Below are 55,902 nucleotides of genomic sequence, written 5' to 3'. Positions count from 1 at the left end.
CATCGCCGAGCTTGTTCGGCCGGTGCTTGTTGACCTCCGAAACGAGCTGCGTTTCAGCCGGGCGGGGGAAATGATCCGGGAAGGGCTGACCATTGTCATCGCGGGGCCTCCCAACGCCGGCAAATCGACGCTGCTCAATGCGCTCGCCCGGCGCGACGTGGCGATCGTCTCCGCGCACGCCGGCACCACCCGCGACGCGCTGGAGGTTCATCTCGATCTTGACGGCTGCGCGGTCACCTTGATCGACACGGCGGGCCTGCGCGAGAGCGGCGATGAAATCGAGAGGATCGGCATGGCTCGGGCGCGCGAAAAGGCGCGATCCGCGGATCTGGTGCTCTGGCTGACCGAGGCCGGCGAGGCGGAGCCTTTTCCGGACCTCGGGGAAGGGCCGGTCTGGTCTTTATTAACGAAGCGCGATCACGCCCTTGCGACGACGGGCGAGGAGACGTTCAACGCGGCCCCGATGGAGATCAGCGCGCGGTCGGGGCGCAATCTCGACTCTTTGATTAAGCGTATCGGCCGTTTCGCAGTGGACAAGACCGGCGACGGACGCGCAGGAATCATCACAAAGGCGCGGCACCGCAAGGCGTTCGAAGATGCGGCGCAGGCTCTGGAGCGCATCGTCCGGAATTCCGCCGCGCCCGTCGAACTTCGCGCCGAGGACTTGCGGTCCGCCCTGTTTTGCCTGCAAAGATTGACGGGAGCGGTCGACGTGGAAGATATCCTTGGGGAAATCTTTTCACGCTTCTGCATCGGCAAATAATGCCGCGCGCTTCTGTTTCACGTGAAACGCTTTTGTTCGGGAACGACGCCATGATCCGGGCGGACAACTATGACGTCGTCGTCGTGGGCGGCGGACATGCCGGCTGCGAAGCCGCCGCCGCGGCGGCGCGGATGGGAGCCCGCACGGCGCTCGTCACTCAATGGCCTCACTCCATCGGAACCATGTCGTGCAATCCGGCGATCGGAGGCCTCGGAAAAGGCCATCTCGTCCGTGAGATTGACGCTTTCGACGGTCTGATGGCCCGTGTCGCGGACGCCGCCGGCATTCAGTTCCGAGTGCTGAACCGCGCGAAAGGGCCAGCCGTGCGCGGCCCGCGCGCCCAGACGGACCGCAGCCTTTACAGGCAGGCCATGCAGGCTGAAATCCATGCCGTCAGGAATCTGGAGGTAATCCAGGGCGAGGCGGCCGATCTGATCGTCCGGAACGGCGCCGTAACCGGACTCCTGACCGCCGAGGGGAGAGAAATCACCTGCCGGTCGGTGGTCCTGACCACAGGAACCTTCCTGGACGGCATGATCCACATCGGATCCCGCACGTTTGCGGCGGGCAGAATTGGAGAAAATCCCTCTAATCTCCTCGCCGCGAGGTTGCGCGGAATGGGATTCGAAACGCTTCGTCTCAAGACCGGGACGCCGCCGCGCCTCGACGGACGGACGATCGACTGGTCTGGCCTCGAACGCCAGAGCGGCGACGATGAGCCGGAGCCATTTTCCTTTTTGACGAAATCCATCACCTCGCCTCAGATTGATTGCTTCATCACCCAGACGACGTCCGAAGGCCACGCTCTCATCCTGGAGAATCTTTCGCGTTCGCCGGTCTATTCCGGCGCGATCGCTGGACGCGGGCCGCGCTACTGCCCCTCGATCGAGGACAAGGTCGTGCGCTTCAGGGACCGTCAGTCGCACCAGATTTTTCTGGAGCCGGAAGGGCTCGACACGTCCACCATTTATCCCAACGGGATTTCGACCTCGCTGCCCGAAGACGTCCAGGACCGTTTCCTGCGCACAATTCCGGGTCTTTCCCATGTGGCGGTCCTCCAGGCGGGCTATGCGATCGAATATGATTTTCTCGACCCGCGCGGATTGAAGGCGAGCCTTGAAAGTAAAAGGCTTCCGGGGCTTTTTCTTGCGGGCCAGATTAACGGCACCACAGGATACGAGGAAGCCGCGGCGCAGGGTCTCGCCGCGGGATTGAACGCCGCGGCCCTGGCCGGTAGCGTCTCTCCAGTGCATTTCGAGCGGGCGACGTCCTACATCGGGGTGATGATCGACGATCTGATCACGCGAGGCGTGAGCGAGCCCTATCGCATGTTCACGTCCCGGGCCGAATACCGGCTCTCATTGCGCGCGGACAATGCGGATCAGCGGCTTACCGGCCGCGCCATTGCGCTCGGCTGTGTCGGAACCGCGCGCCGGAGCGCCTTCGAAACCAAAGCGCGGGATCTCGCCGACGCAAAGCGCCTGCTTGACGGGCTCAGTCTCAGCCCCAACGAGGCGGCGCGACAGGGCTTGAAGATCAATCAGGACGGGGTGCGGCGCACAGCTTTCGAAATTCTTGCCCTGCCGGAGGTCACGATCTCCTCGCTAAGCGGGATTTGGCCGGAATTAGGCGGGTTGAGCCAAAACGCCGCGACGCAAATCGAAATCGACGCAAAATACGCGGTCTATCTGGAACGTCAGACAAGAGACATCGAATCCTTCCGGCGCGATGAGGCCCTCGCCATTCCAGACACTCTCGATTACGGGCTGCTCAAAGGCCTGTCCAACGAGATCCGCGCCCGCCTCGAACTGATCCGGCCCGAAACCATGGGGCGCGCGAGCCGCATCGAGGGCATGACGCCGGCCGCCCTGACATTGCTGGCGTCGAAAGTCCGGCGCGAAGGCTCAAAATGAGGACGACAGCGGGCTCGGGCGAGCGCCAGGGCGAAATAGCGCATCCCATACTTGCTGAAGCCTCGCCAGACACGCTGCGGCGGCTGTCGATCTACGCGGATTTGCTAAAAAAATGGCGGCGGGCCGTGAATCTCGTCGGCCCAGGCGCCATCGACGATCTCTGGATTCGCCATTTCGCCGATTCCCTGCAGGTTTCGGATGCGGCGCCTTGGGCAAGACGATGGGTCGACCTCGGGTCGGGAGCGGGATTCCCGGGTCTCGTCACCGCGATCCGCTACGCCGACGATAAGGACGCAGAAGTGCACCTGATCGAATCGGATCAACGCAAATGCGCTTTTCTTCGCGATGTTTCACGTGAAACAGGCGCCAGGGCGCAGATCCATTGCGGCCGGATCGAAGACATTCTTCCCGACTTCCGGCGGCCCGTGGACGCCGTCAGCGCGCGCGCCCTTGCGGCCCTTCCGATTCTTCTGAACTATTCGGCCAAATTGATCGAATCCGGGGCCGTCGGGGTGTTTTCAAAAGGGGAAAACGCCGAGTCAGAATTGACCGACCCGGCGGCGACGGCTAGGTATGAAATCTCGACGCTGCCGAGTCAAACCTTGTCCAGCGCGCGCCTTGTCATTGTTCGGCGCCGCCAGGGTCCATCGCCGACGGCTTGATTGGCCGTTAGGCAGCGTCTACGCTAGAGGGGTATAAGCCGCCATGCGCGTTCTTGCGATCGCGAATCAGAAAGGCGGCGTAGGCAAGACGACGACGGCGATCAATCTCGGCACCGCCCTCGCCGCGATCGGCGAAAACGTTCTCATCCTCGACCTCGACCCGCAGGGAAACGCATCGACGGGCCTCGGAGTCGACCGCCACGCGCGCCGCTTCTCGACCTATGATGTGCTGCTGGGCGAAAAGGCGCTTGCCTCCGTGATCCAGCCGACGGCGGTCCCGCGTCTCTCGATCGCCCCGTCGACCCTCGATCTTCTCGGCGTGGAACTCGAAATCGCGTCGCGTCGCGACCGCGCCTACGCGCTGAAAAGCGCTCTCGAAGGTCTCGTGGCGGAGGCCAGCGATGCTTCGGAGCCTCAAGCCTTCACCTATGTTCTGATCGATTGCCCGCCGTCGCTCAATCTGCTCACCATGAACGCGATGGCGGCCGCGCATAGCGTCCTCGTCCCCCTGCAATGCGAATTTTTCGCCCTTGAGGGTCTGTCGCAGCTCCTCAGCACAGTCGAGGAAATCCGCAGAACGCTGAATCCCGCTTTGTCCATCCATGGTATTGTCCTCACCATGTTCGATCAGCGAAACAGCCTCGCGGGGCAGGTCGTCGCCGATGTTCGCGCCTTCATGGGCGACAAGGTCTACGACACCGTCATCCCCCGCAACGTGCGGGTCTCGGAAGCCCCCTCACATGGCAAGCCGGTCCTGCTCTATGATCTGAAATGCAGCGGCAGCCAGGCCTATCTCAAACTGGCGTCCGAAGTGATCCAGCGCGAACGCCGCTACCGTATCGCCGATCCTGTCCTGAGCGAATGACATGGCCAAAACAGCAGACGACGCACGCCCCCGGCTCGGCCGAGGCCTCGCGGCCCTGATCGGGGAAAGCCGCGACGCCCAGGCCGCGCTTGCGCGTCCGGCGAGCCCGCAGAAAGTTCCGATCGAGTTTCTGCGGACCAATCCGCGAAATCCGCGAAAAACTTTCGACGAATCCGAGCTGGACGACCTCGCCGCCTCGATCCGGGAAAAAGGCGTCATCCAACCCATCCTCGCCCGCGCGGCGCCGCATGTCCCCGACGCCTTCGAGATCATCGCGGGAGAGCGGCGCTGGCGGGCGGCGCAACGGGCGGGTCTGCACGAGGTTCCGATCATCGCGATCGAGGCCGATGACCGGCAGGCCCTCGAACTCGCGATCATTGAAAACGTCCAGCGCAGCGATCTCAACGCGCTTGAGGAGGCGGCCGGCTATGAGCGCCTTGCCGCTGATTTCGGCTACACGCAGACCGACCTCGCCAAAGTCATCGGAAAAAGCCGGAGCCATGTCGCCAATACGCTTCGGCTGCTGAATTTGCCCGAGAGCGCCAAGCGCCTGCTTGGCGAGGGGGCGATCTCCGCCGGTCACGCGCGGGCGCTGCTGACCGCGCCCAACGCCGAAGCGCTCGCCGCGCGGATCGTCAACGAAGGTCTGAGCGTCCGCGACATCGAGCGGATCATCCAGGACGAAAACGCGAGCCGCAACGAAGACTCGCCGCGGAAACAAAGCGTCAAACCCGCCAAGGACGCCGATACGCGCGCCCTGGAGCGCGAACTCTCCCAGGCGCTGGGGCTGAAGGTCTCCATCGCTCACAAAGGCGAAAGCGGCGACGTGCGGATCTCCTACAAAAGCCTCGAGCAGCTCGACGGCCTCGTTCGGGTTCTGCGCAGCTAGAGCATATTCCGATCGGATTGAATCAATCTAATCGACAAGACTATGCCCAAGCCTTTGATTATAAAGCGATTTCTGCCGTTCTGGACTGCGATCCGCGCCGCCAATTCCGCCGTCGTCGGCATTCTGGGCGCGGCGCTCGACCTTCCGGTCTGGACCAACGCCGTGTTGAACCCGCGCGATTTCGCTCTCGCGCTGGCGGGTTTCCTGCTGCTGACGGTTTGAAAGACGCCGCCGTGGATTGTGGTGCTTGCGTTCGCGGCGGCGGGCTCGGCGGACGCGATCCTGTAGGCCCCTACCCTTCGAGCCCGAGCGCCGCCTTCACCCGGCGCGAATAGCCATAGAGATCGTCGCGCAATTGCAGCCGGCCGGAGGCGTCGACGAAGGCGGTGAAATATTCGATGTGGATCGGCAGAGGAGCCGGCAGGTTCACGTAACGCTCCTTGCCGCCGATCAGCCCCTTGATCCGGCTTTCGCTCCACTTCGGTCCGAGCACGCTCTGGGCGAAGCTGAACGGCTCGTCGACCCGCACGCAGCCGTGGCTGAACGCCCGCTTTGATTCGCTGAATAAGGCGCGCGAGGGCGTGTCGTGCAGATAGACCGCGTAATCATTCGGGAACATGAATTTGATCTTGCCGAGCGCGTTGCGTTCTCCCGGCGGTTGACGGACGGTGATCCTGCCTTCGTTCGACGAGACCTGATAGCCGTGCTGGCTGAGGTAGCCGAGCCTGCCGATCATCTCCTTCTTGATGATCGACTGCGGCACATTCCAGGCCGGATTGACGATCAGGAACTGCATCGTGTTGGAGAAGATCGGCGTCGGCGTCTCGACCTTGCCGACGACGACCCGGTTGCGTTGCACGACGCGCCCGTTGTCGATGATTACAACCTCGAAATCGGGGATGTTGACCTCGATCCGGCGCTCGCCCAGATCGCGCGGCATCCAGCGCCATCGCTCCATATTGGCGATGATTTCAGCCTCGAGCCTCGACGGCTCGCCGCCGGACAGAACGCTGATGGTGCGGGGAGTCAGCATTCCCGAGGGCGGCAGCCCGTTGGCCTTCTGGAAATCGGCGACCGCCGAGGCGACCCGCTGGTCGTAGACGAGATCCTCCGTCGTCACATCGTCTCTGCCGTCGAGGCTCAGCCGGGCGCGGATCAGCGGCACCCTTGGATCGCGCATCCCGACGCGCAGGACAGGCCCGGCCGGTATGGCGGGGGCGCGAACGGAGGGGCCGCGTTCGCGGCGGAGTTCGTCAAGCTTACGGCGAAGCGCGATATAGCCCTCTTGCGGCGGATTGAAGTTCAAAAGCGCCGCGCCGGCCTCGTCCCCGGCGCTCGAAACGGTGGCGAGAATCAGCGAAGGGTCGGCGACCTCCGGGCGCGTGCCGATCAGCGGCGAAAGCAGGCGCGGCTCGATCCGCGAACCGCTCGCCTGACGGCCGTAGGCGAGGACGGCGTCGCTCAGCGCCACGTCGGCGGCGGCGACGTCTTCGTTTGCGCCCGGACGGATCGGGCTCAGCGGGAAATTCTTCAAGTTCAGCCCGTCGTCGCCCGCGCGCTCCAGCCGCGCGACGGCGGATTTGACTTCGGGATTGGGTTCGCCAGCCTTCGACCAGAGCGGGGCGAATCCGCGCGCGGCGTAAAAGGCGGCGACCGCCTCGCGTTCGCGGCGCTGCGCCTGCGCGCCCGGGCGCGGCGAGGCGTGGGCGCGCGCCTCAAGCACGGCCTTCACGGCCGCATTGAGAGGCGCGAGGGGCGGAGACTCGGCGGTTTGAGCCGCGCCCTCGACAGGCGCGGCGGCCGACGGCGGAGCCGAAACGGCCGGGTCCGTCGCTGGCGGTCCGGCGTCCTCGCCGCGCAGGCCAAGCGAGGGATCGGTCTCAAGCGAGGCATCAGGCTTGCGGGGCTCAAGATCCTGCCCGGCGTCGGCCGCAGGCTGCGGCAGGAACGCCAGCGACCTGGCGCCGGCGTCCTGAACTTCGGGCGAAGGCGCGGCGTGGCCCTGCTCTTGCGCGTGCAAGGGCGAGCCCGCCAGACCGGCGAGGATCGCCAGCGCCGGAAAGGCTCCGATGCCGGTGGACTTTACCGCCGCGCGCCGCATGTTTGGCCCCCTAGCTCTTGTTCCTCGCGCCATGCCTGCTCCAGAATATATAGCTTTCAACATCGATTTCGACAGCCGCCTGAAAATTCCCGTCGCGGCCCGCTCGCCAGAGGGAGACGCGCCGCGCCCGTCTCCGGCAGCGCTCTTTGATCGTTTCATATCCCTCTGAACCGCCGGTAAAGTTTTACCAAATCCGGAGAGAAAAAGCGCGTCTGCGCTAGATTTTGAGCCTGTCCCTCAACTGGCGCGGTTGGAACGGCGGCGGCGCGGCGAGTCTTTCGACTGCCGCCGCGTCGGCGAACCCATGCTCCTTCATTTTCCGGTAGAGCGTCGAGCGCCCGATGCCGAGTTTTCGCGCCACGGCCGACATCCGGTTGCGATAATGGGCGAGAGCGAATCTTATGGCGTCCGCCTCAAGCGACTCGAGATTGCGCACGTCGCCGCGTTCGTCGAGCAGCGCCATGACATTGGGGTCGCGGACTTCGACGCGCACATATTCTTTTTCGCGCGGCGCCTGCAGCGCGGCCGGAGCCGGAGCGGGCGGCACGCGCACGTCGAAGCCCTGGACATGGGCGGCGATCTGCGGAAACTCAGCGACGGTCAACTCGTCCGCGCCCGCCAGAACCACGGCGCGAAACAGCGCATTTTCCAGCTGCCGGACGTTGCCGGGCCAGTCATAGGCCTCGAGCAGGGCGAGCGCCTCGGCGGCGAGGCCGCGGATTCTCTTACCCTCGGCGGCGGAAAAACGCGCGCAGAACTGGCGGGAGAGCGTCGCGACATCGGCTTTGCGCTGCCGGAGCGGCGGCACGCCGACGGGAAACATATTGAGACGGTAATAGAGATCCTCGCGGAAGCGGCCCGCCTTCACCCGCTCGATCAGATTCTGGCTCGTCGCGCAGATCAGCCGGACGTCGATCCTGACCTTGCGCCGCGCCGCGCCCGGATCGACCTCGCCTTCCTGAATCGCGCGCACGAGCCTCGCCTGAGCCGCAAGCGGCAATTCGCCGATCTCGTCGAGAAAGAGCGCGCCGCCCTGCGCCTCGACAAATTTGCCAGATTGTCTCGCCCCTCCGCAAGCTGATGCGCTCGCCTCGCCTCCGAACAAGATCGTGTCGGCGTCGTCCTCGCCCAGTCCTGCGCAATTGACCTTGACGAAGGCGCGGCCGCGCCGGTCCGATGAGCCATGAATGGCGCGGGCGATCATTTCCTTGCCGGCGCCCGCCTCCCCTTCCAGAAGGACGGGGATGTCTGATTTCGCCGCGCGCGCGCCAAGGCGAACCGCACGCTCCATCGCCTCGCTCGCCCCTGCGAGATCCTTGAAAGAGAGAACCCGCGACGCCTGAACGTCGAGGCGGCGCACTTCGGATTCGAGCGCCCCCGTCTGAAGCGCGTTCTTGATGGCGATCTGAAGCCGCTCCGGCCCGACGGGCTTGACCAGAAAATCAAGGGCGCCGGCGCGCATCGCCGATCCCACCGCCTCGATCGACCCCCTGGCCGTCTGAACGATGGTCGGCGCCGCAAGGCCTCGCGCGCGCATTCGTCCGAGTACGCCCATACCGTCGAGATCGGGCATGACGAGATCGAGAATCAGGAGATCGACGGCGTCCCCGTTCGCGTCGAAAAGGCGCTGAACCGCCGCCTCGCCGCCCTCGAGCGCCTCCGCGCAATAGCCAAACCGCTGGACGAGATCGACGAGACGGCTGCGCTGGATCGGATCGTCGTCGACAATGAGGATTCTGGGCGGCATGCGGCCTCGCGCGCGGGTCCCGAAGGACCGGCTGAAAGATCAGACAACGGGCCCGCCCCGGTCATTGAGGAGGTTTCGCGGCCGCCAGGATGAGGCCGGTGCGCCCGCAAACATATTCCGCGATCAGGGTAAATGCGCGGTTAATGACGCCCCGCCCGCCTCCCAAAGCCCCTCGCCGGAAAGTCCCCTTGCCAAAGCCGCCCGTCTCCCTTAACTACGGACAATCGTTCGATGCTTGTGCAACTATCGAACAAAGTTCAGCCCGAAAGGAACCAGCGTCATGGGTAAATTATCTGGCAAGACAGCGATCGTGACCGGCGCGTCGAAAGGCATCGGGGCGGGGATAGCCCTCGGCCTCGCAGCCGAAGGCGCGGCCGTGGTCGTCAATTACGCGTCGAGTAAGGAAGGCGCGGACAAAATCGTCGGCGAGATCAAGGCGAAGGGCGGCAAGGCCATCGCCATACAGGGCGACGTGGCGAAAGCCGCCGACGTGAAACGCCTCTTCGCCGAGACGAAGCAAAGCTTTGGCCGGCTCGACATCCTCGTCAACAACGCCGGCGTCTACAATCTCCAGGCTCTCGAGGCTTTGACGGAAGACGAGTTCCACCGCCATTTCAACACCAACGTCCTCGGGCTTCTGCTCGCGACCCAGGAGGCGGCGACGCTGTTTGGCGAGGCCGGCGGCAGCGTCATTAACATCAGCTCGGCGATCACCAGCCTCAATCCGCCCAATTCCGTCGTCTATACCGCGACCAAAGGCGCGGTGGATTCGGCAACCCGCGTGCTCTCGCGCGAACTCGGCCCGCGCAAGATCAGGGTCAATTCGATCAATCCGGGTCTCGTCGAAACCGAAGGAACCAAGTCGTCGGGAATTCTCGCCAGCGACGCCGAGAAATACATGGTTGCGCTGACCCCGCTCGGACGAACCGGCGTGCCGGACGACATCACGCCCGCCGCGGTCTTTCTGGCGTCCGACGAATCGCGCTGGATCACTGGCGAAACACTGGTGGTTTCGGGCGGTTTACGCTAGCAGCTTCAAGGAGCCGGCGCGCCGCCGGACCTGATCTCGGCCTGTCCGCCCGGCGGGCGGGCCCGAAAGTGCGGGAATGACGAACGACGCCCCGAGACCGGCCCAAAGGCTTACGGCTGAGCAGGCTCTTCAGATTGCGAAGGCCTTGGGCGATCCCCGTCGCTACGAGATCCTGAAGCGGCTTGGCGAGCGGCCCGACGCGCTCGCCTGCGGGGCCGTGCGCGACTGCCTCGGCATCAACCCGGCGACGCTCTCGCATCATATGAAAGAGCTGGAGACGGCCGGGCTGGTCGACGTTGTCCGCGAGGGCAAGTTCTGCAGCTATGTCCTTCGCCGCGACGTGCTGGAGGCGTTCTTCCAACGGGTGAAAGAGGATCTGGCGTAGGGCTCCAATCGGTGACGAGCCTCGAAGCGTCGTCTCGAAGGACGAGCAAATCCGTCCTGATGAACCTGGCGCGCTCCAAACGGCCGGACTGGTCAGTCCAATCCATTGATCGCACGGCCGGAATGTCTTCGCACAGCCGTTCGGCCGCGCCTCTATAATGCACCGCCCCGCGGCGCCCCCTCTCCGCCACGAGCAAAGCGGCGCGCAAGGTTGATCCTGCCGCCCGCGCGCCGATATAGTCTTTCTCAACGCCGTTCTCCCAGCCTCAGGTTCCGCCATGCTCCCCTCGCGCCCGCACCGTCAGTCCGCCGCCGAAGCCACCGTCGCAGCTTTCAAGGTGAAGGCCGGGCCCGACCTCGGCGCCCTGCCCGAATGGGATCTCTCGGCGCTTTACCCGGCGATGGATTCTCCTCAATTCGCGGAAGACCTCGCCAGGGCCGCGAGCGAGGCGCAGGCGTTCAACGCCGCCTACAAGGGCCAGCTCGAGACGCTCGCCAAAGACGAGACGGGCGCGCAGCTCGCGGCGGCGATCGCCGGCTACGAAGCGCTGGAGGAATTGCTCGGCAAGATCATGTCCTTCGCGGGCCTCACCTATTCAAGCGATACGTCCGATGTCGCGCGGGCGAAATTCTACGGCGACGCGCAGGAGAAGGTCACCGCGGCCTCATCCGACCTTCTGTTTTTCGAGCTGGAGCTCAATCGCCTCGAGGAAGGCGCGCTCGACAAGGCGCTGTTGAACGGCCCGCTGGCGCGCTACAGGCCGTGGATCGCGGACATCCGCAAGGGCAAGCCCTACCAGCTCGACGACAGGATCGAGCAATTGTTCCATGAGAAATCGGTCACCGCCTACGGCGCGTGGAACCGGCTGTTCGACGAGACGATCACGGCGATGCGCTTCGACGTCGATGGCGAGAAGCTCGCCGTCGAGCCTGTCCTCAACCTCATGCAAGCCGAAGACGAAGCGACCCGCGAGAAGGCCGCGCTCGCCTTCGGTGCGGGCCTCAAGGACAACCTGCGCACCTTCGCCCTGATCTCGAACACGCTCGCCAAGGACAAGGAGATTTCCGACCGCTGGCGCGGCTTCAAGGATATCGCCGACGCGCGCCATCTCGCCAACCGCGTGGAGCGCGAGGTAGTCGACGCGCTGGCCGCCGCCGTGCGCGACGCCTACCCGCGCCTGTCGCACCGGTACTACAGGCTGAAGGCCAAATGGTTCGGCGTCCCCGCGCTGAAATTCTGGGACCGCAACGCGCCGCTGCCGCACACCGCCGCTAAGGTCTACCCGTGGGGCGAAGCCCGCGACGTTGTGCTCGGCGCCTATGGCGAATTCTCGCCGAAAATGGCGAGCGTCGCGAAGCGCTTCTTCGATGAGCGCTGGATCGACGCGCCGGTGCGCCCCGGCAAGGCGCCCGGCGCCTTTTCGCATCCGACCGTGCCCTCCGCGCACCCTTATGTGCTGCTCAACTACCAGGGCAGGCCGCGCGACGTGATGACGCTCGCGCATGAACTCGGCCACGGCGTGCATCAGGTCCTCGCCGCGCCGAACGGCGCCTTGATGGCGCCGACGCCGTTGACGCTGGCCGAGACCGCCTCGGTGTTTGGCGAAATGCTGACCTTCCGCGCCCTGCTTGCGCAGACCCACACCATCGCCGAACGCCGCGCGATGCTGGCCTCCAAGGTCGAGGACATGCTCAACACGGTGGTGCGCCAGATCGCCTTCTATTCCTTCGAGCGCGCGGTTCATACCGAGCGGCGCAAGGGCGAACTCACGCCGGACCAGATCAGCGCCTTGTGGATGCGTGAACAGGCGGACAGCCTCGGCCCCGCGATCGAGCTTGGCGCGGCCTATGAATCCTACTGGGCGTATATTCCGCATTTCGTCCACTCGCCGTTCTACGTCTACGCCTACGCCTTTGGCGATTGTCTCGTGAACTCTCTGTACGGAGTCTACCAGGGCGCGCGGGACGGTTTCGCGGAGCGCTACCTCGCCATGTTGTCGGCGGGCGGCGCCAAACACCACAGCGAGCTTCTGGCGCCCTTCGGCCTCGACGCGCGCGATCCCGCCTTCTGGCAGATCGGGCTCGCCATGATCGAGGGCATGATCGCCGATCTCGAGGCGCTCGAAGACAAAGCGTGAGACGATGAGCGGCCTGACGTGGCTCTACCTCGCCATCGCGATTTCATCCGAAGTCGCGGCCACCTCGGCGCTGAAGCTCGCCGAGGGATTTACGCGCCCCGTTCCCTCGATGGTCGTCATCGCGGGCTATGCGCTCGCCTTTTATTTTCTTTCGCTGACGTTGCGCGACATGCCGGTCGGCGTCGCCTATGCGGTGTGGTCCGGCGCCGGGATCGCGCTGGTGTCGCTGATCGCATGGATCATCTACAATCAGACTCTCGGGGCTGGCGAACTCGCCGGCATCGGACTTATCATGCTTGGCGTCGTGGTGCTCAACGTCTTTTCGAAGACGGCGCATTGACGACTTGTTCGCATCGACAGAACCTGGCGACCGAAAAGGACATCGGGAAGCGCGCCGATGCGATCTTGTCAACCGACCAAGCATCGGCAATGATGCGGTGAAATTGCGGATATAGCCATCTTCTCCAACCGCGCGGCCGTCCGCCATGACTCACAGCGCGCACGCACATCTCTGGCCGGGCGTTCCGCTCGCGCTTGGCTCCGCGATCCTGTTCGGCGCCTCGACGCCGCTGTCGAAATTGCTGCTCGGCGCGCTCGATCCGCAAATGCTGGCGGGCGCGCTCTACCTTGGCGCGGGGCTCGGCCTCGCCGCCGTCCGCCTCGGCCGCACTGCGACGGGAGTTCCATCCAATGAAGCGCCGCTGCGCCGGAGCGATCTGCCGTGGCTTGGCGCGGTCGTCGTGTTTGGCGGTCTGCTCGGCCCGCTGCTGCTCATGCTTGGCCTGACGCGCACGCAGGCGTCCTCGGCCTCCCTGCTGCTCAACCTCGAATCTTTGTTCACAATGGCGATCGCCTGGCTCGCGTTCAAGGAGAACGTCGATCGCCGCCTGCTGCTCGGCGCCTTCGCGATTCTCGCCGGCGCGGCGTTGCTCTCATCGAACGGAAAGGGCGTCGCGTTAGACCGCGGCGCGGCGCTCATCGCAGCGGCCTGTTTGTGCTGGGGCCTCGACAACAATCTCACCCGCAAACTGTCCGCTTCCGATCCGGCGCAGATCGCGATGATCAAGGGCCTCGTCGCGGGAGCGGCGAACATCGCGCTCGTGCTATGGTTCGGCGCGGCGCTTCCCTCGCGCGGATCCTTCGGCGCGGCGGCCGCGGTCGGATTCTTCGGCGTCGGCGTCAGCCTCGTGTGTTTTGTGCTCGCTCTGCGTCATCTCGGGACGGCCCGCGCCAGCGCTTATTTCTCCCTGGCACCCTTTATCGGCGCCGTGCTTGCGATCGCCCTGCTGCACGAGCCGCTCACGGCGCGGCTTGGCCTCGCCGGACTTTTGATGGGCCTTGGCCTGTGGCTTCACCTCACTGAGCGCCACGAGCACGAACATATGCATGACGAGCTGGAGCACGAGCACGCCCATACGCACGACGCGCACCACCAGCATGAGCACGACGGCCCGGTGAGCGAGCCGCATTCACACAAGCACCGGCACGCGCCGCTACGCCACACCCATCCGCACTACCCGGACGCGCATCACAGGCACGATCACTAGTCTGTCGCTACCGCACGAAGCCGAGGATATCCTTCACCGCCGCGAGGTTTTCCCTGGCGATCACCTTGGCTCTCGAGGCGCCGTCGAGCAGCACCTTGTCGATATAGTCCGTATCGTCTTTCAGGCGCTTCATTTCCGCGCCGATCGGACCGAGCTTCGCCACCGCCAGATCGACCAGCGCCGATTTGAACGCCGAAAAATTGCCGCCGCCGAACTGGCGAAGAACATCGAGCTTGGTCTGCCCGTTGAGCGCCGAGAAGATCCCGACGAGGTTTTCCGCTTCGGGCCGTTTGGCGAGTCCTTCCACCTCGGAAGGCAGAGGTTCCGGGTCGGTCTTCGCCTTGCGAACCTTCTGCGCGATGATATCGGCGTCGTCCGCAAGATTGATGCGCGAATAATCCGAAGGGTCCGACTTCGACATTTTCTTCGCGCCGTCGCGCAAACTCATCACGCGCGCGGCCGGACCCTGGATCAGGGGCTCGGGCAGCGGAAAGAATGCGTCGCCATGGCCGAGCGCCGCGATCCGCTCTCCGAAATCGAGATTGAACTTCTGCGCGATGTCGCGGGCGAGTTCGAGGTGCTGTTTCTGATCCTCGCCGACCGGCACATGCGTCGCGCGGTAGACGAGGATGTCGGCGGCCATCAGGCATGGGTAGGCGTAAAGTCCGACCGAGGCGTTCTCGCGGTCCTTGCCCGCCTTCTCCTTGAACTGCGTCATGCGGTTCAGCCAACCGATGCGCGCGACGCAATTAAAGATCCAGGCAAGTTCGGCATGTTCGCAGACCTGGCTCTGGTTGAAGACGATATGCTGTTTGGGATCGACGCCCGAGGCGATAAAGGCCGCCGTCACTTCCCTTATGCTCGACTTCAGTTCCTCCGGCTTCTGCGGCACCGTGATCGCGTGAAGATCGACGACGCAATAGATGCAGTCGTGGGTTTTTTGCAGTTCGACGAACTTGACGATCGCGCCGAGATAATTGCCGAGATGCAGGTTTCCCGTCGGCTGCACGCCGGAGAAAACGCGTTCCTTGAACTTTGGCATTCGGGCTCCAGAACTTCGGCGGGACGAATAAGGATGCGCGACAAAGACCTTCGACCAGGGGTCTTCGACCGGGCGTGCTCCAGGGCTGCGAACGGAGGTCCGTCCGTCATGCGGTGGGGTTGCGATCTGTTCCGTCCTCTTACTTGGTCGCACGGCCGAAGGCAAAATGGGCCTTCGGTTTCAACGCCTGGACGAGACTGGTTTGGGGCGTCGCGTAAACCGATATATGTTTTTGCGCAAGGTCTGATCGCGGAAGGAGAGAAGGGTGCGCACAGCCGCCGGAGCTATCGCCGCTTTAGTCCTGGCCGCCGGGTCCGCCCTCATGGGGCTGCCGCCCGCTATCGTCGCGGCCTTTGCCGAGCCGCTGCGCCCGCTGCAGGCGGTGCAGCTCTATCTGGTCGACCCGCCCTTTCTCGAGAAGGACAACGGCAAGGACAAGATCGCCGAAGATCTGAGCGGAGCGGCGTGCGATCGTTCGGGGCTCTGCCTCGCGATCAACGATCAGAGCCGGTCGGCCCAGTTTTTCACCATCGACAACGGCCATATCGCCGCCGGAAAAAAAGCGCCGCTGATCGACGACGTGCCGAGTCCTTCGACGCTCGGCGAGAAGCCCGCGGCGGTGGCGGCCTCGCCTCTGGCGCAGGGCTGCCTCGACCAGGAGCCGGTGTTCAAGGATCTCGACGGCGAGGGCGTCGCTTACGCCGCGCCCTATTTCTACATTGTCGGCTCGCACGGATGCTCGCGGGCGGGCAACGAATTCGTCCTGTCTTCCTTCATCCTCGCCCGCCTGAGGGCCGACGAGAACGGCGCGCGGATCGTCGAGACGACCTACCGGCTCGGCGACGCGCTACGGACGGCGCCGAAAATCGGCCCCTTTTTCGGCAAGCATCTCATCCAGGAGGACGGGCTCAATATCGAAGGCCTCGCCGTCGTCGGCGATAAACTCTTCGCCGGCCTCAGGGCGCCGACGATCGAGGGCGCCGCCTATCTCGTCGGCGTCAAGGTCAGCGCGCTGTTCGCGCCTGGCCATGAGCCGCTTCGGGGAGAGCCGGAGATCATCCCGATCGCGCTTGGCTGCAATGTCGGCGTTCGCGACATGGCGGCGATGCCGGACGGCAGATTGCTGGTACTCGCGGGCCCGGCGCAGGAGCAGTGGCATATCCCGTTCAGTCTGTTCACGGTCGAGCCGCGACCCGGCGGCGCAGTGAAGCAGATCGCGGTTCTCGAGGATGTGTTCGACAGGAAAAAACGCGCCAAGGCGGAGGCTGTGACGGTGCTGGGCGTCAAGCCCCTGCGGGTGCTGATTTTCTTCGACGGGCCGAAAAACGGCGCGCCGCGTGAATATGTGGTTTTGGAGTGAGCGTCGCTCAGACCGCCTGCCAGGCTACAGGCGACCCTCACTCGCGATCAGGATTCCACAGGGGCTTTTATCTGGAAAACCGCCGGGGATTTATCTTGATCGACCGAATGACTCCCTCCGGCCGGAATGCGCTCAAGTTTATGAATCCGGAGCGATTTCTGATCGACCGAATGAGCACATTCGGCCGGAAAGCGCTCTAGCATTGGGGGAGGACTTTCGGGATTGAGGCCAGCCTCGCCGCCCTACCCTGCTTGCGTTCCGAGTCGTTGTAATAGCTTGCCGCCTGCTGGATCGAGCGGTGCTGGCTTTGCTGCATCGCCTCGGGCAAGGGGACGCCTTCCCGCGCCGCCTCGGTCAGATAGCCGGAGCGAAGTCCATGCGCCGAATAAAGCTTCGGGTCGAGCCCGGCCGCGGCGGCGCGCCGCTTTACGATCCAGTTCACCGCCTGCGGCGTCATCGCTTTATCGTCGAGGCCGCCCCATTGGTCGATCGCACGGAACACCGGGCCTTTTGCGATGCCGGCGCGCGCCAGCCATTCCCGCAACGCCTCGACCGGGCGCCCGACGAGAAGAACCCTCGTGTCCTCGTCAGCCTTCGCCGTCTTGGTCCGCCCCAGCCTGATCGAAAGACACGGCAAAGACGTCGAGCCGGGATCGGCCGGATCTTCAAGGATCGCCCCCTCCTCGATCAATTGCTCGATCCGCAGTCCGGCGACTTCGCTCCGGCGCCGCCCGCCCGAGCCGAACGCGACGAGCAGCAACGCCGCATCGCGCGCATCGACAAGCCGGTCCGAGCCGCAGGTTGAAAGGAGTTGCTCCAGCACGTCGAGCGTCACGGCGCGGGCGCTCTTGCGCATCCGCGGCCGCGCGCCGGCGCGCACCGAAAGACGGAGCGCCGCGCGGAGCGGCGCCGACTTGAACGGACCGTCGGCGCCTTTCCAATGGTGCAGCGTCGCCCAGCTCGAGAGCCGCCGGCGCACCGTCGCCGGGGCGTGCGGGCCCTCGGCCCTTAGCAGATTCTGCGCCCGCAGGCTCGCCGCGACATCCGCCGGCATCCCGTGGCTCGGGTCGGCGTCGCGCCGGGCCGGGTCCCACAAATGATGCGCCACGAATTTCAAGGCGAGCGCCTCAGGCGCCGGCCAGGGCAAGGGACTTGACGTCGACGCCAAAGCCCAAGCCTCGAGATAGGCGAGGTCGGACGCGAGCCCCCGCAAACTGTTCTCGCCCATCCCCTCGCGGGCGAGATGCTTCAAGGTGGCGACGTCGTCGTCGGTCAGAAGTTCGGCGAGCCGGTCGCGCCGGTCCATCGGTAGGATCGCGGCGAGCGCGTCAAGCCCCAGGGCGCGCCGCATCGCAGGATCACGAGGAAAGGCAGGGGCGGGCGCAGGCGCAGGGGAGGGATCTGTCATCGGCGCTCCACAATCCGATTCGAGCGACCGAGCTTAGCCCTTTCGCGCGCCCGCGTGAATCGCCACGTGAATCGCAATGGCTGAACAGTTTTTGACTACATCACAACGCGCAAGAACCTACGCGCAAGGACCGCAGCTTGGCCCCGCCCCGCGCGGCGGCCGAAGCACGCGGCGCAAAAGATTTCGGCGCGACGGCGCGCCCATTCCATCGCCGTAGGGGGCGTCCAACTACAAAATAAACCGGCTCAAATCCGCGTTCTTGGCGAGGTCGCCGATGTTGCGCTCGACGAAGGCCCCGTCGATCTCGACCCTCTCCCCGGCCCGGTCGGAGGCGGTGAAGCTCACCTCGTCCAGCACGCGCTCCATCACCGTCTGCAACCGCCGCGCGCCGATGTTCTCGACGGTGGAGTTGACCTGCACCGCCACCCGCGCCAGGGCGATCACGGCGTCGGGGGTGAAGACGAGCTCGACGCCCTCGGTCGCGAGCAGGGCCTCGTATTGCTTGATGAGGCTCGCTTCGGTCTCGGTCAGGATGCGGCGGAAATCGTCCTCGGTCAGCGGGGCCAATTCCACCCGGATCGGCAGGCGGCCCTGCAATTCCGGCAGCAGGTCCGAGGGCTTCGAGACATGGAACGCGCCGGAGGCGATGAACAGGATGTGGTCGGTCTTCACGACGCCATGCTTGGTCGAAACGCTGGTGCCCTCGATCAGGGGCAAAAGGTCGCGCTGCACGCCTTCGCGCGAGACGTCGGCGCCGCCGCCGCGGCCCTCGCGCGCGCAGATCTTGTCGAGTTCGTCGAGAAACACGATGCCGTTGTTTTCGACGTCGCGGATCGCCTCCTGCACGATCTGCTCCTGATCGACCAGCTTGTCGCTTTCCTCGAGGATCAGGGGCTCCGCCGCGTCCTTGACAATGGTGCGGCGCGGCTTCGCGGTCTTGCCGAGCGCCTTGCCGAAAATATCGCCGAGCGAGATCGCGCCGACCGACGAGCCCGGCATGTTGGGCAATTCGAACATCGGCATCGACGGCGCCGATTGCGCCACCTCGATCTCGATTTCCTTGTCGTCGAGTTCGCCCGTGCGCAGCCGCTTGCGGAAAGAGTCGCGCGTCGCCGCGGACGCGTTGACGCCGACGAGCGCGTCGAGAATGCGGTCCTCGGCGGCGAGTTCGGCGCGAGCGCGCACGGACTTGCGCTTTTCGTCGCGGACCATGCTGATCGCGGTCTCGACCAGATCGCGGACGATCTGCTCGACGTCGCGCCCGACATAGCCGACCTCGGTGAACTTCGTCGCCTCGACCTTCAGGAACGGCGCGCCCGCGAGTTTCGCGAGGCGGCGCGAGATTTCGGTCTTGCCGCAGCCGGTCGGCCCGATCATCAGGATGTTCTTCGGCAGAACCTCCTCGCGCATCGGCCCCTCGAGGCGCAGGCGGCGCCAGCGGTTGCGCAGCGCGATGGCGACGGCGCGCTTGGCGTCGTTCTGGCCGACGATGAAACGGTCGAGCTCGGAGACGATCTCGCGGGGGGAAAAATCGTTCATCGGATCTCTTTTCGCGGAAAGTTCATTCCGGGCGGGCTCCGCTCGCGTCTCGAGAGTCATTTCGAGGCAATCGATTCGAGCACGAAATTGCCGTTCGTATAGACGCAGATTTCGGAGGCGATCGTCAACGCCCGGCGGGCGATGTCCTCGGCGTCGAGATCGGTCGAAAGCAGCGCCCGGCCGGCGGCGAGCGCGTAATTGCCGCCGGAGCCGATCCCCATCACCGAGCCCTCGTCGGCGGCCTCCGGCTCCAGCACGTCGCCGGTGCCGGTCAGCACCAGCGCGGCCTCCTTGTCGGCGACGAGCATCATCGCCTCGAGGCGGCGCAGGTAGCGGTCGGTGCGCCAGTCCTTGGCGAGCTCGACGCAGGCGCGCATGAGCTGGCCAGGGTATTGCTCAAGCTTGCCTTCGAGCCGTTCGAACAAAGTGAACGCGTCGGCGGTCGCCCCGGCGAAGCCGCCGATGACTTCGCCCTTGGCGAGGCGGCGCACCTTCCTGGCGTTGCCCTTGACGATGGTCTGCCCGATCGAGACCTGGCCGTCGCCGCCGATCACGGTGCGGGCGCCTTTTTTCACCATGATGATGGTGGTGGCGTGCCAGAGATCGGGGCCGGAGGGGGGATGCTGCATGAAACTCTCGTGGCGCCGGGCGGGCGAGGCGGGGCTTTTGGGGCAAGGGTCCGGGGGCAGGAGCGGGCCTGCCTCGGCTGAGGTCATCTATGGGTTTGCGCGGCGCGATGCAAGGGAGGGGCGTCCGCGATCGCCGCCACGAGGGCCCGCCTTGACCCGGCCCCAGTCTTGCGGCACGAAACGGGGCTACATGAGCCATTCCCGCAACCCTCTCCGCCGCGCCGCGCTGGGCGCGGGCCTTCCCCGACCGGCACCGGAAAAGCTTCTTGATCCGTGATCTCCTTGCGCTCGCGCATGACCCTTCGGCCTGGGCCGCGCTGGCGACGCTGGTCGTCATGGAGCTGGTGCTCGGGGTCGACAACCTCGTCTTCATCGCCATCCTCTCGAACAAGCTGCCGCATCCCTCGAGCTCCAACGCACGACGGATCGGCATCAGCCTGTCGCTGATCTTCCGGATTTTGCTCGTCGCGGCGGCGGGGTTTATCGTCCGTCTCACCGAGCCCCTGTTCGCCGCATTCGGCCGCGATTTCTCCTGGCGCGACCTCATCCTGATCGGGGGCGGGATGTTTCTGGTCTGGAAGGCGACGTCCGAAATCCATGAAACCGTGGACACGGACGAGGAGGAGCCGGAAAAGCCGGCGAAGCCCGCGAGGTTCGGGACCGTCGTCGCCCAGATCGTCCTGCTCGACATCGTCTTTTCGATCGATTCGATCATCACCGCCGTCGGCATGACCGACAGCGTGCCGATCATGATCACCGCCGTGATCCTCGCCGTCGCCGGGATGATCCTCGCCGCCGACGCGCTCGCCGCGTTCATCCACAAGAACCCGACCATCGTGATGCTCGCGCTCGGGTTTCTCCTGCTGATCGGGACGACGCTCGTCGCCGACGGATTTGGCTTTCATTTCCCCAAGGGCTACATTTACGCGGCGATGGCGTTTTCCGGCGTGATCGAGGCGCTGAACATGCTGGCGCGAAGGAAGAAAAGTCGCGCGGGAACGCATTATCCCCCCGCCCGCCGATCCAGCCTTTCGGCTCCTCCGGCCTCGTCTTCCGCCCCTCCTCCAACGGCTTCGCCGCCGAAGCAACCGGGCGCGCGCAAAATTGGGCAAAGACGGCGAAGACGATAAATCCGCCGGGCGCATCGCCGACGTGCTGGTTCCGGTCGCGCTCGACGCCGCCTTTTCCTATACCGTCCCGGCAGGCATGGACCTCGCGCCCGGCGATTTCGTCGAGGCGCCGCTCGGCTCGCGCCTTGCGGCGGGTGTGGTCTGGGACATCAGGCCCGCGCCGCCGGGCGCCTCGAACCTCAAGAGCGTCGCGGCCAAGCTCGACTGGCCGCCGCTTCAGCCGCGCCTGCGCAAATTCATCGACTGGGTGGCGCGCTGGACCATGAGCCCGCGCGGCATGGTGCTGCGCATGGGCGTGCGGGCGCCGTCCCACGCCGGACCCGAGCCGGTCCGCGTCGGGGTCCGCCTCGCCGGTCCGCCGCCGCAACGGATGACGCCGGCGCGAAGCCGCGTGCTCGCCGCGGCGGAAGGCGGGCTGATCTTCCCGAAGTCCGCGCTCGCCGAGGCCGCCGCCTGCTCGGCCGGCGTGATCGACGGGCTCGTGGACGAGGGCGCGCTGGAGACGATCGCCCTGCCGCCGGAACCCGCGGCTCTGCCCTGCGATTCCGGCTACGCCGCGCCGGACCTCGAGCCGGACCAGGCGAGGGCGGCGGAGATTTTGACCGCCGCCGTCCGCGCCCGCGCCTTCTCGGTGACCCTGCTCGAGGGCGTCACCGGATCAGGCAAGACCGAGGTCTATTTCGAGGCCATCGCCGCCGCCGTGCGGGACGGACGTCAGGCCCTGGTCCTGATGCCGGAAATCGCGCTCACCGCGCAGTTTCTCGACCGTTTCGCCGCGAGGTTCGGCGCAAGGCCGGCGGAATGGCACTCGGCGGTCGGCGCCCGCAAGCGCGCCCGCGTCTGGAGCGCGCTCGCCCGCGGCGAGGTCAAGGTCGTGGCGGGGGCGCGGTCCGCGCTGTATCTGCCTTTCTCCGATCTCGCCCTGATCGTCGTCGATGAAGAGCACGACGCCGCCTACAAGCAGGAGGACGGCGTCTCCTATCACGCCCGCGACATGGCCGTGGTGCGCGGGCAAATCGAGGCGAGCGCCGTGATCCTCGCCTCGGCGACGCCCTCGATCGAGACCCGGGTCAACGCGGAACAGGGGCGCTATGGCCGCGTGCGGCTCGACGGCCGCTACAAGGGCCGCGCCCTGCCGCGCCTCACCGCTGTCGATATGCGGCTCGAGCCGCCCGGGCGCGGCAAGTGGATCTCACCAAGGCTCAAAGCCGCGCTCACGAGCGCTTTCGAGCGCGGCGAACAGGGGCTGCTGTTTCTCAACCGGCGCGGCTACGCGCCCCTCACGCTCTGCCGCAGCTGCGGCCATCGCTTCCAATGCCCGAATTGCACCGCCTGGCTGGTCGATCACCGCTTCCGCCGCGCGCTCGTCTGCCATCATTGCGGCCATATCGAGCGCCGCCCGCAGATGTGCCCCAATTGCGAGGCTGTCGATCAATTGTCCGCCTGCGGCCCCGGCGTCGAGCGTTTGGCCGAGGAGGCGGCGGAGACGTTTCCGGATGCCCGCACAATGGTCCTCTCGTCCGATTTTCCGGGCGGGTCGAAACGGCTCCGCAACGAACTCGACGCCATCGCGCAGGGCGAGTGCGACCTTATCATCGGCACCCAGCTTGTCGCCAAGGGGCACAATTTCCCGCTGCTCTCCGTCGTCGGCGTGATCGACGCCGATATCGGGCTCTCGTCCGGCGACCCGCGCGCGGCGGAGCGCACGTTCCAGCTACTACAGCAGGTGACCGGCCGGGCCGGGCGGTTCGACACGCGCGGCGAGGCTCTGGTCCAGACCTTCCAGCCGGAACATCCGGTGATGCGCGCGCTTTTGTCGGGCGATTGTGAAAAATTCTATCTTGAAGAGACGCAGCAGCGGCTGCGCGCGGGTCTGCCGCCGTTCGGACGGCTCGCGGCCCTGATCGTCTCGGGCAAGGACGCGGCCTCGGCGGAGACGCATGCGCGGGCGCTGGCGAGAGCGGCCTATGAGCTGCCGCCCTCGCCCACCTGGCGGCTCGCGCCCGCGGGAGGCCTTCCGCGCGATGACGAGATCCGCCTCCTCGGGCCGGCCGAGGCGCCGATCGCGATCATCCGCGGGCGCCACCGGTTCCGGCTTCTGGCGCGTTCGCCGCGAAACGCCGATCTGCAGGGATTTCTGCGCGCGCTGCTGGCGGCGGGGCCGAAAGCGCGGGGCGGCGTCGGGGTCGCGGTGGACATCGAGCCGCAGAGCTTTTTGTGAGGGAGCTTAGAGCGCTTTCCGATCGCATGAAGTCATGCGATCGATGGAATATGCTCTAGTGTCAAAAGCTTGAGCATATTCTTGTCGATTGGATTGATTCAATCCGATCGGAATGCTCTAGGCGGAAATCGCTCCGACGCCGATCGTCGCGAGAAAACCTTCGAGTTCACGCCGCGGGGCGTCCGGCAGAGGTTTGAGAGGCGGACGTGGATCGCCGGCGTCGAGACCACGCAGCCTCAGCCCGGCTTTCACGGTTGTCGGCAGACCGCCAACGACGATGAAGCCGAGTATCGGCAGCAATTGATAGAAAAGCTCCCGCGCCTCGGCAAGGCGTCCTTTGCGCATGTGCTCGAAGAGCGCATGCGGCCGGTCGTCGAGGAGATTGGGCGCAGCCGTACACCAGCCGCTCGCGCCGGCGGCGAGAGCTTCAAGGGTGAGATGATTGGCGCCGTTGTAGAATGGAATTTCGCCGTTCGACAACGTCCGGATCGCGTGCATGCGGTTGAGGTCGCCGCTGCTCTCCTTGACGAAGCAGACGGTCTTGATCTTCGAAACGAGCTGCACGAGCAAGGCCGGCTGCATGTCGACGCCGCTTGTCGCCGGGTTGTTATACGCCATGATGGGCAGATCGGTCGCCGCCGCGATAGCCTCGAAGTGGCTGTAGATTTCGTTCTCGGCGAGTTTCCAGTAGGAGACGGGAATCACCATGAGCATGTCGGCGCCGATCTCCTTCGCGTATCGCGCCTTCGACACCGCCGCGGCAGTCGTAAGCTCGCTGACGCCCAGAATGACCGGCGCGCGCCCCGTGACGGTCTCGACGCCGACCTTCGCGGCGCGGCGCCATTCATCATCGGTCAGGTAGGCGCTTTCTCCCGCGCTGCCGAGAAACGCGATGGCGGCCGGATGAGAACGCAGGAGATTCTCGGTAACCCGCCGAAACGCTTGTTCATCGATGCCGGACCCGTCCGGACGAAAGGGCGTGACTGGATAAGCGATGATGCCTTCGAGTGAGGTGATGGTCATGTATGCGTCTCACTTCTCTTCTTCGCGGATTGCGAGTCGTCCAAGATTTTGCAGCATGGGCGCATTCTCGCAGGCGAGGTAGCGCGCGGGCTTTTCCGCATCTGCGTTGACATGGTGGTGCCAGGCCCAGACCGGAATGTAGAGGGCGTCGCCAGGCTCCCACTCGATCTTTCGATCCTCGATCATTGAGTAGCCGCGGCCTTCGAGCACGTAGAGAATGGTTTCATAAGTGTGCCGATGCCGGTTGGAGCGGCCCCCGGGCGCAAGGCCGCCGACGGTCACGCTGACAGCGTTCGAGGGCAGATCGACAAAATGCACAGGGTGCTTGCGTTCCACGGAATAGGCGGCGCGCGTATCCTCCTTTTCAACGCCGCGGTGAACGAGGCGGTCCGGCAGCGTCGAAGCGAAGGTGGGCGGCGTCTTGTCGAAATCAGCGGAATGAAACTTTGTCTGCGTGCTCATGCGGCGACCCTGCGGAGGTTGGATTTCGGCGTAATGATCGCCGTGGGGCTTGGATAAGTCAAAGACACGAATTTAATACTGACAATAAGAATGCCTTATGATATCGGAGTCGTTATGCAGATGCGGCAATTCCGCTATCTCGTCGGGATCGCCGACGAACTGAGCTTCACGCGCGCCGCGCGCGCGCTGAACGTGTCACAGCCGGCGTTGTCGCAGACGATCAAGGATTTGGAGGATGATCTCGGCGTCCGGCTGTTCGATCGCTCCGCCCGTATCGTCAGGTTGACGGAGGCTGGCGTGATCGCAGTCGATCACGCCCGGCGCGCTCTCGCCGTCACGCATGCGCTGCGCGAGACGATCGACGCCTATCGCGGGCTGAAGCGGGGGCGTCTGAGGCTCGGAGTGACGCAGACCTTCAACGCGCTGTATCTGCCGGCCATCGTGTCTCAATTCATTCGCTGTCATGACGCCGTCGACATCGAGGTGCTGGAGCTTGCAAACGCCGAAATTTTTGATCGACTCGCGTCCGGAGAACTCAGTCTTGGCGTTGGCATCGGCCCGGTGGCGCCGCCGCTCGCCGCCTACAAGCTCTACACGGACAGCCTCGCTTTCGTCTGCGCGCGGAGCCACGCCTTCGCCGCTTTACCGACTATAAAGCCGCGAGCGCTCGCCGATCAGCGCCTGGCGCTGCTCTCTCACGGCTACACGACGAGGGCCTCGATCGACGCCTTTCTACAACATCATGGCGTCAGCCCGAAGCGCGTGCTCGAATTCAACACGTTCTCGGCGATCATGAGCGCCGTAAGCGACGGAGCCTGTGTGTCGATCGTTCCCGCCGACGCCAGCAGCGTCTCGCCCAAGCTCGATCTTTATTTCGGACGCATCCAACCCGCGCCGCCTCAACGCACGGTGTGTCTTCTCAAGGGTCCAGCAGGGCTGACGACTCCGGCCGCCCAGAAATTTGAAGATATTGTTCGCGCGTATTTCAGGACCGGCGCGCCAAGGTAGCTTGCGCCGCAAGCCGATCGCCGACTAAAGCAACCCTACAACTTCCTCAGCTCCACCTCCTCGATCCGGTGGCTCGCGCCCTTGGTCAGCACGAGATTGGCTCTTGGCTTCGTCGGTAGAATATTCTCGCGCAGATTGCGCAGGTTGATCCTCGTCCAGATGTCGCGCGCCGCAGCCTCGGCCTCCGAATCGTTCAGATCCGCGTATTTGATGAAATAGCTCTGCGGTTCGCGGAACGAGGTCTGCCGCAGATGCATAAATCTGGCGACGAACCAGTCCTCAAGATCGCGCTCGCTGGCGTGCAGGTAGACCGAAAAATCAAAGAAATCCGAGACGAAGGGCGCCGCCCTGCCGTCCTTCGCCGGGCGGCTCGGCAGCAGCACGTTGAGCCCCTCGACGATCAGGATGTCCGGCCGGTCGACCTTGACGCTCGCGCCCGGCAGGATGTCATAGACCACATGCGAATAGACCGGCGCCTCGACATGGCGCTCCCCCGCCTTGACGTCGGAGAGGAACCGCAGCAGGGCGGCGCTGTCGTAACTTTCGGGAAAGCCCTTTTTTCCCATCAGATCCTCGCGCTCGAGGACGGCGTTCGGATAGAGAAACCCGTCGGTGGTGACGAGATCGACCTTCGGCGTGTTGGGCCAGCGCGAGAGCAGCGCCTGCATCACCCGCGACAGCGTCGATTTTCCGGCCGAGACAGAACCCGCGACGCCGATGATGAACGGCGTCTTGCCGTCATCCGCGCCAAGGAAGCTCCGGGTCGCCTTGTAGAGGCCTTGCGTGGCTCCGACGTAGAGCGAGAGCAGGCGCGACAGCGGCAGGTAGATCGCGGCGACGTCTTCGAGCGAGATCGGGTCGTTGGTGGAGCGCAGCCGCGCAAGATCGTCCGCCGTCAGGGTCAGCGGCGCGTCGGCGGCGAGCGCCGCCCATTCGCTCCTACTGAACCGATGATAGGGCGACGCGAGGGCCGCGGGTCTGGCGCGCTGGTCCATGAAGTCCCCTTGTCCTCGCAGCGCTCCAGAGTCAAAAACATGAGCATATTCTTATCGATCGGATTGATTCAATCCGATCGGAATATGCTCTAGGCCGGCCGCGACGCTTTTTCCTCGTGTCCGGAGCGGGCGGTGCGCCGCTCGAGTTCAGCCAGCACGTCTGCAAGCGCGACGCCATGCTGCTGCAGGACGACGACGAGATGATAAAGCAGATCGGCGCTTTCCGCGACGATGGCGCGGGGTTCGCCCTCCATCGCCGCGATCACCAGTTCGACGGCTTCTTCCCCGAGCTTCTTCGCCGCGCGGGCCGGACCGGCGTCGAGCAGCGACTTGGTGTAGGAGGCCTCCGTGGTGGAGCCCGCCCTGGCGGAGACGATCGCCGCGAGATCGTCGAGGGTGAAGCTCATCGCGCCGGCTCCGTCGCGGGATCGAGCCGCATCGGGAGGCCCTTTTGCGCCATGAAGCGCTTGGCCTCACTGACGGTGAATTCGCCGAAATGGAAAATCGAGGCGGCGAGCACCGCGCTGGCGCCGCCGTCCCGGACGCCCTCGACGAGATGCTCGAGCGTCCCGGCGCCGCCCGAGGCGATGACGGGAACGCTGACGGCGTCCGCCACGGCGCGGGTCAGCGCGAGGTCGAAGCCGGTCTTGACGCCGTCGCGATCCATCGAAGTCAACAGGATTTCCCCGGCGCCAAGGGCGACGACCTCCCGGGCGTAGTCAACCGCGTCGATCCCGGTCGGTTTGCGCCCGCCATGGGTGAAGATTTCCCAGCGGTACGGGCCGGTCTGCTTGGCGTCGATGGCGACGACGATGCACTGATTGCCGAATTTTTGCGCCGCCTGCCGGACAAATTCGCGGTTGGCGACGGCGGCGGTCATGATCGACGCCTTGTCGGCCCCGGCAAGCAGCAGGGCGCGGATATCCTCGAGCGTGCGCACGCCGCCGCCGACGGTGAGCGGCATGAAACAGGCCTCCGCCGTGCGCTGGACGACGTCGAGCAGGATGCCCCGATCCTCGTGACTTGCGGTGATGTCGAGAAAGCAAAGTTCATCCGCCCCCGCCGCGTCGTAGGCGATGGCGCATTCGACCGGATCGCCGGCGTCGCGCAGATCGACGAAATTGACGCCCTTGACGACGCGGCCGTCCTTGACGTCGAGGCAGGGAATGAGGCGGGCTTTAAGCATCGGCGTTTCCGGGCTTGCGGGTCTTCATGCAGGCGCCTGCGCCCGCGCGATCAGCGCCAGCGCTTCCCTCGGATCGAGTCGGCCATCATAAAGCGCACGTCCCGCGATGGCGCCCTCGAGTTTGGCGCAGTCGGGCTCCAACAGCCGTTCGATATCCGCCATCGAAGCGAGGCCGCCCGAGGCGATGACGGGAATGGCGAGGGCGTTCGCCAGCGCCAAGGTCGCCTCGATGTTGAGGCCGCGCAGCAAACCGTCACGGTCGATGTCGGTGTAGATGATGGCGGCGACGCCGGCGTCCTCGAATTTTTTTCCCAATTCGGCCGCGCTCAGCGCCGACGTTTTGGCCCAGCCCTCGACCGCGACCTCCCCCGCCCGCGCGTCGATGCCGACCGCGACCGCGCCGGGAAAACGTTTCGCGGCGCTGCGGACGAGTTCGGGATCGCGCACCGCCGCCGTCCCGATGATGACCCGGGAGACGCCCTTTGCGAGCCAGTTCTCGATGGCGGCGAGATCGCGGACGCCGCCGCCAAGCTGCACCGGGATCTTCACCGCCGCGAGAATGGCTTCGACCGCCGGCGCGTTCACAGCGCGGCCGGCGAAGGCTCCGTCGAGATCGACGACGTGAAGATAAGCGAACCCCTGCGCCTCGAACGTTCGCGCCTGCGCGGCCGGATCGTCGTTGAAGATCGTCGCCTTTTGCATGTCGCCGCGTTCGAGGCGCACGCAGCGTCCGTCCTTGAGGTCGATCGCCGGAAAGAGAATCATGGCCGCCATCTCAAAAAATTGGCGATCAGCGCGAGCCCGAGGCTCTGGCTTTTCTCCGGGTGGAACTGGACGCCCGCCATGTTGTCCTTGCCGATGATTGCGGCGAGGGGCGCGCCATAGCTGGCGGAGGCGATGATCGCCGCGGCTTGCGCCGGCCTGAAAGCGTAGGAATGCACGAAATAGGCGTGCAGCCCGTCCGGGCCGGTCGGGATATCGGCCAGCAAGGGATGATCCTGCCGCGCGTCGAGCGTGTTCCAGCCCATGTGCGGAATGCGTAGCCGCCCGCCTTCGGAATCGATGGCGTCGACGTCGCCCTCGATCCAGCCGAGGCCGGGGGTGACGCCATGTTCGAGGCCGCGGGTCGCCATCAGCTGCATTCCGACGCAGATCCCGAGGAACGGCCGGGATTTTTCCTGAACCGCGGCGGTAAGGGCGCCAAGCAGGCCGGGCGGGGCGTCGAGGCCGCGGCGGCAATCGGCGAAGGCGCCGACGCCCGGCAAGACGATCCGGTCGGCGCCATACACCTGATCGGGGTCGCAGGTGACGGCGATGGCGCAGTCGAGCCCGGCGGCGCGCGCGGCGCGCTCGAAGGCCTTGCGGGCTGAATGCAGATTGCCCGAGCCGTAATCGACAATGGCGACGTTCACGAAAAAGGTCCGGGATCGAATGCGGCGGGCTCTTGATCGTCTCCGGCAAGGCGCCGGAAAAACGCGCTTTGCGCCTCCTCGAGCGCAGGGGCCGCAACGACGTCGATCAGCCTTCCGCCGCGCTTCGCCAGCCGGGCCTCGAGCAGGGCGTTCGCCTCGAATCCCAGCAGCGCGGCAAGGAGCAAGACCGCCGTCAAGGCCGCCGTCGCCGTCCACAGGTTCAGCGCCGCCGCCGCGAACAGAACGAGCCACAGGGCGAACCAGACGATCATCGCGAGCCAGAGCCGATGCCGCGCGAGCCAGAGCGGCCCAAAGAAAAAGGCGCCGAAGCTGAACCCCTCGCGAACGAAGGCGGCGTCGGCGACGCCGGTCCCGTCTTCGCGCGTGTGAACCGAATAGACAGCCATGGTCCGGCTCCTCAAAAATTTAAGCACCCGCCACCGGCCTCGCCCGGCGTGGCCTCTGTCTAGGGCATCCGGGCGCCAAACGGGAGCCCTCGAGGATTACCCCGCCAGCGATCCCTTCGTCGAGGGGATCGCGCCGCGCTGGCGCTCGTCAAGCTCGACGCCTTTGCGCAGGGCGCGGGCGAGGCCCTTGAACGCCGATTCGCAGATATGGTGCGAATTCTCGCCGTAAAGGGTCTCGACGTGGATGTTCATGCCCGCGTGCGTCGTGAAGGCCTGAAAGAACTCCCGCGCCAGTTCGGTGTCGAATTCGCCGATTTTGGCCCTCGGGAAGCTGGTCCTGAACACCAGGAACGGCCGCCCGGAAATGTCGATGGCGACGCGGGTCAGCGTCTCGTCCATGGGCAAAAGCACATCGGCGAACCGGGTGATCCCGGCCATGTCGCCCAGCGCCCGGCGGATCGCCTGCCCGAGGGCGATGCCGGTGTCCTCGACCGTGTGATGTTGGTCGATATGCAAATCGCCCCTGGCTCTGATCGCCATGTCGATCAGAGAATGCCGGGCCAGTTGCTCCAGCATATGGTCGAAAAACCCGATCCCGGTCGAGATTTGGGCCGCGCCGGACCCGTCGAGATCGACGCTGACGTCGATTTCGGTTTCCTTGGTTTTGCGGGAGAGGGCGGCGGCGCGCATTCTTGATCGCTCGCTTGATGGCTCGATGCATTGTTCGCGCCTGCTCTAGCAAGCTCTGGCCGGGTTGGCTACTCTGACGCATTCGCGGCCGCACCGAAGACGGATCGCGGCTGCTTCAAGAGGGACGATGACCGGCGATTCAGGCAAGGCGGCGACTCACTGGCCGCTGCTCGACTTCATGCGCGCGAACGCCGCGCTTCTCGTCGTGTTCGCGCATAGCCGCGCATTTTATTTTCTCAATGTCGATCAGATCGATCGGCCCGGCCCGCTGCTCTGGCTCTTCTATTTCATCACCGATCTCGGCCATCAGGCGGTGGTGATCTTTTTCATCCTGAGCGGTTTCCTGATCGGAGGCAGCCTCACCAAATCCATCCGGCAGGGCCGTTTCGACCTCGTGCGCTATCTCATCGCACGGTTCGCCCGCATCTACGCGGTCTATTTCCCCGCGCTCATCATCACCCAGCTGATCTTCCTTTTCGGCCTGCTTGTCCTGAACGACCCGCCGGAAGGGCCGCTCACGTCTCATCTCCAGCTCGATTTCGGCGGCGTCGCCCAGGCGATCTGCTTCGTGTCCGGATTACAGGGCTTCAGCTGCCGCGCCTGGGAGCAGAACCCGGCTCTCTGGTCGCTTGGCTACGAATGGGCGCTGTATCTGTTCGCCCCCGCGATCCTTCTCGCGATCCTGTGGAACGCCTCGCGCGGCCTGCGGCTGCTGACGCTCGTCCTCATTTGCGCGATCGCCCTGACAATCTGCCATTATCCCAAAGAGGCCGTGTTCTGGTTCAGCGCCTGGTTCGGGGGCGCCTTGTCGCGCCATGTCCTCCAGTCCCGTCCGCTTCCGCTTCCGGCCGGCGTCGCCGGCGTCGCTCTGATCGTCGCCGGGATGGTCCTGCGCCATGAGCGGGTCGCCACCGAACTCGAGACCGATTCGATGATCGCCATCGGCGCCGCCGTGGCCATCGCCTGCCGCCCACTCGTCTCGTTTCCGCTCGCGCCGCGTTTCTTCGGCTGGGCGGCGGACTTCTCCTATACGCTTTATGCGATTCATCTGCCGTTGGTGTTTTTCACCGTCGCCGCGTTTCAGGGCGCCGGATTTCCCCGGGTCAACGTCGCCCCGGCTCCGGCGCCGTTCCTGGAGCTCGGCGTCACCATTGCGGTCTGCGTTCTCGGCGCGTTTCTCGTCTCCCGCGTGTTCGAGACCCGGACCGGACAGATCCGCTCCGCCCTCATGAACCTGCGCCAGCCCGCCGCCGGCCCGCCGGAGGATCAGGCGGGCGCCAAAACTCCTCAGGCTTTGGAGAAAACGTCATGACCTTCGAGACCGTCCGATGAAGATCGAGCGCGGCAGCTCCCTGCTCATGATCGGCGATTCGATCACCGATTGCGCCCGCGCCCGGCCGATCGGCGAGGCCGTCAGCTGGGATATCGGCAACGGCTATGTCTCCCTCGTCAACGCGCTTCTCGGCGCCGCCTGCCCGCGCGAAAAGATCCGCATCCGCAATCTCGGCGTCTCCGGCAACACGGTGCGCGATCTCGCCGACAGGTGGCAGGCCGACGTGCTGGACCTCAAGCCCGACTGGCTTTCGGTCATGATCGGCATCAACGACGTCTGGCGCCAGTTCGACGCCCCGCTGCAAACGGAATGGCATGTCGGCCTCGACGAATATTCAGCGACTTTGGAGCAGCTTGTCGGCGCGACCCGGCCGCATCTCAAGGGTCTGGTGCTGATGTCGCCCTTTTTCATCGAGCCAAACCGCGACGATCCGCTGCGCGCGATGATGGATTGCTATGGGCAGGCGGTGCGCCGCGTCGCCCAACGCCACGGCGCGATCTTCGTCGATTGCCAGGCGGCGTTCGACGATATTCTCACCCTCGTTCATCCGGCGGCGCTCGCCGGCGACCGCATCCACCCGACCCTGACCGGCCATATGATTCTGGCGCGGGCGTTCCTGGAGGCGGTGGATTTTGTGTGGTGAGGCGATGGCTTGCTGATTTCGGCAGTATCGGAAAGTAGCTGCGAAAAATAACGTCCTCAATGCGGAAGCTTTGCGCGCAAAATTTCTTACGGCGCAACCGGCGCCTCTCTTTCAACCGGCTTCAGAATCGGCAAAAAAAATCGCGACGAAGCGAACAAAAACTCATTGATCGCAAGGCGGCAGAAAAGCGCGTCCCGATTCGGCCGTGCGATGAATGGACTGGCCCCAGAGGCCGTTTTACGCGGTCCAATTTTCCCTCGTCCCTCGAGACGCCCGCTTCGCGCGCGCTCAGGAAGAGGTCGCCCAAATCCCTACGTGTTCATCGCCTCGAAGAACATCGCGTTGCCTTTCGGCGTCTCGCGCAATTTGCCGAGTAGGAATTCGATGCCGTCGATCGTGCCCATCGGGTTCAGGATGCGGCGCAGGACATACATCTTTTTCAAAATGTCGGGCGGCACGAGCAATTCTTCCTTGCGGGTGCCGGACCGGGTGATGTCGATCGCCGGGAAAGTGCGCTTGTCGGCGACCTTGCGGTCCAAGATAATCTCCGAATTGCCGGTGCCCTTGAATTCTTCGAAAATGACCTCGTCCATGCGCGATCCGGTGTCGATCAGCGCTGTCGCGATGATGGTCAGCGAGCCGCCTTCCTCGATGTTGCGCGCGGCGCCGAAGAAGCGCTTGGGCCGCTGCAGGGCGTTGGCGTCGACGCCGCCGGTCAGCACCTTGCCGGAAGACGGCACGACAGTGTTGTAGGCGCGGCCCAGCCTCGTGATCGAGTCGAGCAGGATCACGACGTCGCGGCCGTGCTCGACGAGGCGCTTGGCCTTTTCGATGACCATTTCCGCGACCTGGACGTGGCGCACGGCGGGTTCGTCGAAGGTCGAGGACACGACCTCGCCCTTGACCGAGCGCTGCATGTCGGTGACCTCCTCCGGCCGCTCGTCGATCAGAAGCACGATCAGATAGCATTCGGGATGATTGGCGGTGACCGATTGCGCGATGTTCTGCAACAGCACCGTCTTGCCGGTGCGGGGCGGGGCGACGATCAGCGCGCGCTGGCCCTTGCCGATGGGGGCGACGATATCGATGACGCGGGCGGAGAGATCCTTGCGGGTCGGATCGTCGATTTCAAGCTTCAGCCGCTCGTCGGGATAAAGCGGCGTCAGATTGTCGAAATGGACCTTATGCCGGATTTTCTCGGGGTCTTCAAAATTGATCGTGTTGACCTTGAGCAGCGCGAAATAGCGCTCGCCCTCTTTCGGGCTGCGGATCAGGCCTTCGACCGTATCGCCGGTGCGCAGGCCGAAGCGGCGGATTTGCGACGGAGACACATAAATGTCGTCCGGTCCCGCGAGGTAATTGGCGTCGGGGGACCGCAGGAAGCCGAAGCCGTCCTGCAAAACCTCGATGACGCCGGCGCCGATAATCTCGATCTCGCGGCTCGCCAATTGTTTCAGGATGGCGAACATCAGCTCCTGCTTGCGCATGATCGATGCGTTCTCGACTTCGTGTTCTTCGGCGAAGGCGAGCAATTCGGTCGGCGACTTGAGTTTCAAGTCCTGCAGTTTAATTTCCCGCATGGGGATAAAGTCCTTGGAGGGTGGCGCGCCTTGAACGCGCTAGGGGCGGGCGGCTTTTACGCAACCTTGGCCCGGAGGGCGGAACGTGCCTGGACAATCAGGAAATTGGTGAAACAGGCGATATTGTCTTGCCGCAGCGCAGGAGAAGCGCCCGATCATAGCCAAAACCTGCGAGGAGGGCATTCATACGTAGAGGGATTCGCCCGTTTTGACAAGCCAAAGTCCCCCGGGCCATCTTTTGTACAATCAAAAGGGTTTGATGACAACCAGAACGACTATTCCAAGCATAAGAAGCGTGGGCGCTTCGTTGATCATGCGGAAGAAACGCGAGGAATGGCGATTGGTTTCAGCCGCGAGTTGCTTCCGCAGGACCGAGAAATAGCCGTGCAGGCCTGTCATGCCAAGGACTAGCAGCAGCTTCCAGTGGAGCCAGCCGGCCTGAAGGAAGCCTGCCTCGATAGCGAGGGTCAGACCGCTCGCCCAGACGACGACGAGCGCCGGAAGCATGATGAACCGCATCAATCTGCGCTCCATCACGACGAAGGTTTGGGCTTGCTCCGAACCTTCCGGCGCCTCCGCATGATAAACGAAAAGCCGGGGCAGATAGAGCAGTCCCGCCATCCAGGCGATCACCGCCACGATATGCAGCGCCTTGATCCAGAGATAAAAACTCGTCATGCGGGCGACCCGCCGCGAATGATCCGAAGCAGCTCCTCGACATGCTCGACGGGCGTTTGCGGCAGCACGCCATGGCCAAGATTGAAAATATGCGGCCGGTCGTTGAACGCCGCGAGGATATTCGTCACGCCGGCGGCGAGCGGAGCCCCGCCGGCGACAAGGGCGAGCGGGTCGAGATTTCCCTGCAGGACGACGTCTTTTGAAAATTCGCGATCCGCCCAGGAGGGATCGACCGAAGGATCAAGGCCGAGCGCGTCGACGCCCGTTTGCTCCAGGAACGCCCCAAGCCTCGGACCGATGGATTTGGGAAATCCGATCACCCGCGTCCCGGGCCGCTTTTGCTTGACCCCGGCGACGATGGCCTTGATGGGAGCCGCGCACCAGCGCTCGAATTCGCCGGTGGGAAGAACCCCCGCCCAGGTGTCGAAAATCTGGACGGCCTCGACTCCAGCGTCGATTTGCCGCGTGAGATAATCGGTCGAAGCGGCGACGAGCCTGTCGATAAGCTTCTGGAAGAGATCGGGGTTGCGGTAGGCGAACAGCCGCGCCGGGGCCTGATCGGGCGTTCCCCGTCCCGCGATCATATAGCTCGCGACGGTCCAGGGCGCGCCGCAAAAGCCGATCAGCGCCGTTTCCGGCGGCAGGCTGGTCTTGAGCCGGTCGATCGTCTCGAACACCGGGTTGAGACGCGAAAGATCGATCGCCTCGTTCAGTCTGGCGAAATCCTCAGCTGACGAGATGGGATCGAGTTTCGGGCCTTCATTCTGTTCAAAGGAGACTGTCTGGCCAAGCGCATGGGGCACGACAAGGATGTCGCTGAAAAGGATCGCCGCGTCAAAGCCGAACCGCCGGATCGGTTGCAGAGTCGCTTCCGCCGCGGCCTTCGGCGTGTAGCAGAAGTCGAGAAAGGAAGGGTAGTTCGCCCGCAACGCGCGATATTCCGGCAGAAACCGGCCGGCTTGGCGCATGAGCCAGACGGGTGGCGGGGAACCGGATTCTCCATCGAGAACACGGAGAAACAGCTTCTCTTGCGTGCGCTTCAAGCCTTCCAAGGCATAAGATCCTTAATAAGATATGAATCTTCTTAAACTGTTTCTAAGGCGTTTAGGGAGTGATTAAAGCCAGTTCGCAGCTATCCACTGTCACTGGCCGGAACGGCGCTTTTTCACGTTACGCACAGGCTTGCGGCGCAAAGTGCGCGGGAGGGGCTTTACCAATAATTTGAACAAGATGCCACGTCCTCTCCAGTTTTCGCTCCGGTTTTATCCCGCCTCGACCATTATTCACAGCCGCTCTGTTTTTGTTCCCGCACAGACCGGCGGCTGTTGAAGGTTCTGGCCGGTTTGGGCGATAATTCTGTTGTCAGAGGCGACGCGCGGGCCTTATCCACAATTGTCCCAAGCAATCCCGCCGCTTTGGGACAGGCCGTTTGGTTTTCGACGCGACCGGGCCTCACGTCCTCGCGGGACAGTCCGGATGAGAAATTGGGACGCAATTATTTCCATCTGCATCTGATTTCGGACGCGACCGGGGAGACCCTGATCACGGTCAGCCGCGCTGTCGCCGCGCAATATCAGGGCGTCTCGTCCCTTGAACATGTCTATCCGATGGTGCGTTCGCAGGTTCAGCTTCAAAATGCGATCGCCGAGATCAAGGCGAATCCCGGTCTTGTCCTGTTCACGCTTGTCGAGCAGGATCTGGCGCATAAGCTGGAACAGGCCTGCCGAGAGATCGGGGCGCCGTGCCATTCCGTCCTGCAGCCTGTCATGACAATGTTCCAGTCCTATATCGGGGCGGCGGCCACGCCGCGCGCCGGCGCGCAGCACATGCTGAACGCGGATTATTTCCGGCGGATCGACGCGCTCAATTTCACCATGATGCATGACGACGGGCAGCAATCCGACAATTACGAAGCCGCGGACGTCATTTTACTCGGGGTCAGCCGCACCTCGAAAACGCCGACGAGCATCTATCTCGCCAATCGCGGCATCAAGACCGCCAATCTTCCGCTTGTTCCGGACGCCCCCCTGCCGCGGGCGATCGAGACGCTTCGCAATCCGCTGATCGTCGGGCTGCTCGCCTCTCCCGAATGCATTGTCCAGATCCGGACCAATCGGCTCCGATCCCTGAACGCGAGCGAGAATTCGCCCTATGTCGACAGGTTCCTCGTCGCCAATGAAGTGAACCGGTCGCGCGAGCTCTTCGCGAAGCACGGATGGCCCACCATCGATGTGACGAGGCGCTCGATCGAGGAAACCGCGGCCGCGATCATCGATCTTTATAAAATGCACAAAATGAAATTCATCTCTGCGTCATGAGCAGGCTTTGGCGGCGCGCCGATCCGCTGGTCCTCGCCTCGAAAAGCACCGCGAGGCGTGCCGTTCTTTCGTCGGCGGGCGTTCCCTTCGAGACCTGCGATGTCGCCATCGACGAACGCGCCGTTGAAGCGCCCCTGCGCGCGGCGGGCGCAGGAGCCAATGAGATCGCGCTCTCTCTCGCCCGCGTCAAAGCACTGGCCGGGGCGGCGATGCTGCCGGGACGGCTGGCGCTCGGGGCGGACCAGGTCCTTTGCTTTGAGGGGCGCCTTTTCTCCAAACCCAGCTCCCGGTCCGAAGCCATCGCCCAGATCGAAACCCTGCAGGGCGGCGTCCACGAGCTTCATTCGGCCTTATGCCTCGTCCGCGACGGCGAGGTTCTGTTCGAGGCGGCCCCTGTCGCCAGGATTGGCTTCCGGACGCTTTCACGGGAATTTATCGCGGCCTATGCGGACGCCGCCGGCGAGGCGATTCTTTCGAGCGTCGGCGCCTATCAGATCGAAGGTCTCGGCGTCCATCTGATCGAGCGGACGACGGGAGATCATTCGACGATCCTTGGTCTTCCGCTGGCGCCTTTGCTGACGTTTCTACGCGAGGAAGGAAGTCTCGCCGGATGACCCCAACAAACCTCGCCGCTCCGAAAGCCTGCGTGATCGGCTGGCCGGTGTCGCATTCGAGATCGCCGATGATTCACGGCTTTTGGCTGGACCAATTGAAGATTGCGGGTTCCTACGAACGGGAGGCCGTCGCGCCGCAGGATTTTCCCGAATTCGCGCATTCGCTCGCCGCCCGGGGGTTCGCTGGAGGAAACGTCACCTTGCCGCACAAGGAGGCCGCCTTCGCCCTTTGTTCCAGAACGACGCAGACGGCGCGGATGCTTCAGGCTGTCAATACATTGTGGTTCGAGGATGGACTTCTTTGCGGCGACAACACCGATGCGGAAGGTTTTCTCGGCGCTCTCGACCAGGATGCGCCGGGCTGGGCTGACAGGGCCGAAAACGCCGTCGTCCTTGGGGCCGGCGGCGCGGCGCGGGCGATCCTTTTTGCGCTTCTTCAGCGGGGCGTGAAACAGATTTCCCTCGCCAACCGCACGAAAGCGCGCGCCGACGACCTCGCCCGGCATTTTGGCCCGGCGGTTGAATCCATCGCCTACGACGCGCTGCCGGCGGCTCTGAAGCACGCCGGTCTTCTGGTCAACACCACCTCGCTCGGCATGAAAGGACAGCCGCCGCTTGACGTCGATCTCGCCCCGCTGCCTGCGTTCGCGGTCGTCTGCGACATCGTCTATGTCCCGCTCGAAACGGATCTCCTCGCCGCGGCGCGAAAAAGAGGTTTACGCGCGGTCTCGGGCCTTGGGATGCTGCTGCATCAGGCGGTTCCGGGGTTCGAGCGCTGGTTTGGAACACGGCCCAGCGTCAGCCAGGAATTGCGCGCGCTGGTCGAGGCCGACATTAGAGGCGCAGTCTGATGGGCGCGCCTTGATGGTTGTTTTGGGCCTCACCGGATCTATCGGAATGGGCAAATCGACAACGGCCGCGATGTTTCGCGCCGAGGGCGTCCCCGTGCATGATTCCGACGCAACGGTCCATGAACTCTACAATGGGCCGGCCGCCGCCGCTATCGAAGCGGCTTTCCCCGGCGTTGTCGTGAACGGCGAAGTGGACCGCCGCCGGCTCGGCGCCCTTGTGCTCGAGGACGACGCGGCGCTGCGCCGACTGGAGACGATCGTGCACCCGCTCGTTTTCGCCTCGCGCGACGCCTTCCTCGCAAAGGCGCGGCGGAGCGGCGTGCGGCTCGTCGTTCTCGACGTTCCTTTGCTATTCGAGACCGGCGGCGAAAAAAATGTCGACGCCGTCGTTCTGGTGAGCGCGCCGGAATCTGTGCAAAAGGCCCGCGTCGGCCGGCGGCGGGGCATGACGCCGGAGTGGCTCGCGGTCATACTGGCGAAACAGACGCCGGATGCGGAGAAACGCGCGAGGTCGCATTTCATCATCGACACCGGCCACGGGCTCGAGATCGCGCGACGGCAGGTGCGCGGCGTCTTGCGTGCTCTGGCGGGAGCGAGCGGACATGCGCGGCCTCCTGAAGGCTATCGATTGGATTGATTCAATCCGATCGGAATATGCTCTAAGGAATTTCATGCGCGAAATCATTCTCGACACCGAGACGACGGGATTGGACCCGGCCAGCGGACACCGGATCGTCGAGATCGGCTGTCTTGAGCTTTTGAACGCCATTCCGACAGGGCAAAGTTTTCATGTCTATCTCGACCCTGAACGCGACATGCCCGAAGAGGCGTTCCGGGTGCACGGGCTCTCATCCGAATTCCTCGCCGGCAAGCCGACCTTTATGCAGATCAGCGCGGAGTTCCTCGCCTTCGTGGCGGACGCAAGGATCGTCGCGCACAACGCCGAATTCGATCTTCGCTTTCTGAACGCCGAGCTTGCCCGCCTCAGCGCGCCGCCGATCAGCCTCGAGCGGGTCACCGACACGCTGGCGCTCGCGCGGCGCAAATATCCCGGCGCCTCGAACAGCCTCGACGCGCTTTGCGCGCGCTACGGGATCGACGCCTCCCGCCGGACCAAACATGGCGCGCTGCTCGACGCCGAAATTCTCGCCGAGGTCTATGCCGAGCTGATGGGCGGCCGGCAGGCGACGCTGGGCTTCGCGACGGCCGCCGCCGCGCGCGAGACGGCGACGGGACTCTTGCTCAAAAAGCGGCCGCAACCTTTGGCGACAGCGCTCACGGACGGGGAGCTCCGCGAACACGAATCTTTCATCGAGAGTCTCGGGCCGAAGGCCTTGTGGCGGCAGTATGAGGTTGCTTCACTCGCGCAGGAAGCCGCGGAGAAATAAGCTCAACGTCACGGAAGCTCCGTGGGCTTTGGTCCGCCATAGGCGTAGTCGAGCAACTCGACGGTATGAACCACAGGCAGGTCGAGCCCGCTGGCGATCTGCGTGATGCAGCCGATGTTGCCGGTCGCGACGCAATCCGGGCTGGTCTTCAGGATGTTGACGATCTTGCGCTCGCGCAGCAACAGGGCCAGTTCGGGCTGGAGGATGTTGTAGGTTCCAGCCGACCCGCAACACAGGTGTCCCTCAGGGATCGAACGCACATCGAAGCCGGCCTCCGCCAGAAGCTTTTTCGGTAGCGCGTCGATTTTCTGGCCGTGCTGCATGGAGCAGGCGGAATGGTAGGCGATTGCACGTTTTCCAACATCGCGCGGTGGGGGCGGCGCGAGGCCGCCGAGAAATTCCGTGACGTCCCTGGCGAGCGCCGCGACCCGCGCGGCCTTGTCCGCATAGGCCGGGTCGAGACGCAACAGATAGCCGTAGTCCTTGATCATCGTGCCGCAGCCCGAAGCCGTGATGATGATGGCGTCGAGTCCCTTCGTCTCGATCTCGGCCGTCCAGACATCGACATTGCGGCGGACCTGTTCCAGCGCGGGCGCTTCATCGCCAAGGTGATGCAGCAAAGCGCCGCAACAGGCCTCGCCCTCGACAAGAACAGATTCGACGCCGAGACGGGCGAGCAGGCGTATGGTGGCCGCGTTGGTCTGCGGCCGCAGAACTTTCTGAGCGCAGCCCTGCAAAATGGCGACCCTGGCGACGGCGCCGGCCGAAGGCGCGATCGCGCCGGCGGCGGGAAATTCGAGCGCGGGCGGCGACAGCTGCGTCAAGGTGGGCGCGCGCGCCAGCCGCAGCATCGCGGCGATGCGCCGCCCGGGTTCGCCGCAACGGGCGAACAATTGCGCGAGCGGAGCGGCGAGACCGGCGCCGCGCAGCGCGAAGGCGAAGCGGCGCGGATAGGGCAGCACGAAAGCCAGCATCGCCCGGATCAGCCTGTCGGTCAAAGGCCGCTGGTAGGTGTCCTCGATCCGCGTGCGCGCCTGATCGACGAGGTGCATATAATTGACGCCGGACGGGCAGGTCGTCATGCAGGCGAGACACGAGAGGCAGCGGTCGATATGTTTGACGGTCTCGGCGTCCGCCGGCCGGCCGTGTTCGAGCATCTCCTTGATGAGATAGATGCGCCCGCGCGGGCTGTCGAGTTCGTCGCCGAGCAGCGCGAAGGTCGGACAGGTCGCGGTGCAAAAGCCGCAATGGACGCAGGCGCGCAGGATCTTGTCCGCCTCGGCCGTGGCGGGATCTGCGAGCTGCGCCAATGTAAAATTCGTCTGCATGTCGTCCTGACCTAGAACATATTCCGATTGATCGCATGACTTCATGCGATCGGAAAGCGCTCTAGATCCGCCCCGGCTCCAGAATGCCGAGCGGGTCGAATTGCGCTTTCAGCCGCGCGGCGAGACCCCTAAGCGCATCGGGCTGTGGCTCGAACACGGGAACGATGGCGCGGATTTCGATCGGCGCGCGCATCAAAGTCGCGTGGCCGCCGCCATGCGACGCGACCGCCCGGCGGATTATTCCGGCGCCCGCGTCGGCGCCCGCCGACCCATGGGCCGGATCGAGCGCCAGCCAGACAAGGCCGCCCGACCAGTCGAACATCGCCTCGACCGGAAGCTCATTTCCGATCGCCGCCGCAACCAGAGGGCCGGCCTTCGGCGCGACCGAGATCTTCCAGATCAGCGAATCCAGATGTTCGGCCAGCGGCGCGGCGTCGCGGATCGCGCGCCACAGGATCGTCGACGCCGCCGCATCAAGCCGTTCGGCGCGGCCAAAGGGTCGCAGCGCGGCCTCCAACTGGTCGAGCCGCGCGGCGACAGAGGGCGCGAAACCCTCCAGCCGCAGGAGCGTGGCGGCGCGGGGAAACCCCTGGCGCGCGGCGGCGAAGAGCGGGAGATGCGCGGCCCCGGAAACGTCGACGGGAGCGCCCATCGCCGCGCAGAGAGCCGCCGCGGCCGCCTCGGATTCAAGACCCGGTAGAACCAGGGTCGCGAGCGTTTCGGCGCGCGGCAGCACCTTGAAGGTGATCTCGGTCGCGACGGCGAGGGTTCCGAATGATCCGGCGAGGCCGCGCGAAAGATCGTAGCCGGTCACGTTCTTGACCACCCGCCCGCCCGCCTTGAAGGCCTCGCCGCGCCCGGACACCGCCTTGATCCCGAGCACATGGTCGCGGGCGGCGCCCGCCTTGATCCGGCGCGGGCCGGAGAGGTTGGTCATGAGGCAGCCGCCGATCGTGCCCGAGCCGGTCCCGTAGAGCGCGCCGAAGGACATCGGTTCGAAGGCGAGCTCCTGATGATGCTCGGCGAGCAGCGCCTCGATCGTTGCGACGGGCGTCGCGGCGAGGGCGGACAGCGCCAGTTCCTCGGGTTCGTAGAAGGTGACGCCGGTGAGGGCGCAAAGGTCGAGTCGGATCGCGTTCGTCGGACGTCCGAGCGACGCCTTGGAGGCGAGGCCCGTGATCGCCAGCGGCGTTCTGTTGGCCGCGGCTTCCGCGACGGCCGCCTCGACCTCGGTCGGATCGGCGGGATTCAAGACGAACATGGAAACCCCGCGCGCCGGATATTGCGACGATCGTAGTCCATAATCGGGAACGCCTCAAATGGGAGAGGCGGCGCCGCCAGCTAACGCTCGATGCGGACGCCATGGCCGGCCATGGCCGCCAGGAAGGAGTCGACCCCTGTGAAGGTCACGGTCTTCATACCGAGCGCCGCGGCCGCGGCGGTATTGTCGGCGCGGTCGTCGATGAAGATGCAGTCCTGCGGCGCGCGGCGTTCGAGTTCGAGCACGCGTCGGTAGGAGGCCGGGTCCGGCTTCACGAGGCCGAGTTCGTAGGAAAGATAGGCCGTATGGGCGTGGCCGAAGGCCGGATAGAGGTCGCGGATATGGTCGATATGGGCGGCGTTGGTGTTGGAGAAGATGACGACGCGATAGGGCGCCGCAAGGCTGCGCACGAGCGGCTCCATGCCGGGCTCCGGACTGAAATGGCTGTTCCAGAGCTCGAGAAAACGCGGATAGGCGGCGTTGAATCCATGCTCCGCTGCGAGCCGTTGATGGAGCGCCTCGACGCCGAGCCGCCCGGTCCCGACATCCTCGGCGTGCAGCCAGGCCTCCATATGAGGCCGCGCCGCCTGAGGGTCAGGGCAGCAGGCCGCGAGGCGGTCGAACAAAAGGTCGTTGTCGTGGCGCACGAGAACGCCGCCGAGATCGAAAATGATGGTGGGATCGGTCATCGGTCTCGGCGATCGAAGCTGAAGGGTGGCATTGGCGGGGAGGGGTAGCAGATTCGGGCCGCGTTTGAAACCGCGGGCCGAATTTTGTCCCTTGCTGAAGGCCGTCCCTTGCCGAAGGCGCCTTAAGGATTTCGCGGCTCCTGAAGCATCTTCCGGTTGGATATACTCACGCTTTTGTTTCTGGAGCGATTTCTGATCGATCGCATGACTGCATGCGATCGGAAAGCGCGCTTCTAGAACCCGTCCGACTTTTTCGCCCAGGGGTGCGAGCCCGGCACGAGAGGCGCCTTGATGCCCGCTTTTTCGATATCGGCGAGGCTTTTGTAGAAGGTTCCCTCATGAACAAGGGCGCCGTTTTTCGAAACCACCGCGACATAGCGCGCGGCGGGATCGGTTTCGCAGGCATATCCGCCGCCGGGATCGTCGGTGCTGCGCGCGTTGCCGTCCCAATCGACGAAAAACCCTTCCGTGGCCATGCCTTGAACCTTCTCTGGTGAAATCTTTGCTCTGGTGAAATCTTTGGAATTGAGGCGCGCTCAGCTCTTCTTGGTCGCGATCTCTTTTTTGCTGAAGTTGGAAATGTCGCCGGACCGCGCCGCCGCCGCCCGCCAGGATTTGGCGACGCCCGGATATTTGATCTCGGTGGAGATCCGCGCGATCTGCTGCGTCAGATCCTTGCCGCCGCAGGACGGACAGACAGGGACGTCGGACGAGCGGACCAGAAGTTCGAAATCGGCGTCGCAGCTGTTGCAGGCGTAAGCGTAGAGCGGCATCAAATCCCCGCGTGGCCGAAAACGTCAAGCGCGCGCCTTTGCGGCGCGCCTAACGTTTATGCAACTCCGGCGCCGAGGATCGGACCAGCTTCCGCAAAGGGCAGTTCTGGAAAATTCGACGGGCGAAGCCGCGCCAGTGTCGCGAACACGACAGTCAACGGTAGCGTCGCGACGGCCCTTCTATTTTCGACGCGCGCGGGCGGCTGGCTGAGCGTCGCATTGACCGAGGCGAGCCCGCATCGTCGCTAATCACATGATCTGGCGTTGAGGCCGGCGCGTAAACAGCAAAATCTCTACGGCTGCGAAACGGCGGCCAGATCGCCGAGCCTTTCCACGCCGCCTTCACGCCGCCTTTTGCTTGGGCTGCACTTCGGCGGAATAATCGTCGATGAGCGCGCGGGAGAGCGCGGCGGGCGTGAACCTGTAGGGACCGATCTCAGCGACGGGCGTGACTTCCGCGCCGGTGCCGCAGATGAAACATTCCTCGAAGGCGGTCAGCTCCTCGGGCATGATGCGGCGCTCGGTCACCTCGACGCCGCGGCGCCTGGCGAGATCGATCACCGTGCGCCTCGTGATGCCGTCGAGGAAACAATCCGCGATCGGCGTGTGGATCACGCCGCCGGCGACGAAGAAGATGTTGGCGCCAGTGCATTCGGCGACGCGTCCCTGCCAGTCGAGCATCATCGCGTCGGCGTATCCGCGCCGCTCGGCGCGATGTTTCGAGATGGTGCAGATCATGTAGAGGCCGGCGGCCTTGGCGCGGCACGGCGCGGTCGCGGGATCAGGACGTTTGTAGTCGGCGATGTCGAGTTTGATGCCCTTCATCTTGGTTTCGATGTCGAACATGCTCGGCCAGTCCCACACCGCGACGGCGACATGGATCGTCGAATTCTGCGCCGCGACCGCCATCATCTCGCTGCCGCGCCAGGCGACGGGACGGACGTAGCAATTTTGAAGATGGTTGGCGTCGACGACCTTTTGCTTGATGGCGTCGAGTTCGGCGGCGGAATAGGGGATCTCGAAATCGAGCAGCTGCGCCGAGGTCCTGAACCGCTCGGAATGTTCGGACGACTTGAAGATCTTGCCGCCGTAGGCGCGTTCGCCCTCGAACACGCAGGAGCCATAGTGCAGGCCGTGCGAGAGGACATGGAGTTTGGCGTCGGTCCAGGGAACGAGGGCGCCGTCCATCCAAATGAAACCGTCGCGCTGGTCGAAAGACAAGCCGGACATAGGGTCGCTCCTCCGGGGCAGTTCTGGGTCGCGGCCAGATCGAAGGCCGGCCGGGAATGGACCTTCGAGGCCGGCTAGGATGATGATTTAACAAAGATAAACAGGGCGGGGCCGCAAAACAACCGCAGCGGCGAAACAAGCGTTTCTGCTTGACGCCTAACATTTAACCTGAAATATGTCAATAATACTGACTTATAGGCGTTTGCTTTGGACAAGGCTCTCTTCAAACAGGCGGACCTGAAACAGACGGAGCTGCGCGCGCCGCGCATGGGGACGACATACGCCGGGCCGCCCGCCGGCGGGGCCGAACCCTCGTTCGACCTGATCGAATTGATGTTTTTCGCCTATCGCGATTTTGTCGCCGACGCAGATCATCTTTTGGAAAATTTCGGCCTCGGCCGCGCCCACCACAGAGTTCTGCATTTCGTCAACCGGCGGCCCGGCCTCAGCATCGCCGAATTGCTGGAAATCCTGAAAATTACCAAACAGAGCCTCAACCGCGTTCTCAAGGAATTGCTTGACAAGGATTATGTCGAGGCCCGCCACGGCGCCAGGGACCGCCGTCAGCGGCAGCTTTTTCTCACCGCGCGCGGCCGGGTTCTGGCGCTGGCCGTCGCGAATCTGCAATCGAAGCGATTCGCCGAAGTCTTCGCCGAATTGGGCGACGGCGCTCGGGCGGGCGCGACCGATTTTCTGCTCGCCATGATCAACGCGAACGAGCGCGACAAGGTCGCGGCTCTGATCGGCCCCCGTGCGGTGACCGGATTTCCTCATGTCCTCGACGAGAGAACGCGGCGATGACCGGGGAGGCGGCTTCGGAGGCATGGCGGGCCGCCCCCGCCGACGACGCGGCGCATCTCCTCGTCGTTGATGACGACCGCCGCATCCGCGCGCTCGTTTCACGGTTTTTGACCGAACAGGGTTACCGGGTCACGACGGCGGGCGACGCCGCCGAGGCGATGGCCTGTCTCAGGAGCCTCGCCTTCGATCTGATCGTGCTCGATGTCATGATGCCCGGCATGAACGGGTTTGATTTCGCCGGTTCGCTTCGCTCCGGGGCGTCGGACCTCGCGCGCGTTCCCATCCTGATGCTGACCGCGCGCTCGGACGCCGACGACCGCGTGAAGGGCTTCGAGAGCGGCGTCGACGATTATCTTGGCAAGCCCTATGAGCCGCGCGAATTGTCGCTGCGCATTGCTTCGATCCTGCGGCGGGCGCAGCCGCGCGCGGCGCAAGGGCCGGTGACGCAGGTGAGGTTCAGCGATTTCTGCTTCGATCTGGAACGCGGCGAATTGCGACAGCGTGATGAGATCGTTCGGCTGACCGATCGCGAACGCGACATGCTGCGGCTGCTCGCCGAAAACGCAGGCGAGACGGTGCCGCGCGAGGCGCTCGCCGGTCCTCACGCCGCCGGCAACGAACGTACGGTCGATGTCCAGGTCAACCGGCTGCGGCGCAAGATCGAACGCGATCCCGCCAATCCGCTGCATCTGCAAACGGCGCGCGGAGCCGGCTACCGCTTGCTCGTCGATCGCTGAACCGGAGGGCTCGCGAGCCTCTGGAGCATATTCCGATTGGAGTGAATCGATCCAATCGACAAGACTATGCTCAAGCTTTTGACTCTGGAGCGATTTCTGATCGATCGCATGACTTCATGCGATCGGAAAGCGCTCTAATGCAGAGTCAGCCGGCTTGGCGGAGCGTCTTGCGTCGATGTCGATCGCTCGTCTTCAGGAGCGGCCGCCGGCCCGAACACGAACCCTCTGACTTTGAGGGCGTGCGCGAGCAAGCGGCTCGCCGTCACCAGCAGATGGATCTCATCCATCCCGAGAAGGTCCGTCGCCGCGGATACTTCTTCGTTGAAGTCCCCGGCCTGCGACGACGAAATGAGGCGCAACGCCAGATATTCGTCGCGACAAAGGTAACGGCAGGCGTCAGGGCGCCATTCGATCGGCTTTTGCGCTTGCGTGTTCATCGTGAACGCGAAGAAATGGAATGCGTCATATAGCGTATTGACGCAGCAAGGCGTGACGTAACTTTGCAAGACGACCCGGGCTAGATTCAAGCAGGTTCTGTTGCACAACGAATATCCCGCGGTCCAGCAGCGGTATTGGGTGATGAAAAGCTTTTCGGCGGGCGCGTCGGCGTGAATGGCGACGGGCGGCGTCCGCTGCATTACAGGATTTGCGTGCTGGGCCATGCTGAACTCCTCTGATCGCAACTGCGCCGCGCAGACGCTTCCCTGATGTCAGGGCTGCGGAAAGCTTTGCCGCCGGGGCGACGCTCTTCGCCCCCGGGCCGTGCGGCAAAGCGCTGGTCTGTCTTCGAACAAAAGCATATTGATCAAGATGAATTTGGCAATATAAATGATTTAGACTTATTCTCATTTAAATATAATGAAGCAGACAGGTTTTCTAGATTGGCGCTGACAAATAAACATCGTTTTATTCCGGCCGAAAGCGAAATCGGCCTCCGGCGTTTCCCCGTTCTTCCCGCCGGGCGAACGTGGTATCAGGCGGGCGCGGCGCAGGAGGCCCCATGAGCCTTTCCCTTCAAACTTCGTTCGCGCGCCCACGCGCCTGGTGGCGGGGCTTCTGGCGCAAGGCCGCGGTGGTCGCGCCAAGAGGCCTCTATGCGCGCTCGGCGTTGATCGTCATCGCCCCGATGGTGATTTTGCAGGGCGTGCTCGCCTATGTCTTCATGGAGCGGGACTGGCAGCGCTTCACCACTCGGCTTTCGACCGTTCTCACGCAGGACCTCGCCGCGATCATCGATCTTTACGACAGCAATCCAGAGGAGGCGAACCGCGTCCTGCTGGCGCGGATCGCGCGGGATCGTCTGAAGATCGACATCGAGTTTTTGCCATTGGGTCCGCTTCCGCCCGCGCTGCCGAAGCCGTTTTTCTCGATCGTCGACGCCGCCTTGTCGAATGAGATCAGACGCCAGATTCACAGGCCGTTCTGGCTCGACACAGTCGGCCGCTCCACCTTTATCGAAATTCGCATCCAGCTCGAAGGCGCGATATTGCGGGCCGTCGCCTACCGTAGCGCCGCCTATGCGTCGAACTCCTATATTTTCCTCTTGTGGATGGTCGGCACGTCTTTCGTTCTGATCGTGGTCGCCATCGTGTTTCTGCGCAACCAGATCAAGCCCATTCTTCTCCTCGCCGACGCGGCGGAGGCGTTCGGCAAGGGGCGCGATCCCGATTTCCGGCCGGTTGGCGCTCCCGAGGTTCGGCAAGCCGGCTTCGCCTTCATCGAAATGAAGCGGCGCATCGAGCGCGCCTTCGATCAGCGCACGACCATGCTGAACGGCGTCAGCCACGATCTTCGCACCATCCTGACGCGCTTCAAACTCTCGCTCGCCCTGATGCGCCAGACCGACGAAACCCAGGATCTGCAAAAAGACGTCGACGAAATGCAAAGAATGCTTGAAGCCTATCTCGCCTTCGCGCGCGGCGCGGCGGGGGAGATCGCGGCGCAGATCGACATGCATGATTTCCTCGAGGATCTGCGCCTTGACGCCGAGCGGCACGGCTACGACCTTAAAGTCGAGTATAGCGGCGATCCGATCGTCGCGGTGCGGCCGGACGCTTTCAAACGCTGCCTCGCCAATCTGATCGGCAACGCGCGCAGCCACGCCAAAAAGATCGCGGTCACCGCGACGCGCGATCAGCGCTTTTTGACCCTCCACGTGGATGATGACGGGCCAGGCATACCCGCCGACCGGCGCGAGGACGTGTTCAGGCCTTTCTTCCGGCTAGACGAAGCCCGCAACCAGGACGAAGGCGGAACCGGTCTGGGGCTGGCGATCGCTCTCGACATCGCCCGCTCGCATGGCGGCGACATCAGCCTGACGGACAGTCCCTCCGGCGGATTGCGGGCGACGGTGAGGGTGCCGGTCTGACATCGCGCCGAGCCGGTCCGCCGGAACCGCGGACGGCGCCCGCTTTGCGCGGCGCTTGCAAAGCGCTATGGTGGCGGCGTTTGCAACCGTCGGCGGCCCATCACGAATTGATTGACTAGAGCGCTTTCATGCGATCGATCAGAAATCGCTCCAGAGTGTTGTTCATTGGATTGATTCAATCCGATCGGAATATGCTCTAAAAACCTCGTCAGCAACGATCTCGACAGGAGCGCAATCCGTGACGTCAATCGAGCTTAAACCCGTCGTCGCCCTCGTCGGACGCATCCTGCTGGCGCTGATTTTCGTCCTGAGCGGGGCGAGCAAAATCACCAGCTATGGCGCCACCGCGGGATTCATGGTGGCGTCTGGCGTGCCTGGCGTTCTGCTGCCCCTTGTCATCGCGACGGAACTGCTGGGCGGACTGGCTGTGGCGTTTGGCTGGCGCGCCCGTCTGGCGGCCCTGTTGCTGGCGGGATTCACGCTCGCTGCGGGCGTTGTTTTTCATTCGCATTTTGCCGACCAGCAGCAAATGATCAGTTTCATGAAAAATCTCGCGATCGCGGGCGGGCTCCTCACTCTTGCGGCGCAGGGTCCCGGCGCCTTGTCGCTGGACGCGAGAGCCAAACGCTAGAGCATATTCCGATTGGATTGAATCAATCCAATCGACAAGAATATACTCAAACTTTTGACTCTAGAGCGATTTCTGATCGATCGCATGATTTCATGCGATCGGAAAGCGCTCTAAGCGCTGACCGCCTGACGCGGCGCGGCTTTTCTGGCCAAATCCGATTTCTTCGCGTCCAGGCGGCCAAGCTTCAGGCAAGGCGGGACTGCGATGCTGAAGAAGATCCAGCGCGGTTTCTCGTCAAGATCAGACATTGTGCCGAAATCGCTCGCTGTTCCGGCTTGAGCTACAGGTGCGCTTAAATAAGCGTTCATGAATCCAGAGCAATAAAGCGAAGCATTTCCACATCTGCCTTCGCATTGATGCTCGTGATTTCGGTTTTTAAAAATTTGAATCGGTGAAAGATGAAACGGTTTGCACTCCTTTTGGCGTTGATCCCGTTCCAGGCAAACGCCTACACGATTTTCGAGGGCCCCGACGTGCCCGTGTCGTTGAACGCCGGAGATGATTTTCCCCATTTCGATGTCGATGCGTTGTGCAAGGCGGCGTGGCCTTCGGCTGCTGACGGAGGGGCGGGAATGAGTGTTTGTCAGCAGCACCAAAACCGCCTCGCCGGGCTGATTTCCAACAAATGGACAGCCTTGCAGCCGCCGGCGAAGCGCAATTGCGCGAGGCGCGCGGAAGACGCGCGTTACGCGCGCTATTCGGTCCTCTATGCCTGCGTCAACAAGGAATTGTTCGCGCAGCAAAACCGGCAGAAGGTCGAGCAGATTTCCAACAGGATCAGGACGCAAAACGGGGTCGCCGGCATCGACCGGCAACCGGTCGGAAGCGTGCGCTGAAACGGTCCGGATCATGAGCGGGCGCCAGTCCGATTGAAACTTGAGCGCTTTCCGATCGCATGTTGTCATGTGATCGATGAGAAATCGCTCCAGAGTCATAAGCTTGAGCATAGTCTTGTCGATTGGATTGATTCGATCCGATCGGACTATGCTTGAGCGCTTTCCGATCGCATGAAGTCATGTGGTCGATCAGAAATCGCTCCAGAGTCAAATGCTTGAGCATAGTCTTGTCGATTGAAATGATTCACTCCAATCGGACTATGCTCCAGGCCGTTTTGTTTCACCAAAGAGCGAAGTCGCTTTGATCAGGTCATCGCCGATCAAGGGATTGTTGTCAGGATGGGCTTTCGTCCACCCATTTTTCGAGGGGTTCCTGCGCGAATCGTTCGGCGGCTTCCCTGACTGACCGGCCCAGAAGACGAAGGTCGGGTGCGATCTCGGCCAAAGGTTTCAATACAAAGGCGCGTTCGAACAGCTCCTTGTGCGGCAGCTGAAGGCGGGGATCGTCAAACGGCTTTTCGCCGTAGAAGAGAATATCGATATCGATCAGTCGAGGCCCCCAGCGCACGCTGGCGCTGCGGCCCATATCGCGCTCCACGTCCTTGATCGCAGCGAGGAGGTCGAGCGGATCCAGGCGCGTCTCGCCCAGCGCGCAGGCGTTGGCGAAAAAATCCTGATCCACATAGCCCCAGGGCGCTGTTCGGTAAATCGAGGAGATCGCGCTCACCCGTGCGATCCCGCGGGCTTGAAGCAGGTCCAGCGCAGTCTTGATGTTGCGGGCCTTGTCGCCGATGTTGCTTCCAAGGCCAAGGCCGATGACTGACGGCGGCGCTCCGCCGGAAAGTTCAGGCGCGGTCAATGGAATCGAACACCGCGAAGGCGGCGCGGTGCTCCGCTACATCGTGGACCCTGAAAATCGACGCGCCCTTAGCGGCGGCGGCGAGATTGGCGGCGATGGTGCCGATGAGCCGGCCGTCGAACGCCTCGGACGGCTGCTCGCCGAGAACGGACTTTCGGGAAACGCCCACGAGGACCGGCAGACCGAAATCCGCCAGGGCGGGAAGGTTCGTCAGCGCCTCGATATTCTGGGCTTTCGTCTTGCCGAAACCAATGCCCGGATCGAGAATGATGCGCGCGCGCGGAACGCCCGCTTTCTCGGCGAGGCGCAACGAGGTTTCGAAAAAGCGGCGCATGTCGGCGACGACGTCGAGCCCGGGATCGACCCCGTCGCGATTATGCATCACGACGACAGCCGCGCCGGCGTCGGCGACCGTATCGGCCATGGCCGGGTCGCGCTGGAGGCCCCAGACGTCGTTGACGACGCTGACGCCGAGTTCGATCGCGCGCCGCGCCACCCGCGCCTTGGAGGTGTCGATCGAGAACGGCGCGTCGATCGCGGCGGTCAATTGGCCAAGCAGGGGGTCGAGGCGCGCCAGCTCCTCCTCCTCGCCGACGGGCGTATGCCCCGGGCGGGTCGATTCGGCGCCCACGTCGATAATGTCGGCGCCGTCGCTCGCGAGCTTTCGGCCATGGGCGAGGGCGGCGTCAAGGGTCTGGAATTTTCCGCCGTCCGAAAACGAATCCGGCGTCAAATTCAAGATGCCCATGACGAGAGACCGGGAGCCGAGAAGATTCAGAAACCGGTCGCGGCGTTCAGTCATTTTTTAAGATCCGAAAACGATCGGCCCGATCGCGCGCGCAGCCCGTCAGGCGGGAAAAAAGACTTCGCCCTTGCCAAGCGCGGCGGTGTCTCCGGCGAGGCGCCGAAGCGGCCGCAGGAGAAGTTCCGCGGCGCCGGCACTTTGGGGCTCGAGAAGACGCGCGAAGACTCGGGCGAAGGTCAGTTGGTGAACGCCGCAATCGACGAAGGTCGGCGCGATCGCCGGGGGGCGGGCGAGAACAATCGTGCCCCGGCGCATCAGATAGCCGGGAAGCGCGCCGCTGGAGCCAAGAACGATCAGGGTGCCAGCGATCATGCGGCTGCCGGGATAATCGCCCGCGCCGCCCTCGATGACGATCGTGCCGCGGCGCAGACGGTCGCCCGCCCGCTCCCCCGCCGATCCGCGCACAAAGATGAACCCGCCGCTCATACCTTCCATTTCGCCGTTGATCGGAGCGCCAAGGAAATCTCCCGCGTCGCCCTCGATCTCCAAAATTCCGCCCGAGAGCGCGGAGCCCGCGAAAGGCCCGACCGACCCGGTCACGGTGACCGATCCGCCGCTCATGAAGCGCGCGATCGCTTTGCCTGCGTTTCCATTGACCACAATCGACCCGCTTTTCAGGCCATGGCCGACATTGTCGAAACGCTCGGATCCGCCCTCGAATCGGATGGACTGAGCATCTCCGTGCTCGATCTCGAAAATGTCCCCGGCGGTCAGTTTTTCACGCGTGGTCTGCAGTTGGATCGCGGCGATCTCCGCCGCGGATTTTCCGGCGATGAGATGAGGAACGAGCGGCGCGAGATCGAGCCGTTGATCTGGCTGCCGTTTGAGAGCGAATACAAATGGCTTCACGGCAGCAGATCCTTCAGATGGAAATGGAAGGGGCCGAGCTTGCCGCCGTAATTGCCGGCGCCGATCCGCACCGCGCCGTCCTGCGGCCCGAGCTTCACGATCGCCGCAATTCCGGCCCGCATGGCGTCGGCGACGGCGCGTTCGGTCAAACCGTCGATGACGATTTCCAGGACGCAGCCGATGTCGTCGTCGAGGCTAGTTTTCACCGCGCCGCGCAAGGTCGGGCAATAGGCGTCGTTGGTCGAGGCCATCATGGTTTTGTATTTGGCGCCGACCTTCGATCCGGACCGCACGGCGCCGCCGGGGAACGGCAGCACCGCGCCTTCGACCCCGTTCATCGCCTCGACTGCCGCTTCGGTGGCGCGCATGGTCGAGGCCCAGGTCGCCCCCATGATGAGCAGGTTGCCGCCGCCCACCGCGTCCTTGGTGAGGCCGGTGGTCGCCTCGCAAAGGAATTCGCCGTCCATGACGGGCACGCGCCAGAAATGCCGGTCGCCGAACTTTTTCGAGACCTGCCAGCCATCGCCGAAATAGCGGATGTTGTCGCCGATCTGCAGCCGTTCCTCGCCGGCAAGATCGGCGAAACAGGCCGACCCTGGCGAGGTGAGAACGCATTGACCGACGCGATTGACCAGCTGCGCCTGCAGCGTTTCGCCTGACATCGAGAAGATGAGAACGCGGACGCCCGGCCGCCCGTCGGGGGTTTTTTCGCCCGGCAGTTCGCGATCGATCCCCGCCTCGGCCCCGCAGCCGATGACGGAGGTGGCGAATCCGGTCATCGTGACCGCCGCCTGCAGCGCCCATTTTGCATTGGGCGCCGTGATGATGATCGCGGTGCCCTGCATCGGAAAGGCTTCCGCGAAGGAATCGTCGATGCGGACGCCGTTGCAGATCATTGGCATGCGACCTCCTGGAACGGCTCGTCGTGCGGAAGCAGATGGCTGGGGACGGCGAAAAGATTGTCCGTGACGCCAAAGTGATGGTCGAAATAGCGGGCGAGGCGCTGCTCGATGGCCTTGTCGAAACCGGGCCGGACGGTCAACGCCTTGCCGAAGCGGTAATGGGTGACCCGGCCGTCGCGCACGACGAGGTCGCCGTCCTTGAACACGAGATGCGCGAAGCGGAACATCTTCGATATGTCCTTGTCCGGCGAATAGACCGCGACGTCGGCGACCGCGCCGACGCCAAGGTGTCCGCGATCCTTCAGGTTGAGGAGTCTCGCCGGAGCCGCGCGTGTCATGATGGCGATCTCGTTCAGATCATATTCGCGGGTGATCGAATTGAGCGTCGTCATGGCGACGGCGTCTTCGGGCAGGCGCGACATCGCCTGCGCCCGCGCGTCGCGGCTCATCAGCAGCGCGAAAATGTCCGGATAGGTGGTGAAGGGCGCGCCGTTCGGGTGATCGGTGGTGAAGAACAGCCGCCACGGGTCCTCGATCAGCATGAACAATTCGAGTCCGCAGGCCCATTGCACCGCGTTGATGAAACTGTTCTCCTGATAGAGGTATGGGACGATGCCGCCGCCGTTTGCGTCGCCGTCGAAGATGACCGATTTGCGCGGCTTCGCCGACGAGGCGCCGTTGAACTGCCGCAGCACGTCGGACGAGATCGTCACGGTCTGTTTGAACATGACCTGGCCGACGTCGACCGTCACATTCGGCGCCTTGTTGACGGCTTCGGCGAGGGCGGCGGCCGCCGAGGACATGCCGTGGTCGCCTTCGTCGCCATAGGAATAGAATTGCAGATGCGCGAGGTGCAGGGGCTTGCCGCGCGCCGCCTCGATCGTCGCCAGCGCCGTCGTGACGTTGCCCGGAATGCCGAGATTGTTGGTGTGCAGGCACAGCGGATGCGGAATCTTGAGGTCTTCCACAGCCTGCTGCAAGGCCTGGACGATCTGGCGGGAGGACACGCCGTAATGCGGCACCACGTCGTCGAGTTCAAAGGTGCGCGCGTTATATTTGAACGCCGCCGCGCCGCCCGCGTTGATGCATTTGACGCCGAGGCCGTTGGCGGTGGTGAGGGTCGCGGCGACATAATCGGCGACCGCCGACCGGCTCTCGCCGTCGCGCAGCAGCGACAGCAGAAAATCGTCGTTGCCGAGAACGATCAGCGCCGCCTTGTCGATGATCGGAATGTCGGCGAGTTCGAGATGCGCCTGGAGCGCATGATCGGGCGCGACCGCCGGCTCGATCACGGTCGTAAAGCCCATCTGCGCGTAGATGTTGCCGGTCTCGAAGGTGGACCATTTGGCGGTCGAGAACGGCAGCTCGGCCTCGCGCATGGCGCGGTGCATTTCCGGCAGAAGCAGCCGCGCGGTGTTCACATTGCCGCCGGCGATATGCGAATGGATGTCGATGGCGCCGGCCATGACGATCTTGCCGGCGAGGTCATGCGCCTGATCTGGAATGCGGCCGGGCGGCGGCGAAATGATGCGCCCGTTTTCGATCCAGAGGTCCGCGATTTCGTCGCGCTGGTTGACGGGATCTATCAGGCGTCCGCCCTTGAGAAGAATCAGCATTTAGACGGCTCCGTCGATCTGCTCGGCAATGCGGGCGATAATGGCTGAGGCCAGAGGCGCGCCGCTGGAATTCGACGCCGCGCGGGCGATGATCGACCCGGTGTCGCGCGCGAACTCCGCGCCGTCGTGATCGACGCCCGGACAGCCGACCTCGATGACGACCTGCGGCTCGCGGCCGAATTTCGTTTTTGGCGCGACCAGCGCGACCAGCGGGATGTCTTTTTCCCATTGCGGCGTGGATTGACTGTAGGAGGACACCCA

The 55,902-nt window shown here is 64.1% G+C and carries 58 protein-coding genes (2 of these 58 cut by a window edge); 26 read left to right on the top strand and 32 right to left on the bottom strand.

Going from position 1 to position 55,902, the window contains the following annotated elements; translation table 11 throughout:
- The 6 genes in view from mnmE to BM177_RS00785 are tightly spaced (at most 50 nt apart) and all read left to right on the top strand, a layout consistent with a single transcriptional unit that may run on beyond the window.
- On the top strand, positions 1-763 hold the 3' portion of the coding sequence (gene mnmE / locus BM177_RS00810; protein WP_091676030.1) for a tRNA uridine-5-carboxymethylaminomethyl(34) synthesis GTPase MnmE. It extends 572 nt beyond the left edge of the window; only the last 763 of its 1,335 coding nucleotides appear in the window; its start codon lies beyond the left edge, outside the window; its stop codon occupies positions 761-763.
- A 50-nt stretch (positions 764-813) separates the two neighbouring features.
- Positions 814-2,676 carry a tRNA uridine-5-carboxymethylaminomethyl(34) synthesis enzyme MnmG gene (mnmG, locus tag BM177_RS00805; RefSeq protein WP_091677328.1) on the top strand — a complete coding sequence of 621 codons (1,863 nt, stop codon included), beginning with the start codon at positions 814-816 and terminating at the stop codon, positions 2,674-2,676.
- The gene (gene rsmG / locus BM177_RS00800; RefSeq protein WP_091676027.1) at positions 2,673-3,338 is read left to right on the top strand and encodes a 16S rRNA (guanine(527)-N(7))-methyltransferase RsmG; all 666 of its coding nucleotides are present in this window, start codon (positions 2,673-2,675) and stop codon (positions 3,336-3,338) included. Before mnmG ends, rsmG begins: the two co-directional genes overlap by 4 nt.
- Positions 3,339-3,381: 43 nt before the next feature.
- Complete coding sequence (locus tag BM177_RS00795; protein ID WP_091676022.1) at positions 3,382-4,203, top strand: ParA family protein; 822 nt, start codon at positions 3,382-3,384, stop codon at positions 4,201-4,203.
- Between the two features lies 1 nt (position 4,204).
- Positions 4,205-5,092 (top strand): ParB/RepB/Spo0J family partition protein, encoded by an 888-nt coding sequence (locus BM177_RS00790; protein WP_091676019.1) that lies wholly within the window; start codon positions 4,205-4,207, stop codon positions 5,090-5,092.
- Positions 5,093-5,134: 42 nt separating this feature from the next.
- The gene (locus BM177_RS00785) at positions 5,135-5,314 is read left to right on the top strand and encodes a hypothetical protein (RefSeq protein WP_091676015.1); all 180 of its coding nucleotides are present in this window, start codon (positions 5,135-5,137) and stop codon (positions 5,312-5,314) included.
- Between the two features lie 70 nt (positions 5,315-5,384).
- Here the strand turns inward: BM177_RS00785 and BM177_RS00780 are convergent, their stop codons facing one another.
- A complete protein-coding gene (locus BM177_RS00780) occupies positions 5,385-7,193 on the bottom strand; it encodes a L,D-transpeptidase family protein (protein ID WP_139223463.1) in 1,809 nt (602 codons plus the stop codon).
- Between the two features lie 217 nt (positions 7,194-7,410).
- Positions 7,411-8,940: a sigma-54-dependent transcriptional regulator gene (locus tag BM177_RS00775; protein WP_091676007.1), complete on the bottom strand. Its 1,530-nt coding sequence runs from the start codon at positions 8,938-8,940 to the stop codon at positions 7,411-7,413.
- Between the two features lie 280 nt (positions 8,941-9,220).
- Here BM177_RS00775 and BM177_RS00770 point away from each other — a divergent pair, with 280 nt between their 5' ends.
- The 5 genes from BM177_RS00770 (at position 9,221) to BM177_RS00750 (ending at position 14,039) form a co-directional block, all read left to right on the top strand.
- On the top strand, positions 9,221-9,970 hold the full coding sequence (locus BM177_RS00770) for an SDR family NAD(P)-dependent oxidoreductase (protein ID WP_091676003.1): 750 nt from the start codon (positions 9,221-9,223) through the stop codon (positions 9,968-9,970).
- Between the two features lie 76 nt (positions 9,971-10,046).
- Entirely contained in the window at positions 10,047-10,355 is a 309-nt protein-coding gene (locus tag BM177_RS00765) for an ArsR/SmtB family transcription factor (RefSeq protein WP_091676000.1), read from the top strand.
- A 277-nt stretch (positions 10,356-10,632) separates the two neighbouring features.
- Positions 10,633-12,492, top strand: coding sequence for a M3 family oligoendopeptidase (locus tag BM177_RS00760; protein ID WP_091675997.1), 1,860 nt, complete (start codon positions 10,633-10,635; stop codon positions 12,490-12,492).
- A gap of 4 nt (positions 12,493-12,496) precedes the next feature.
- The gene (locus BM177_RS00755) at positions 12,497-12,832 is read left to right on the top strand and encodes a DMT family transporter (RefSeq protein ID WP_139223462.1); all 336 of its coding nucleotides are present in this window, start codon (positions 12,497-12,499) and stop codon (positions 12,830-12,832) included.
- Positions 12,833-12,977: 145 nt separating this feature from the next.
- Positions 12,978-14,039, top strand: a complete 1,062-nt coding sequence (locus tag BM177_RS00750) for a DMT family transporter (RefSeq protein WP_091675992.1) — start codon at positions 12,978-12,980, stop codon at positions 14,037-14,039.
- Positions 14,040-14,046: 7 nt separating this feature from the next.
- On the opposite strand, the gene trpS is transcribed toward BM177_RS00750, so the two are convergent.
- Positions 14,047-15,081, bottom strand: a complete 1,035-nt coding sequence (trpS, locus tag BM177_RS00745; RefSeq protein WP_091675989.1) for a tryptophan--tRNA ligase — start codon at positions 15,079-15,081, stop codon at positions 14,047-14,049.
- A 265-nt stretch (positions 15,082-15,346) separates the two neighbouring features.
- On the opposite strand from trpS, the gene BM177_RS00740 reads away from it, so the two are divergent.
- Entirely contained in the window at positions 15,347-16,441 is a 1,095-nt protein-coding gene (locus tag BM177_RS00740; protein ID WP_244532014.1) for a DUF3616 domain-containing protein, read from the top strand.
- A 196-nt stretch (positions 16,442-16,637) separates the two neighbouring features.
- On the opposite strand, the gene BM177_RS00735 is transcribed toward BM177_RS00740, so the two are convergent.
- The 3 genes from BM177_RS00735 to hslV all read right to left on the bottom strand — a co-directional run bounded on the left by BM177_RS00735 (position 16,638) and on the right by hslV (position 20,017).
- Positions 16,638-17,849, bottom strand: coding sequence for a site-specific integrase (locus BM177_RS00735; RefSeq protein WP_244532013.1), 1,212 nt, complete (start codon positions 17,847-17,849; stop codon positions 16,638-16,640).
- A gap of 228 nt (positions 17,850-18,077) precedes the next feature.
- Entirely contained in the window at positions 18,078-19,388 is a 1,311-nt protein-coding gene (gene hslU / locus BM177_RS00730) for an ATP-dependent protease ATPase subunit HslU (protein WP_091677321.1), read from the bottom strand.
- A 56-nt stretch (positions 19,389-19,444) separates the two neighbouring features.
- Complete coding sequence (hslV, locus tag BM177_RS00725) at positions 19,445-20,017, bottom strand: ATP-dependent protease subunit HslV (protein ID WP_091675977.1); 573 nt, start codon at positions 20,015-20,017, stop codon at positions 19,445-19,447.
- Positions 20,018-20,283: 266 nt separating this feature from the next.
- Between hslV and BM177_RS00720 the strand changes: the two genes are divergently transcribed.
- Together BM177_RS00720 and BM177_RS00715 are read left to right on the top strand one after the other, a co-directional pair.
- The gene (locus BM177_RS00720; RefSeq protein WP_342028884.1) at positions 20,284-21,147 is read left to right on the top strand and encodes a TerC family protein; all 864 of its coding nucleotides are present in this window, start codon (positions 20,284-20,286) and stop codon (positions 21,145-21,147) included.
- Positions 21,122-23,368, top strand: a complete 2,247-nt coding sequence (locus BM177_RS00715; RefSeq protein ID WP_091675973.1) for a primosomal protein N' — start codon at positions 21,122-21,124, stop codon at positions 23,366-23,368. The genes BM177_RS00720 and BM177_RS00715 overlap by 26 nt, the downstream gene beginning before the upstream one ends.
- A gap of 117 nt (positions 23,369-23,485) precedes the next feature.
- Here BM177_RS00715 and BM177_RS00710 read toward each other — a convergent pair whose 3' ends face one another.
- Entirely contained in the window at positions 23,486-24,391 is a 906-nt protein-coding gene (locus BM177_RS00710; RefSeq protein ID WP_091675968.1) for a dihydrodipicolinate synthase family protein, read from the bottom strand.
- Between the two features lie 9 nt (positions 24,392-24,400).
- Positions 24,401-24,853 (bottom strand): cupin domain-containing protein, encoded by a 453-nt coding sequence (locus BM177_RS00705; RefSeq protein WP_091675965.1) that lies wholly within the window; start codon positions 24,851-24,853, stop codon positions 24,401-24,403.
- Between the two features lie 114 nt (positions 24,854-24,967).
- On the opposite strand from BM177_RS00705, the gene BM177_RS00700 reads away from it, so the two are divergent.
- Positions 24,968-25,861, top strand: coding sequence for a LysR substrate-binding domain-containing protein (locus BM177_RS00700; protein ID WP_091677313.1), 894 nt, complete (start codon positions 24,968-24,970; stop codon positions 25,859-25,861).
- Between the two features lie 35 nt (positions 25,862-25,896).
- Here BM177_RS00700 and coaA read toward each other — a convergent pair whose 3' ends face one another.
- From coaA to hisB, 7 genes are all read right to left on the bottom strand, one after another.
- Positions 25,897-26,856 (bottom strand): type I pantothenate kinase, encoded by a 960-nt coding sequence (coaA, locus tag BM177_RS00695; RefSeq protein ID WP_091675962.1) that lies wholly within the window; start codon positions 26,854-26,856, stop codon positions 25,897-25,899.
- 89 nt (positions 26,857-26,945) lie between these two features.
- The gene (locus BM177_RS00690) at positions 26,946-27,263 is read right to left on the bottom strand and encodes a phosphoribosyl-ATP diphosphatase (RefSeq protein ID WP_091675956.1); all 318 of its coding nucleotides are present in this window, start codon (positions 27,261-27,263) and stop codon (positions 26,946-26,948) included.
- Positions 27,260-28,042 carry an imidazole glycerol phosphate synthase subunit HisF gene (gene hisF, locus BM177_RS00685; RefSeq protein ID WP_091675952.1) on the bottom strand — a complete coding sequence of 261 codons (783 nt, stop codon included), beginning with the start codon at positions 28,040-28,042 and terminating at the stop codon, positions 27,260-27,262. The genes BM177_RS00690 and hisF overlap by 4 nt, the downstream gene beginning before the upstream one ends.
- A gap of 24 nt (positions 28,043-28,066) precedes the next feature.
- Positions 28,067-28,816 carry a 1-(5-phosphoribosyl)-5-[(5-phosphoribosylamino)methylideneamino]imidazole-4-carboxamide isomerase gene (gene hisA, locus BM177_RS00680; protein WP_175492444.1) on the bottom strand — a complete coding sequence of 250 codons (750 nt, stop codon included), beginning with the start codon at positions 28,814-28,816 and terminating at the stop codon, positions 28,067-28,069.
- Positions 28,804-29,454: an imidazole glycerol phosphate synthase subunit HisH gene (hisH, locus tag BM177_RS00675; protein WP_091675947.1), complete on the bottom strand. Its 651-nt coding sequence runs from the start codon at positions 29,452-29,454 to the stop codon at positions 28,804-28,806. Before hisH ends, hisA begins: the two co-directional genes overlap by 13 nt.
- A complete protein-coding gene (locus BM177_RS00670; protein ID WP_091675943.1) occupies positions 29,451-29,861 on the bottom strand; it encodes a DUF2628 domain-containing protein in 411 nt (136 codons plus the stop codon). Before BM177_RS00670 ends, hisH begins: the two co-directional genes overlap by 4 nt.
- A gap of 96 nt (positions 29,862-29,957) precedes the next feature.
- Positions 29,958-30,551 (bottom strand): imidazoleglycerol-phosphate dehydratase HisB, encoded by a 594-nt coding sequence (gene hisB / locus BM177_RS00665; protein ID WP_091675938.1) that lies wholly within the window; start codon positions 30,549-30,551, stop codon positions 29,958-29,960.
- A gap of 127 nt (positions 30,552-30,678) precedes the next feature.
- Between hisB and BM177_RS00660 the strand changes: the two genes are divergently transcribed.
- Positions 30,679-31,863, top strand: coding sequence for an acyltransferase family protein (locus tag BM177_RS00660; protein ID WP_091675934.1), 1,185 nt, complete (start codon positions 30,679-30,681; stop codon positions 31,861-31,863).
- A 16-nt stretch (positions 31,864-31,879) separates the two neighbouring features.
- Complete coding sequence (locus BM177_RS00655) at positions 31,880-32,527, top strand: SGNH/GDSL hydrolase family protein (protein WP_091675929.1); 648 nt, start codon at positions 31,880-31,882, stop codon at positions 32,525-32,527.
- Positions 32,528-32,838: 311 nt separating this feature from the next.
- Here the strand turns inward: BM177_RS00655 and rho are convergent, their stop codons facing one another.
- The 3 genes from rho to hemE form a co-directional block, all read right to left on the bottom strand.
- Positions 32,839-34,107, bottom strand: a complete 1,269-nt coding sequence (gene rho / locus BM177_RS00650; RefSeq protein WP_091675926.1) for a transcription termination factor Rho — start codon at positions 34,105-34,107, stop codon at positions 32,839-32,841.
- A 246-nt stretch (positions 34,108-34,353) separates the two neighbouring features.
- Complete coding sequence (gene hemJ, locus BM177_RS00645; RefSeq protein ID WP_091675921.1) at positions 34,354-34,785, bottom strand: protoporphyrinogen oxidase HemJ; 432 nt, start codon at positions 34,783-34,785, stop codon at positions 34,354-34,356.
- Entirely contained in the window at positions 34,782-35,837 is a 1,056-nt protein-coding gene (gene hemE / locus BM177_RS00640) for a uroporphyrinogen decarboxylase (RefSeq protein ID WP_425284346.1), read from the bottom strand. The genes hemJ and hemE overlap by 4 nt, the downstream gene beginning before the upstream one ends.
- A gap of 432 nt (positions 35,838-36,269) precedes the next feature.
- Here hemE and BM177_RS00635 point away from each other — a divergent pair, with 432 nt between their 5' ends.
- The 5 genes from BM177_RS00635 to dnaQ are packed head-to-tail and all read left to right on the top strand — an operon-like array spanning position 36,270 to position 39,956.
- Positions 36,270-37,103 (top strand): pyruvate, water dikinase regulatory protein, encoded by an 834-nt coding sequence (locus BM177_RS00635; protein WP_091677301.1) that lies wholly within the window; start codon positions 36,270-36,272, stop codon positions 37,101-37,103.
- Positions 37,100-37,717, top strand: a complete 618-nt coding sequence (locus tag BM177_RS00630) for a Maf family protein (RefSeq protein WP_091675918.1) — start codon at positions 37,100-37,102, stop codon at positions 37,715-37,717. Before BM177_RS00635 ends, BM177_RS00630 begins: the two co-directional genes overlap by 4 nt.
- Entirely contained in the window at positions 37,714-38,568 is an 855-nt protein-coding gene (locus BM177_RS00625; protein ID WP_091675914.1) for a shikimate dehydrogenase, read from the top strand. The genes BM177_RS00630 and BM177_RS00625 overlap by 4 nt, the downstream gene beginning before the upstream one ends.
- A gap of 13 nt (positions 38,569-38,581) precedes the next feature.
- On the top strand, positions 38,582-39,205 hold the full coding sequence (gene coaE / locus BM177_RS00620) for a dephospho-CoA kinase (RefSeq protein ID WP_091675910.1): 624 nt from the start codon (positions 38,582-38,584) through the stop codon (positions 39,203-39,205).
- A gap of 34 nt (positions 39,206-39,239) precedes the next feature.
- Entirely contained in the window at positions 39,240-39,956 is a 717-nt protein-coding gene (gene dnaQ / locus BM177_RS00615) for a DNA polymerase III subunit epsilon (RefSeq protein WP_091675905.1), read from the top strand.
- Positions 39,957-39,964: 8 nt separating this feature from the next.
- Here the strand turns inward: dnaQ and BM177_RS00610 are convergent, their stop codons facing one another.
- From BM177_RS00610 to BM177_RS00585, 6 genes are all read right to left on the bottom strand, one after another.
- Positions 39,965-41,284 (bottom strand): heterodisulfide reductase-related iron-sulfur binding cluster, encoded by a 1,320-nt coding sequence (locus tag BM177_RS00610; RefSeq protein ID WP_091677297.1) that lies wholly within the window; start codon positions 41,282-41,284, stop codon positions 39,965-39,967.
- A 61-nt stretch (positions 41,285-41,345) separates the two neighbouring features.
- Complete coding sequence (locus BM177_RS00605; protein WP_091675902.1) at positions 41,346-42,545, bottom strand: FAD-binding protein; 1,200 nt, start codon at positions 42,543-42,545, stop codon at positions 41,346-41,348.
- 80 nt (positions 42,546-42,625) lie between these two features.
- On the bottom strand, positions 42,626-43,234 hold the full coding sequence (locus tag BM177_RS00600; protein WP_091675898.1) for an HAD family hydrolase: 609 nt from the start codon (positions 43,232-43,234) through the stop codon (positions 42,626-42,628).
- Positions 43,235-43,467: 233 nt separating this feature from the next.
- Entirely contained in the window at positions 43,468-43,710 is a 243-nt protein-coding gene (locus BM177_RS00595; protein WP_091675890.1) for a hypothetical protein, read from the bottom strand.
- A 60-nt stretch (positions 43,711-43,770) separates the two neighbouring features.
- Positions 43,771-44,007 carry an FmdB family zinc ribbon protein gene (locus tag BM177_RS00590; RefSeq protein ID WP_091675885.1) on the bottom strand — a complete coding sequence of 79 codons (237 nt, stop codon included), beginning with the start codon at positions 44,005-44,007 and terminating at the stop codon, positions 43,771-43,773.
- A gap of 342 nt (positions 44,008-44,349) precedes the next feature.
- Positions 44,350-45,237: a branched-chain amino acid aminotransferase gene (locus tag BM177_RS00585; protein ID WP_091675879.1), complete on the bottom strand. Its 888-nt coding sequence runs from the start codon at positions 45,235-45,237 to the stop codon at positions 44,350-44,352.
- A 267-nt stretch (positions 45,238-45,504) separates the two neighbouring features.
- On the opposite strand from BM177_RS00585, the gene BM177_RS00580 reads away from it, so the two are divergent.
- Together BM177_RS00580 and BM177_RS00575 are read left to right on the top strand one after the other, a co-directional pair.
- Positions 45,505-46,038 (top strand): MarR family winged helix-turn-helix transcriptional regulator, encoded by a 534-nt coding sequence (locus BM177_RS00580; protein ID WP_091677293.1) that lies wholly within the window; start codon positions 45,505-45,507, stop codon positions 46,036-46,038.
- Complete coding sequence (locus tag BM177_RS00575) at positions 46,035-46,775, top strand: response regulator transcription factor (protein WP_091675876.1); 741 nt, start codon at positions 46,035-46,037, stop codon at positions 46,773-46,775. Before BM177_RS00580 ends, BM177_RS00575 begins: the two co-directional genes overlap by 4 nt.
- 134 nt (positions 46,776-46,909) lie before the next feature.
- On the opposite strand, the gene BM177_RS00570 is transcribed toward BM177_RS00575, so the two are convergent.
- Complete coding sequence (locus BM177_RS00570) at positions 46,910-47,437, bottom strand: hypothetical protein (RefSeq protein ID WP_139223461.1); 528 nt, start codon at positions 47,435-47,437, stop codon at positions 46,910-46,912.
- A 338-nt stretch (positions 47,438-47,775) separates the two neighbouring features.
- Here BM177_RS00570 and BM177_RS00565 point away from each other — a divergent pair, with 338 nt between their 5' ends.
- Entirely contained in the window at positions 47,776-49,143 is a 1,368-nt protein-coding gene (locus BM177_RS00565) for a sensor histidine kinase (protein ID WP_091675868.1), read from the top strand.
- A gap of 238 nt (positions 49,144-49,381) precedes the next feature.
- The gene (locus BM177_RS00560; RefSeq protein WP_244532012.1) at positions 49,382-49,774 is read left to right on the top strand and encodes a DoxX family protein; all 393 of its coding nucleotides are present in this window, start codon (positions 49,382-49,384) and stop codon (positions 49,772-49,774) included.
- A 110-nt stretch (positions 49,775-49,884) separates the two neighbouring features.
- On the opposite strand, the gene BM177_RS19385 is transcribed toward BM177_RS00560, so the two are convergent.
- The 7 genes from BM177_RS19385 to BM177_RS00525 all read right to left on the bottom strand — a co-directional run.
- Complete coding sequence (locus BM177_RS19385; protein ID WP_139223460.1) at positions 49,885-50,721, bottom strand: hypothetical protein; 837 nt, start codon at positions 50,719-50,721, stop codon at positions 49,885-49,887.
- Between the two features lie 223 nt (positions 50,722-50,944).
- Positions 50,945-51,475 (bottom strand): 2-amino-4-hydroxy-6-hydroxymethyldihydropteridine diphosphokinase, encoded by a 531-nt coding sequence (gene folK / locus BM177_RS00550; RefSeq protein WP_091675859.1) that lies wholly within the window; start codon positions 51,473-51,475, stop codon positions 50,945-50,947.
- The gene (gene folP, locus BM177_RS00545) at positions 51,456-52,271 is read right to left on the bottom strand and encodes a dihydropteroate synthase (RefSeq protein ID WP_210185871.1); all 816 of its coding nucleotides are present in this window, start codon (positions 52,269-52,271) and stop codon (positions 51,456-51,458) included. Before folP ends, folK begins: the two co-directional genes overlap by 20 nt.
- 45 nt (positions 52,272-52,316) lie before the next feature.
- Entirely contained in the window at positions 52,317-53,123 is an 807-nt protein-coding gene (locus BM177_RS00540; RefSeq protein ID WP_091675854.1) for a formylmethanofuran dehydrogenase subunit C, read from the bottom strand.
- Complete coding sequence (gene fhcD, locus BM177_RS00535; RefSeq protein ID WP_091675851.1) at positions 53,120-54,025, bottom strand: formylmethanofuran--tetrahydromethanopterin N-formyltransferase; 906 nt, start codon at positions 54,023-54,025, stop codon at positions 53,120-53,122. Before fhcD ends, BM177_RS00540 begins: the two co-directional genes overlap by 4 nt.
- Positions 54,016-55,641: a formylmethanofuran dehydrogenase subunit A gene (locus tag BM177_RS00530; RefSeq protein WP_091675848.1), complete on the bottom strand. Its 1,626-nt coding sequence runs from the start codon at positions 55,639-55,641 to the stop codon at positions 54,016-54,018. Before BM177_RS00530 ends, fhcD begins: the two co-directional genes overlap by 10 nt.
- A protein-coding gene (locus BM177_RS00525) for a molybdopterin-binding domain-containing protein (RefSeq protein ID WP_091675845.1) crosses the window boundary here: on the bottom strand, positions 55,642-55,902 show its final stretch. It continues 831 nt past the right edge of the window; 261 of the gene's 1,092 nt are visible here — the last part of the coding sequence; its start codon lies off the right edge, out of view — the gene reads right to left on this strand; it ends in the stop codon at positions 55,642-55,644.

The organism is Methylocapsa palsarum (assembly GCF_900114285.1).
Lineage (GTDB): Bacteria > Pseudomonadota > Alphaproteobacteria > Rhizobiales > Beijerinckiaceae > Methylocapsa > Methylocapsa palsarum.
This window is presented reverse-complemented; position numbering and strand designations above follow the sequence as displayed.

Coding starts and splice junctions, on each gene's coding strand:
- BM177_RS00530 (WP_091675848.1), bottom strand. CDS start 55,641: ATGCTGATTCTTCTCAAGGGCGGACGCCTGATAGATCCCGTCAACCAG.
- rho (WP_091675926.1), bottom strand. CDS start 34,107: ATGCGGGAAATTAAACTGCAGGACTTGAAACTCAAGTCGCCGACCGAA.
- hisA (WP_175492444.1), bottom strand. CDS start 28,816: ATGGCGGCCATGATTCTCTTTCCGGCGATCGACCTCAAGGACGGACGC.
- BM177_RS00710 (WP_091675968.1), bottom strand. CDS start 24,391: ATGACCATCACCTCACTCGAAGGCATCATCGCTTATCCAGTCACGCCC.
- rsmG (WP_091676027.1), top strand. CDS start 2,673: ATGAGGACGACAGCGGGCTCGGGCGAGCGCCAGGGCGAAATAGCGCAT.
- BM177_RS19385 (WP_139223460.1), bottom strand. CDS start 50,721: ATGCTCAAGCTTATGACTCTGGAGCGATTTCTCATCGATCACATGACA.
- BM177_RS00575 (WP_091675876.1), top strand. CDS start 46,035: ATGACCGGGGAGGCGGCTTCGGAGGCATGGCGGGCCGCCCCCGCCGAC.
- coaE (WP_091675910.1), top strand. CDS start 38,582: ATGGTTGTTTTGGGCCTCACCGGATCTATCGGAATGGGCAAATCGACA.
- BM177_RS00570 (WP_139223461.1), bottom strand. CDS start 47,437: ATGGCCCAGCACGCAAATCCTGTAATGCAGCGGACGCCGCCCGTCGCC.
- BM177_RS00590 (WP_091675885.1), bottom strand. CDS start 44,007: ATGCCGCTCTACGCTTACGCCTGCAACAGCTGCGACGCCGATTTCGAA.
- hisF (WP_091675952.1), bottom strand. CDS start 28,042: ATGCTTAAAGCCCGCCTCATTCCCTGCCTCGACGTCAAGGACGGCCGC.
- BM177_RS00700 (WP_091677313.1), top strand. CDS start 24,968: ATGCAGATGCGGCAATTCCGCTATCTCGTCGGGATCGCCGACGAACTG.
- BM177_RS00585 (WP_091675879.1), bottom strand. CDS start 45,237: ATGTCCGGCTTGTCTTTCGACCAGCGCGACGGTTTCATTTGGATGGAC.
- hisB (WP_091675938.1), bottom strand. CDS start 30,551: ATGCGCGCCGCCGCCCTCTCCCGCAAAACCAAGGAAACCGAAATCGAC.
- BM177_RS00655 (WP_091675929.1), top strand. CDS start 31,880: ATGAAGATCGAGCGCGGCAGCTCCCTGCTCATGATCGGCGATTCGATC.
- BM177_RS00790 (WP_091676019.1), top strand. CDS start 4,205: ATGGCCAAAACAGCAGACGACGCACGCCCCCGGCTCGGCCGAGGCCTC.
- coaA (WP_091675962.1), bottom strand. CDS start 26,856: ATGGACCAGCGCGCCAGACCCGCGGCCCTCGCGTCGCCCTATCATCGG.
- BM177_RS00660 (WP_091675934.1), top strand. CDS start 30,679: ATGACCGGCGATTCAGGCAAGGCGGCGACTCACTGGCCGCTGCTCGAC.
- BM177_RS00760 (WP_091675997.1), top strand. CDS start 10,633: ATGCTCCCCTCGCGCCCGCACCGTCAGTCCGCCGCCGAAGCCACCGTC.
- BM177_RS00565 (WP_091675868.1), top strand. CDS start 47,776: ATGAGCCTTTCCCTTCAAACTTCGTTCGCGCGCCCACGCGCCTGGTGG.
- hslV (WP_091675977.1), bottom strand. CDS start 20,017: ATGCAGCATCCCCCCTCCGGCCCCGATCTCTGGCACGCCACCACCATC.
- BM177_RS00610 (WP_091677297.1), bottom strand. CDS start 41,284: ATGCAGACGAATTTTACATTGGCGCAGCTCGCAGATCCCGCCACGGCC.
- hslU (WP_091677321.1), bottom strand. CDS start 19,388: ATGAACGATTTTTCCCCCCGCGAGATCGTCTCCGAGCTCGACCGTTTC.
- BM177_RS00600 (WP_091675898.1), bottom strand. CDS start 43,234: ATGACCGATCCCACCATCATTTTCGATCTCGGCGGCGTTCTCGTGCGC.
- trpS (WP_091675989.1), bottom strand. CDS start 15,081: ATGCCAAAGTTCAAGGAACGCGTTTTCTCCGGCGTGCAGCCGACGGGA.
- BM177_RS00670 (WP_091675943.1), bottom strand. CDS start 29,861: ATGGCTGTCTATTCGGTTCACACGCGCGAAGACGGGACCGGCGTCGCC.
- BM177_RS00595 (WP_091675890.1), bottom strand. CDS start 43,710: ATGGCCACGGAAGGGTTTTTCGTCGATTGGGACGGCAACGCGCGCAGC.
- BM177_RS00705 (WP_091675965.1), bottom strand. CDS start 24,853: ATGAGCACGCAGACAAAGTTTCATTCCGCTGATTTCGACAAGACGCCG.
- folP (WP_210185871.1), bottom strand. CDS start 52,271: ATGACTGAACGCCGCGACCGGTTTCTGAATCTTCTCGGCTCCCGGTCT.
- BM177_RS00735 (WP_244532013.1), bottom strand. CDS start 17,849: ATGACAGATCCCTCCCCTGCGCCTGCGCCCGCCCCTGCCTTTCCTCGT.
- BM177_RS00795 (WP_091676022.1), top strand. CDS start 3,382: ATGCGCGTTCTTGCGATCGCGAATCAGAAAGGCGGCGTAGGCAAGACG.
- BM177_RS00580 (WP_091677293.1), top strand. CDS start 45,505: ATGGGGACGACATACGCCGGGCCGCCCGCCGGCGGGGCCGAACCCTCG.
- BM177_RS00780 (WP_139223463.1), bottom strand. CDS start 7,193: ATGCGGCGCGCGGCGGTAAAGTCCACCGGCATCGGAGCCTTTCCGGCG.
- BM177_RS00755 (WP_139223462.1), top strand. CDS start 12,497: ATGAGCGGCCTGACGTGGCTCTACCTCGCCATCGCGATTTCATCCGAA.
- BM177_RS00625 (WP_091675914.1), top strand. CDS start 37,714: ATGACCCCAACAAACCTCGCCGCTCCGAAAGCCTGCGTGATCGGCTGG.
- BM177_RS00765 (WP_091676000.1), top strand. CDS start 10,047: ATGACGAACGACGCCCCGAGACCGGCCCAAAGGCTTACGGCTGAGCAG.
- mnmG (WP_091677328.1), top strand. CDS start 814: ATGATCCGGGCGGACAACTATGACGTCGTCGTCGTGGGCGGCGGACAT.
- BM177_RS00770 (WP_091676003.1), top strand. CDS start 9,221: ATGGGTAAATTATCTGGCAAGACAGCGATCGTGACCGGCGCGTCGAAA.
- BM177_RS00775 (WP_091676007.1), bottom strand. CDS start 8,940: ATGCCGCCCAGAATCCTCATTGTCGACGACGATCCGATCCAGCGCAGC.
- hemJ (WP_091675921.1), bottom strand. CDS start 34,785: ATGACGAGTTTTTATCTCTGGATCAAGGCGCTGCATATCGTGGCGGTG.
- BM177_RS00605 (WP_091675902.1), bottom strand. CDS start 42,545: ATGTTCGTCTTGAATCCCGCCGATCCGACCGAGGTCGAGGCGGCCGTC.
- BM177_RS00690 (WP_091675956.1), bottom strand. CDS start 27,263: ATGAGCTTCACCCTCGACGATCTCGCGGCGATCGTCTCCGCCAGGGCG.
- BM177_RS00785 (WP_091676015.1), top strand. CDS start 5,135: ATGCCCAAGCCTTTGATTATAAAGCGATTTCTGCCGTTCTGGACTGCG.
- BM177_RS00630 (WP_091675918.1), top strand. CDS start 37,100: ATGAGCAGGCTTTGGCGGCGCGCCGATCCGCTGGTCCTCGCCTCGAAA.
- BM177_RS00750 (WP_091675992.1), top strand. CDS start 12,978: ATGACTCACAGCGCGCACGCACATCTCTGGCCGGGCGTTCCGCTCGCG.
- dnaQ (WP_091675905.1), top strand. CDS start 39,240: ATGCGCGAAATCATTCTCGACACCGAGACGACGGGATTGGACCCGGCC.
- fhcD (WP_091675851.1), bottom strand. CDS start 54,025: ATGCCAATGATCTGCAACGGCGTCCGCATCGACGATTCCTTCGCGGAA.